Source organism: Pseudomonas sp. F8002, assembly GCF_013385495.1.
Classification (GTDB): Bacteria; Pseudomonadota; Gammaproteobacteria; order Pseudomonadales; family Pseudomonadaceae; genus Aquipseudomonas.
This window is the reverse complement of record NZ_JACAPW010000014.1, coordinates 1-54,802: the sequence shown is the minus strand read 5'-3', so window position 1 is coordinate 54,802 and position 54,802 is coordinate 1. Positions and strand designations below refer to the sequence as shown.

Annotated in this window: 60 protein-coding genes and 1 tRNA gene (1 of these 61 cut by a window edge); 21 read left to right on the top strand and 40 right to left on the bottom strand. The window is 60.4% G+C overall.

Annotated elements, in window-relative coordinates; translation table 11 throughout:
• From sctJ to HX811_RS11445, 11 genes are all read right to left on the bottom strand, one after another.
• On the bottom strand, positions 1-545 hold the 5' portion of the coding sequence (sctJ, locus tag HX811_RS11495; RefSeq protein ID WP_177045960.1) for a type III secretion system inner membrane ring lipoprotein SctJ. Its footprint begins 241 nt before the window's first position; the window shows 545 of its 786 coding nt (coding positions 1-545); its start codon is at positions 543-545; its stop codon lies off the left edge, out of view.
• 4 nt (positions 546-549) lie between these two features.
• The gene (locus HX811_RS11490) at positions 550-909 is read right to left on the bottom strand and encodes a hypothetical protein (RefSeq protein WP_177045958.1); all 360 of its coding nucleotides are present in this window, start codon (positions 907-909) and stop codon (positions 550-552) included.
• A gap of 499 nt (positions 910-1,408) precedes the next feature.
• Positions 1,409-2,326, bottom strand: a complete 918-nt coding sequence (locus HX811_RS11485; RefSeq protein ID WP_177045956.1) for a sigma 54-interacting transcriptional regulator — start codon at positions 2,324-2,326, stop codon at positions 1,409-1,411.
• Positions 2,327-2,728: 402 nt separating this feature from the next.
• The gene (gene ychF, locus HX811_RS11480; protein ID WP_177045953.1) at positions 2,729-3,829 is read right to left on the bottom strand and encodes a redox-regulated ATPase YchF; all 1,101 of its coding nucleotides are present in this window, start codon (positions 3,827-3,829) and stop codon (positions 2,729-2,731) included.
• Between the two features lie 23 nt (positions 3,830-3,852).
• Positions 3,853-4,437 (bottom strand): aminoacyl-tRNA hydrolase, encoded by a 585-nt coding sequence (pth, locus tag HX811_RS11475; protein ID WP_003208389.1) that lies wholly within the window; start codon positions 4,435-4,437, stop codon positions 3,853-3,855.
• Positions 4,438-4,602: 165 nt separating this feature from the next.
• Complete coding sequence (locus HX811_RS11470; RefSeq protein WP_003208391.1) at positions 4,603-5,202, bottom strand: 50S ribosomal protein L25/general stress protein Ctc; 600 nt, start codon at positions 5,200-5,202, stop codon at positions 4,603-4,605.
• A gap of 138 nt (positions 5,203-5,340) precedes the next feature.
• Positions 5,341-6,282, bottom strand: a complete 942-nt coding sequence (locus tag HX811_RS11465; protein WP_003208392.1) for a ribose-phosphate pyrophosphokinase — start codon at positions 6,280-6,282, stop codon at positions 5,341-5,343.
• A 45-nt stretch (positions 6,283-6,327) separates the two neighbouring features.
• Positions 6,328-6,402, bottom strand: a tRNA-Gln gene (locus HX811_RS11460).
• 36 nt (positions 6,403-6,438) lie between these two features.
• On the bottom strand, positions 6,439-7,290 hold the full coding sequence (ispE, locus tag HX811_RS11455; RefSeq protein ID WP_003208395.1) for a 4-(cytidine 5'-diphospho)-2-C-methyl-D-erythritol kinase: 852 nt from the start codon (positions 7,288-7,290) through the stop codon (positions 6,439-6,441).
• Between the two features lies 1 nt (position 7,291).
• On the bottom strand, positions 7,292-7,909 hold the full coding sequence (lolB, locus tag HX811_RS11450; RefSeq protein ID WP_008432261.1) for a lipoprotein insertase outer membrane protein LolB: 618 nt from the start codon (positions 7,907-7,909) through the stop codon (positions 7,292-7,294).
• Positions 7,910-7,913: 4 nt separating this feature from the next.
• On the bottom strand, positions 7,914-9,638 hold the full coding sequence (locus HX811_RS11445) for a tetratricopeptide repeat protein (protein ID WP_008432263.1): 1,725 nt from the start codon (positions 9,636-9,638) through the stop codon (positions 7,914-7,916).
• 182 nt (positions 9,639-9,820) lie between these two features.
• Here HX811_RS11445 and hemA point away from each other — a divergent pair, with 182 nt between their 5' ends.
• The 6 genes from hemA to HX811_RS11415 all read left to right on the top strand — a co-directional run bounded on the left by hemA (position 9,821) and on the right by HX811_RS11415 (position 15,187).
• Complete coding sequence (hemA, locus tag HX811_RS11440; RefSeq protein WP_008432265.1) at positions 9,821-11,110, top strand: glutamyl-tRNA reductase; 1,290 nt, start codon at positions 9,821-9,823, stop codon at positions 11,108-11,110.
• Positions 11,107-12,189 carry a peptide chain release factor 1 gene (prfA, locus tag HX811_RS11435; RefSeq protein WP_003208405.1) on the top strand — a complete coding sequence of 361 codons (1,083 nt, stop codon included), beginning with the start codon at positions 11,107-11,109 and terminating at the stop codon, positions 12,187-12,189. The genes hemA and prfA overlap by 4 nt, the downstream gene beginning before the upstream one ends.
• A complete protein-coding gene (prmC, locus tag HX811_RS11430; protein ID WP_003208408.1) occupies positions 12,190-13,017 on the top strand; it encodes a peptide chain release factor N(5)-glutamine methyltransferase in 828 nt (275 codons plus the stop codon).
• Positions 13,014-13,769, top strand: coding sequence for a molybdopterin-synthase adenylyltransferase MoeB (locus HX811_RS11425; protein WP_177045952.1), 756 nt, complete (start codon positions 13,014-13,016; stop codon positions 13,767-13,769). The genes prmC and HX811_RS11425 overlap by 4 nt, the downstream gene beginning before the upstream one ends.
• Positions 13,762-14,556, top strand: a complete 795-nt coding sequence (murI, locus tag HX811_RS11420; protein WP_003208413.1) for a glutamate racemase — start codon at positions 13,762-13,764, stop codon at positions 14,554-14,556. The genes HX811_RS11425 and murI overlap by 8 nt, the downstream gene beginning before the upstream one ends.
• A gap of 112 nt (positions 14,557-14,668) precedes the next feature.
• Entirely contained in the window at positions 14,669-15,187 is a 519-nt protein-coding gene (locus HX811_RS11415) for an acyloxyacyl hydrolase (protein WP_003208415.1), read from the top strand.
• Between the two features lie 136 nt (positions 15,188-15,323).
• Here the strand turns inward: HX811_RS11415 and HX811_RS11410 are convergent, their stop codons facing one another.
• The 12 genes from HX811_RS11410 to HX811_RS11355 all read right to left on the bottom strand — a co-directional run bounded on the left by HX811_RS11410 (position 15,324) and on the right by HX811_RS11355 (position 25,328).
• A complete protein-coding gene (locus tag HX811_RS11410; protein ID WP_063033124.1) occupies positions 15,324-15,629 on the bottom strand; it encodes a YkgJ family cysteine cluster protein in 306 nt (101 codons plus the stop codon).
• A gap of 54 nt (positions 15,630-15,683) precedes the next feature.
• Entirely contained in the window at positions 15,684-16,175 is a 492-nt protein-coding gene (locus HX811_RS11405) for a DUF2878 domain-containing protein (RefSeq protein ID WP_003208418.1), read from the bottom strand.
• Positions 16,168-17,439 (bottom strand): cyclopropane-fatty-acyl-phospholipid synthase family protein, encoded by a 1,272-nt coding sequence (locus HX811_RS11400; protein ID WP_087693767.1) that lies wholly within the window; start codon positions 17,437-17,439, stop codon positions 16,168-16,170. Before HX811_RS11400 ends, HX811_RS11405 begins: the two co-directional genes overlap by 8 nt.
• Positions 17,426-18,232: a DUF1365 domain-containing protein gene (locus HX811_RS11395; protein WP_003208422.1), complete on the bottom strand. Its 807-nt coding sequence runs from the start codon at positions 18,230-18,232 to the stop codon at positions 17,426-17,428. Before HX811_RS11395 ends, HX811_RS11400 begins: the two co-directional genes overlap by 14 nt.
• On the bottom strand, positions 18,229-19,476 hold the full coding sequence (locus tag HX811_RS11390) for an FAD-dependent oxidoreductase (protein ID WP_177045951.1): 1,248 nt from the start codon (positions 19,474-19,476) through the stop codon (positions 18,229-18,231). Before HX811_RS11390 ends, HX811_RS11395 begins: the two co-directional genes overlap by 4 nt.
• Positions 19,473-20,255, bottom strand: coding sequence for an SDR family oxidoreductase (locus HX811_RS11385; RefSeq protein ID WP_177045950.1), 783 nt, complete (start codon positions 20,253-20,255; stop codon positions 19,473-19,475). The genes HX811_RS11390 and HX811_RS11385 overlap by 4 nt, the downstream gene beginning before the upstream one ends.
• Entirely contained in the window at positions 20,252-20,674 is a 423-nt protein-coding gene (locus HX811_RS11380; protein WP_177045949.1) for a nuclear transport factor 2 family protein, read from the bottom strand. Before HX811_RS11380 ends, HX811_RS11385 begins: the two co-directional genes overlap by 4 nt.
• The gene (phrB, locus tag HX811_RS11375; protein ID WP_177045948.1) at positions 20,667-22,112 is read right to left on the bottom strand and encodes a deoxyribodipyrimidine photo-lyase; all 1,446 of its coding nucleotides are present in this window, start codon (positions 22,110-22,112) and stop codon (positions 20,667-20,669) included. Before phrB ends, HX811_RS11380 begins: the two co-directional genes overlap by 8 nt.
• Positions 22,113-23,042, bottom strand: coding sequence for a MerR family transcriptional regulator (locus tag HX811_RS11370; protein ID WP_008432286.1), 930 nt, complete (start codon positions 23,040-23,042; stop codon positions 22,113-22,115). It abuts the gene before it with no gap.
• Positions 23,043-23,045: 3 nt separating this feature from the next.
• Complete coding sequence (locus tag HX811_RS11365; RefSeq protein ID WP_003208430.1) at positions 23,046-24,017, bottom strand: DUF523 and DUF1722 domain-containing protein; 972 nt, start codon at positions 24,015-24,017, stop codon at positions 23,046-23,048.
• Positions 24,018-24,129: 112 nt separating this feature from the next.
• Positions 24,130-24,345, bottom strand: coding sequence for a TIGR02450 family Trp-rich protein (locus HX811_RS11360; protein WP_003208432.1), 216 nt, complete (start codon positions 24,343-24,345; stop codon positions 24,130-24,132).
• Positions 24,342-25,328: an NAD(P)/FAD-dependent oxidoreductase gene (locus HX811_RS11355; RefSeq protein WP_177045947.1), complete on the bottom strand. Its 987-nt coding sequence runs from the start codon at positions 25,326-25,328 to the stop codon at positions 24,342-24,344. The genes HX811_RS11360 and HX811_RS11355 overlap by 4 nt, the downstream gene beginning before the upstream one ends.
• A 209-nt stretch (positions 25,329-25,537) precedes the next feature.
• Here HX811_RS11355 and HX811_RS11350 point away from each other — a divergent pair, with 209 nt between their 5' ends.
• Together HX811_RS11350 and hemH are read left to right on the top strand one after the other, a co-directional pair.
• Positions 25,538-26,437, top strand: a complete 900-nt coding sequence (locus HX811_RS11350) for a TIGR01777 family oxidoreductase (RefSeq protein ID WP_177045945.1) — start codon at positions 25,538-25,540, stop codon at positions 26,435-26,437.
• Positions 26,438-26,451: 14 nt separating this feature from the next.
• Positions 26,452-27,477, top strand: coding sequence for a ferrochelatase (gene hemH, locus HX811_RS11345; protein WP_177045943.1), 1,026 nt, complete (start codon positions 26,452-26,454; stop codon positions 27,475-27,477).
• Between the two features lie 133 nt (positions 27,478-27,610).
• On the opposite strand, the gene HX811_RS11340 is transcribed toward hemH, so the two are convergent.
• From HX811_RS11340 to algW, 3 genes are all read right to left on the bottom strand, one after another.
• On the bottom strand, positions 27,611-28,330 hold the full coding sequence (locus tag HX811_RS11340) for a DUF4198 domain-containing protein (protein WP_087693760.1): 720 nt from the start codon (positions 28,328-28,330) through the stop codon (positions 27,611-27,613).
• A gap of 12 nt (positions 28,331-28,342) precedes the next feature.
• The gene (locus HX811_RS11335; RefSeq protein ID WP_177045941.1) at positions 28,343-30,454 is read right to left on the bottom strand and encodes a TonB-dependent siderophore receptor; all 2,112 of its coding nucleotides are present in this window, start codon (positions 30,452-30,454) and stop codon (positions 28,343-28,345) included.
• A gap of 108 nt (positions 30,455-30,562) precedes the next feature.
• The gene (gene algW / locus HX811_RS11330; protein ID WP_003208442.1) at positions 30,563-31,717 is read right to left on the bottom strand and encodes a Do family serine endopeptidase AlgW; all 1,155 of its coding nucleotides are present in this window, start codon (positions 31,715-31,717) and stop codon (positions 30,563-30,565) included.
• Positions 31,718-31,820: 103 nt separating this feature from the next.
• On the opposite strand from algW, the gene HX811_RS11325 reads away from it, so the two are divergent.
• The 3 genes from HX811_RS11325 to cysN all read left to right on the top strand — a co-directional run bounded on the left by HX811_RS11325 (position 31,821) and on the right by cysN (position 35,661).
• Positions 31,821-32,579 carry a Nif3-like dinuclear metal center hexameric protein gene (locus HX811_RS11325; RefSeq protein ID WP_003208444.1) on the top strand — a complete coding sequence of 253 codons (759 nt, stop codon included), beginning with the start codon at positions 31,821-31,823 and terminating at the stop codon, positions 32,577-32,579.
• A gap of 256 nt (positions 32,580-32,835) precedes the next feature.
• Complete coding sequence (gene cysD / locus HX811_RS11320) at positions 32,836-33,753, top strand: sulfate adenylyltransferase subunit CysD (protein ID WP_003208447.1); 918 nt, start codon at positions 32,836-32,838, stop codon at positions 33,751-33,753.
• Between the two features lie 9 nt (positions 33,754-33,762).
• Positions 33,763-35,661 carry a sulfate adenylyltransferase subunit CysN gene (cysN, locus tag HX811_RS11315; RefSeq protein ID WP_177045939.1) on the top strand — a complete coding sequence of 633 codons (1,899 nt, stop codon included), beginning with the start codon at positions 33,763-33,765 and terminating at the stop codon, positions 35,659-35,661.
• 172 nt (positions 35,662-35,833) lie between these two features.
• On the opposite strand, the gene HX811_RS11310 is transcribed toward cysN, so the two are convergent.
• Genes HX811_RS11310 through HX811_RS11300 form a run of 3 tightly spaced genes read right to left on the bottom strand, consistent with a single transcriptional unit; the run spans position 35,834 to position 39,232 of the window.
• The gene (locus HX811_RS11310) at positions 35,834-36,733 is read right to left on the bottom strand and encodes an acyltransferase (RefSeq protein WP_003208452.1); all 900 of its coding nucleotides are present in this window, start codon (positions 36,731-36,733) and stop codon (positions 35,834-35,836) included.
• Positions 36,734-38,833, bottom strand: coding sequence for a phosphate acetyltransferase (gene pta / locus HX811_RS11305; protein WP_003208454.1), 2,100 nt, complete (start codon positions 38,831-38,833; stop codon positions 36,734-36,736).
• A 60-nt stretch (positions 38,834-38,893) separates the two neighbouring features.
• Complete coding sequence (locus HX811_RS11300; protein ID WP_003208456.1) at positions 38,894-39,232, bottom strand: DUF3565 domain-containing protein; 339 nt, start codon at positions 39,230-39,232, stop codon at positions 38,894-38,896.
• Between HX811_RS11300 and HX811_RS11295 the strand changes: the two genes are divergently transcribed.
• From HX811_RS11295 to HX811_RS11285, 3 genes are all read left to right on the top strand, one after another.
• On the top strand, positions 39,201-39,686 hold the full coding sequence (locus HX811_RS11295) for a peptidylprolyl isomerase (protein ID WP_003208457.1): 486 nt from the start codon (positions 39,201-39,203) through the stop codon (positions 39,684-39,686). The genes HX811_RS11300 and HX811_RS11295 overlap by 32 nt on opposite strands.
• Before the next feature lie 135 nt (positions 39,687-39,821).
• Entirely contained in the window at positions 39,822-40,304 is a 483-nt protein-coding gene (locus HX811_RS11290) for a glutathione peroxidase (protein ID WP_003208462.1), read from the top strand.
• A gap of 231 nt (positions 40,305-40,535) precedes the next feature.
• Positions 40,536-41,639, top strand: coding sequence for an NADH:flavin oxidoreductase (locus HX811_RS11285; protein WP_003208465.1), 1,104 nt, complete (start codon positions 40,536-40,538; stop codon positions 41,637-41,639).
• On the opposite strand, the gene HX811_RS11280 is transcribed toward HX811_RS11285, so the two are convergent.
• On the bottom strand, positions 41,608-42,810 hold the full coding sequence (locus HX811_RS11280) for a glycosyltransferase family 1 protein (protein WP_008432296.1): 1,203 nt from the start codon (positions 42,808-42,810) through the stop codon (positions 41,608-41,610). The genes HX811_RS11285 and HX811_RS11280 overlap by 32 nt on opposite strands.
• Before the next feature lie 64 nt (positions 42,811-42,874).
• Positions 42,875-43,630 (bottom strand): sulfate transporter CysZ, encoded by a 756-nt coding sequence (gene cysZ / locus HX811_RS11275; RefSeq protein WP_177045937.1) that lies wholly within the window; start codon positions 43,628-43,630, stop codon positions 42,875-42,877.
• A gap of 293 nt (positions 43,631-43,923) precedes the next feature.
• Between cysZ and trxB the strand changes: the two genes are divergently transcribed.
• Positions 43,924-44,886: a thioredoxin-disulfide reductase gene (gene trxB, locus HX811_RS11270; protein WP_003208470.1), complete on the top strand. Its 963-nt coding sequence runs from the start codon at positions 43,924-43,926 to the stop codon at positions 44,884-44,886.
• Positions 44,887-45,068: 182 nt separating this feature from the next.
• Here trxB and HX811_RS11265 read toward each other — a convergent pair whose 3' ends face one another.
• Genes HX811_RS11265 through HX811_RS11240 form a run of 6 tightly spaced genes read right to left on the bottom strand, consistent with a single transcriptional unit; the run spans position 45,069 to position 48,006 of the window.
• Entirely contained in the window at positions 45,069-45,410 is a 342-nt protein-coding gene (locus HX811_RS11265) for a HopJ type III effector protein (RefSeq protein WP_008432300.1), read from the bottom strand.
• Positions 45,403-45,699, bottom strand: coding sequence for a DUF1244 domain-containing protein (locus tag HX811_RS11260; protein WP_003208473.1), 297 nt, complete (start codon positions 45,697-45,699; stop codon positions 45,403-45,405). The genes HX811_RS11265 and HX811_RS11260 overlap by 8 nt, the downstream gene beginning before the upstream one ends.
• 23 nt (positions 45,700-45,722) lie before the next feature.
• Positions 45,723-46,094, bottom strand: a complete 372-nt coding sequence (gene folX, locus HX811_RS11255; protein ID WP_003208474.1) for a dihydroneopterin triphosphate 2'-epimerase — start codon at positions 46,092-46,094, stop codon at positions 45,723-45,725.
• 2 nt (positions 46,095-46,096) lie between these two features.
• Entirely contained in the window at positions 46,097-46,657 is a 561-nt protein-coding gene (folE, locus tag HX811_RS11250; protein WP_010176988.1) for a GTP cyclohydrolase I FolE, read from the bottom strand.
• A gap of 20 nt (positions 46,658-46,677) precedes the next feature.
• A complete protein-coding gene (gene folM / locus HX811_RS11245) occupies positions 46,678-47,388 on the bottom strand; it encodes a dihydromonapterin reductase (protein ID WP_003208477.1) in 711 nt (236 codons plus the stop codon).
• A gap of 57 nt (positions 47,389-47,445) precedes the next feature.
• Positions 47,446-48,006 carry an antibiotic biosynthesis monooxygenase gene (locus tag HX811_RS11240; protein ID WP_008432309.1) on the bottom strand — a complete coding sequence of 187 codons (561 nt, stop codon included), beginning with the start codon at positions 48,004-48,006 and terminating at the stop codon, positions 47,446-47,448.
• A 215-nt stretch (positions 48,007-48,221) separates the two neighbouring features.
• Between HX811_RS11240 and HX811_RS11235 the strand changes: the two genes are divergently transcribed.
• The gene (locus tag HX811_RS11235) at positions 48,222-49,178 is read left to right on the top strand and encodes a MerR family transcriptional regulator (RefSeq protein ID WP_043225723.1); all 957 of its coding nucleotides are present in this window, start codon (positions 48,222-48,224) and stop codon (positions 49,176-49,178) included.
• 2 nt (positions 49,179-49,180) lie between these two features.
• On the opposite strand, the gene HX811_RS11230 is transcribed toward HX811_RS11235, so the two are convergent.
• Complete coding sequence (locus HX811_RS11230) at positions 49,181-49,786, bottom strand: hypothetical protein (RefSeq protein WP_003208483.1); 606 nt, start codon at positions 49,784-49,786, stop codon at positions 49,181-49,183.
• Between the two features lie 58 nt (positions 49,787-49,844).
• Positions 49,845-50,312: a PAS domain-containing protein gene (locus HX811_RS11225; RefSeq protein ID WP_003208484.1), complete on the bottom strand. Its 468-nt coding sequence runs from the start codon at positions 50,310-50,312 to the stop codon at positions 49,845-49,847.
• 113 nt (positions 50,313-50,425) lie between these two features.
• On the opposite strand from HX811_RS11225, the gene HX811_RS11220 reads away from it, so the two are divergent.
• Complete coding sequence (locus tag HX811_RS11220) at positions 50,426-50,881, top strand: flavodoxin (RefSeq protein WP_010176981.1); 456 nt, start codon at positions 50,426-50,428, stop codon at positions 50,879-50,881.
• On the opposite strand, the gene HX811_RS11215 is transcribed toward HX811_RS11220, so the two are convergent.
• Entirely contained in the window at positions 50,862-51,758 is an 897-nt protein-coding gene (locus tag HX811_RS11215) for a LysR family transcriptional regulator (RefSeq protein WP_177045935.1), read from the bottom strand. The genes HX811_RS11220 and HX811_RS11215 overlap by 20 nt on opposite strands.
• A gap of 99 nt (positions 51,759-51,857) precedes the next feature.
• Between HX811_RS11215 and HX811_RS11210 the strand changes: the two genes are divergently transcribed.
• The 4 genes from HX811_RS11210 (at position 51,858) to HX811_RS11195 (ending at position 54,754) form a co-directional block, all read left to right on the top strand.
• The gene (locus tag HX811_RS11210; protein WP_008432321.1) at positions 51,858-52,244 is read left to right on the top strand and encodes a CidA/LrgA family protein; all 387 of its coding nucleotides are present in this window, start codon (positions 51,858-51,860) and stop codon (positions 52,242-52,244) included.
• Positions 52,234-52,920, top strand: coding sequence for an LrgB family protein (locus tag HX811_RS11205; RefSeq protein ID WP_102368140.1), 687 nt, complete (start codon positions 52,234-52,236; stop codon positions 52,918-52,920). Before HX811_RS11210 ends, HX811_RS11205 begins: the two co-directional genes overlap by 11 nt.
• A gap of 149 nt (positions 52,921-53,069) precedes the next feature.
• Positions 53,070-53,852 carry a class II aldolase/adducin family protein gene (locus tag HX811_RS11200; protein WP_177045933.1) on the top strand — a complete coding sequence of 261 codons (783 nt, stop codon included), beginning with the start codon at positions 53,070-53,072 and terminating at the stop codon, positions 53,850-53,852.
• Entirely contained in the window at positions 53,852-54,754 is a 903-nt protein-coding gene (locus HX811_RS11195; RefSeq protein WP_134325762.1) for an alpha/beta fold hydrolase, read from the top strand. Before HX811_RS11200 ends, HX811_RS11195 begins: the two co-directional genes overlap by 1 nt.
• Positions 54,755-54,802 lie beyond the last annotated feature (48 nt).

Sequence of the window (54,802 nt, the reverse complement as noted above, 5' to 3'; positions counted from 1 at the left end):
GCTGAGGCCATACCGGGGATGCTGCTGGCAACCATCCTTCGCACGCGGGCTTGAATGTTGTCGGGGTCCAGTCGCGGATCATGCTTGATGAACACCGAGGCGGACGCCGGTTGTACCGGTTCTCCAGGTGCCACCCGCTCCGGCAGCACGACATGGACGCGCGCAACGATCACGCCATCGATATTCGACAGTGTGGCTTCCAATTCTTGTGACAGTGCATAGATATAGCGCGCCCGTTCTTCCAGCGGCGTGGAAATGACCCCCTCCTTGCGAAAGATATCTCCCAAGGTGGAGCGGCCCACTTTGGGTAGACCGGCGGCCTCCAGCGTGCGAACAGCCCGGCTGATGTCGTTTGCCCGGACGCGAACGACCACGCCGTCTTTGGCCGGAATTTTCTGGGCGCGGATCGCCTTGTCTGCCAACTCGGCAACGACTTCGTTGGCTTCCTGCTCGGACAGCTGGCGATGGAGTTCTACGCTCTCACCGCAGCCGGCGAGCATCAATGTCGATAAACAAAAGAGCGTGATGGATAGATAGCGATGCATGCGGCTATGCCAGGTTGGAGATTTTATCGAGGCCTTTCACCAGCATGCCGCACACCTTGACCGGAGCCACCACTTCAAAGTTCGCGAGGGCAAGTGATTGTGGCAGTGCATGGGATGCCTCGGTCTGCTTGTTCCGCAGCATGTCATCCATCCCTTTTTTCACGCGCTCGAACGACGACTTAGGAGCGTTCAGGTTGAATAGGTTATCGGGCATAGAGGGGGAGATTCTTTTGTAGTGCGCTGCGGAATGATCAAGTTGCGCGTTGAAGAAATTCATATCGGAGGTCCCGTTAAATGCAGTGGGCGACTCAGCCGGAACATCCCAGGACCTTTTTTGCACCCTCTCGGCGTCGTTGATGTACATATGAAACTCCCTGGAGCGTGTCCATTACAGTGCTAGTGGTGACAGTGGCACTCCCCGGCACAGGCAGGGGAGGCCAGGATTATTTAGTTTGGAAACCGCACTTTGCCAACGAGCGTCATTTTCGAGATGGCGCTATCAATTGCCCTGCCCGTCTTCGTGTCCTGGACGCCCTCTTGCATCTTTAATATGGCAGTTCTGTTGTTTTCCTGCCTGGCCCACGCTGCCGTAGAGTCTACCGCCGCCGTAGAGTCGGCCGCCGCCGAAGACGCACCACCAACTGAAGAATTAATCATCTAATTTACCTTTGTATGAGGTCGGATAGTGTGCAGAGATTGTTCGTTCTATATCTGCACAGTTTGTGAGCAATTGTGATTACTCGTAGGCTAAGTGGCTGATGCCGTGATTTTCGTTCCTGACGTGAACAAGGTAAATGTTTGTAAATGTTTCAAACCTGTTTGAAGGAGGGGCTTTAAATCAACTTGAATATCTCTGCTTGATTTCAAGGGGTAAATACTTTCAGTTGTTTCATTCGATAATAAAGCGTGCGAAGCGCGACCCCCAACTCTGCCGCTGCACTGTCGACGCTGTGTTCATGACGCTGCAGCGACTCCTCAATTAATACTTTTTCGATCTGTTGCAGGCGTGCCTTCAAATTCATCTCGGTCTGTGGCGTAAGGCTTGTAGGGAGCGGGGTTAGGCCCAAAACGAAGCGTTTAGCGGATGAGCGAAGTTCGCGAATATTACCGAGCCAAGGGTGGCAGAGTAACTGCTGCAGCAGCGCGCCTGCTGGGGCTTGCACGGGGCACTTAAAGGTCTCTGCTTCTTGTTTGATCATATTAAGAAACAACGGGATAATTAACTCCCGACGCTCCCGCAAAGGGGGGAGATGGATATTGACGACATTGAGACGGAAATACAGATCCCGTCGGAAGGCACCTCGTTCCACCATCTCGTGCAACGATTGCTGGGCAGAAGCGATGACACGCATATCCACTTGGATGAATCGGGTCGAGCCCAGGCGTTCGACCCCTCGACATTCCAGTACCCGCAGCAGCTTGGCTTGAAGCGACAACGGCATGCTGTCGATTTCGTCGAGGTATAAGGTGCCCAGGTGTGCAGCTTCGACAAAGCCTGCCCGTGATTGCATTGCACCGGTGTAGGCGCCGCTGTTGACCCCGAATAGTTGGCTTTCCGCCAGGCTTTCGGGAATTGCAGCGCAGTTGACGGCGACGAAGTTACCTCGCCGGCCCGATAAGCGATGGATGCGTTGGGCCAGGGTATCCTTACCGGTGCCGGTTTCTCCCAGCAAAAGTATATCTATGTTTAATGCTGCAGTATTGTTGATAGTGGCTTCAATGATTGGGCATTCAGTAAATGGATCATCCGTTTCAAACATGCTTTGATAGGAGGCCGACATATCGCTATTGCTCCTATTATCTCTCATTATTTTACTGAGGGGCTTCCCTGCTGATATGGATAAGTAGAACGGAATTTAGCTGATTTGTCATTCTGTCGGAGAGTGCGAAATAGACGTTTGTGATGTGTGAAAACCAAAAAATCTTAAGTTAAATATTATTCAAGTGGGCGCTCGCTCGTGAATGCCTGATAATAGGTCGGAATAATCTTAAACTCTGGGGTGTCAGGGAGGATTGGCGTATTTTTACGTATTGGGGGCTGTGGTTGTTTTATATATTTTTCGTATTAAGATGTCAGGGGATGTTTCAAAGTCGATCATTGTAGAGAGTTGCAAACATCGCCCACAAAAAAGCCGATGCAGTGCATCGGCTTTTTGTTTTGCGGTATGGCCCGCAGGTTACGCTTACACGTTGAAGCGGAAGTGCATCACGTCGCCATCCTTGACGATGTATTCCTTGCCTTCCAGGCGCCATTTACCGGCTTCCTTGGCACCGGCTTCACCCTTGAACTGGATGAAGTCGTTGTAGGCGATGACTTCGGCGCGGATGAAGCCTTTTTCGAAGTCGGTGTGGATCACGCCAGCCGCTTGCGGGGCAGTGGCACCGACCTTGACGGTCCAGGCGCGTACTTCTTCAACACCGGCGGTGAAGTAGGTCTGCAGGTGCAGCATTTCGTAGCCGGCACGGATCACGCGGTTCAGGCCAGGCTCTTCCAGGCCCAGGGCCTCGAGGAACATGTCTTTCTCTTCGCCGTCTTCCAGCTCGGCGATTTCCGCTTCGATCTTGTTGCACACTGGAACAACCATCGCGCCTTCTTCTTCGGCAATGGCCATGACCACGTCGAGCAGCGGGTTGTTCTCGAAACCGTCTTCAGCCACGTTGGCGATGTACATCACCGGCTTGGTAGTCAGCAGGTGGAAGCCCTTGATCACCGCCTTTTCGTCGGTGATCATGTTCTTCATCAGGCTGCGTGCCGGCTTGCCCAGAGTGAAGTGGGCAATCAGTTGCTCCAGCAAGGCTTTCTGGACCACTGCGTCCTTGTCGCCGCCCTTGGCGTTACGCGTGACCTTTTGCAGTTGCTTCTCGCAGCTGTCGAGGTCGGCGAAGATCAGTTCCAGGTCGATGATCTCGATATCGCGTTTCGGGTCGACGCTGTTGGAGACGTGAATCACGTTCTCGTCTTCGAAGCAGCGGACCACGTGGGCGATGGCATCGGTCTCGCGGATGTTGGCGAGGAACTTGTTGCCCAGGCCTTCACCTTTCGACGCGCCGGCTACCAGGCCCGCGATGTCGACGAACTCCATGGTGGTCGGCAGGATGCGCTTTGGATTCACGATGGCCGCCAGGGCGTCCAGGCGTGTATCGGGCATCGGCACGATACCGGTGTTCGGTTCGATGGTGCAGAAGGGGAAGTTCTCCGCCGCAATACCGGATTTGGTCAGGGCGTTGAACAGGGTGGACTTGCCGACGTTAGGTAGGCCGACGATGCCGCAATTGAATCCCATGGTGTTTCCCCTCGGGTAAAGAGTCAGGCCTTCTGGCTGTGCAGGTTTTTCATCGCACGGTTCCATTCACCGGCGAAGATATCCGGCAGCACGCCGAGGGCAAAATCGATGCTGGCATCGAGTTTTTCCTGTTCGGCGCGTGGCGCACGACCCAGGACGAAATTTGAAACCATACTGGCAACGCCCGGGTGGCCAATGCCAAGCCGCAAGCGGTAGAACGTATTCTGATTGCCCAACTGCGCGATGATGTCGCGCAGGCCATTATGCCCGCCATGGCCGCCGCCTTGCTTGAGCTTGGCAACGCCGGGTGGCAGGTCCAGTTCGTCATGGGCCACCAGGATTTCTTCGGGTTTGATCCGGAAGAAGCCCGCAAGCGCCGCGACAGCCTGGCCGCTGCGGTTCATGTAGGTGGTGGGAATCAACAGACGAACATCCTGACCCTGATGCGAAAAGCGTCCGGTCAGGCCGAAATATTTGCGATCGGCCACAAGATTGACGCCTTGGGCGTGGGCGATGCGCTCAACAAAAAGGGCCCCCGCGTTATGCCGGGTCTGTTCGTATTCTGCGCCTGGATTTCCCAGGCCAACGATCAGTTTAATGGCAGTCACGACAGGGGCCCTTCCTTTGGAGTTGTGGATAACATCGCCGTTGGTGCGGCGAAAGTGGACGACAAAAACTCATTAACCGTTAGAGGCCAACTTCGCATTCTCGCCCGCTTTCTCGCTACGTTCCGGTCCGCGATGTTTCCTCAAGCTCCGGCATTACAGAGTGAATTACTCTGCAGCGCCTTCTTCAGCTTCTGGTGCAACGCGTGGAGCGTGTACGTTTGCAACAGCTTTGTCGTCACCGTGAGCCAGTGCAACGAACTCAACGCCTTTAGGAGCCTTGAGGTCGGACAGGTGAACGATTGCGCCGATTTCCAGAGCCGACAGGTCGACTTCGATGAACTCAGGCAGGTCTTTCGGCAGGCAGGTCACTTCGATCTCGGCGATAACGTGCGAAACTTCGCCGCCTTTCTTGACCGGAGCTTCTTCACCCACGAAGTGCACAGGCACGATAGCGGTCAGTTTCTGACCAGCTACTACGCGTACGAAGTCAGCGTGCAGCACGTGGCCTTTAGCTGGGTGACGTTGCAGTGCCTTGATGATGACGTTCTGCTTGGTGCCGCCAACGTTCAGCTCGATGATGTGGCTGTAAGCCGCGTCGTTTTCGAGCAGTTTGGCGATTTCTTTAGCCAGCATGCTGATGGATTCAGGGGCTTTTTCGCCACCGTAAACTACAGCTGGAACCAGGCTTGCGAGACGACGCAGGCGGCGGCTCGCACCTTTCCCCAGGTCGGAACGCAGTTCAGCATTCAAAGTAAAATCGTTCATGTTGTATCTCCAAAATAACCACATTCGCCCTAGCGTTTGCGACCAGCGCTAAAGGCGATATGGGCAAAAAAGCCCCGCCCCGGCAGAATGCTGGGGCGGGGCGCTTTTCGTCAGGTTGATGCCGCTAAGGTTTGACCCTTAACGGAACATCGCGCTGATCGATTCTTCGTTGCTGATGCGGCGAACCGCTTCGGCAACTACCGGTGCGATATCCAGTTGACGGATACGCGAACAGGCTTGAGCGGCAGCGGACAACGGGATGGTGTTAGTCACCACCAGTTCGTCCAGCATTGAGTTCTCGATGTTCTCGATCGCTCGGCCCGACAGCACAGGGTGTGTGCAGTAGGCGAAGACTTTTGCTGCACCGTGCTCTTTCAAGGCTTTCGCCGCGTGGCACAGGGTGCCGGCGGTGTCGACCATGTCATCAACCAGAATACAGGTACGCCCTTCGACATCACCGATGATATGCATCACTTCAGAGTGATTGGCTTTCTCGCGGCGTTTGTCGATGATCCCGAGATCCACGCCCAGGGATTTGGCAACAGCCCGTGCACGCACGACGCCACCAATGTCCGGGGACACGATCATCAGGTTTTCAAAGCGCTGGTCTTCGATGTCATCCACCAGGACGGGGGAGCCGTAGATGTTATCTACCGGAATATCGAAGAACCCCTGGATTTGGTCAGCGTGCAGGTCAACCGTGAGAACACGGTCGATACCTACCACGGTCAGCATGTCAGCAACGACTTTCGCGCTGATAGCCACACGTGCGGAACGCGGACGGCGATCCTGACGGGCATAACCAAAGTAAGGGATTACAGCTGTGATTCGAGTTGCTGAGGAGCGGCGGAAGGCATCAGCCATCACGACGAGTTCCATCAGGTTATCGTTGGTCGGAGCGCAAGTCGGCTGAATAATGAAGACATCTTTACCGCGGACGTTTTCATTGATCTCGGCTGTAATTTCGCCGTCGGAGAATTTACCGACAGAGATGTCACCGAGAGGGATATGCAGCTGACGTACAACACGCCGAGCCAGATCGGGGTTAGCATTCCCCGTAAAGACCATCATCTTGGACACGCGCAGTACCTAGAGGCTGAGGGTAACCTGGATGAGTATAGAAAATGGCAGGGGCGGCTGGATTCGAACCAACGCATGGCAGGATCAAAACCTGCTGCCTTACCGCTTGGCGACGCCCCTGTATCTGTTGCAACGAGTACCCAGTACTCGGTTCCTTTAGAGCAGACTTTGCAGCTTGCGATGCAACATCGAAACGTTGCTTCCCTTTGCTACAAACCCTGTAAGGGTCTCTGTAAGAAGGGCCGAGACTTTATCAGCTTCAGCTTTGCTTGGGAAGCCCCCAAACACACAACTTCCAGTTCCGGTTAATTTTGCTTCGGTAAAATTACCTAACAAATTCAAAGCGTTACGTACATCTGGATAACGCCTTGCTACAACCGGTAAGCAGTCATTTCGACTGTTTCCCTTGGGAACGGGGCGCACTTTAATGGGAGGAGAGTTACGTGTCAACAGTGGATCTGAAAAAATTTCTGCTGTACTTACAGATACTTGCGGAACAAGCACGACATACCACGGCTCTTCGGGGTCTACAGGGGTGAGTTTCTCCCCCACGCCTTCGGCAAAAGCGGCGTGCCCACGCACGAAAACCGGGACGTCCGCGCCCAGTGTCAGGCCCAGCGCCGCCAGGCGATCGTGGTCCCAACCCAGTTGCCACAAGTGATTCAGGCCGAGCAATGTCGTTGCGGCATTTGAGCTGCCGCCACCGATGCCGCCGCCCATGGGCAGGATTTTTTCGATCCAGATGTCGATGCCCAATGGGCAACCGGATTGTTCCTGGAGTTTTTTCGCGGCCTTCACAATCAGGTTGCTGTCGTGAGGCACGCCGTCGAATTCGGTGTGCAACTGGATCACGCCGTCATCGCGAACGGCGAAGGTCAGTTCATCGCCGTAGTCGAGAAATTGAAAAATCGTCTGCAACTCGTGATAGCCGTCTTCACGGCGACCGAGAATGTGCAGCATCAAATTGAGTTTGGCCGGGGAGGGCAGGGTCAGGCGTTGCTCGTTCATCTCACTGCCCCAGCTTACGCGGTTGCCAGTCCTTGATCACCAGCGTGACGTCAAGGTCGGTGCCATGCAGCTTGATGCGCTCGGGCAGCCAGTAACCGTTCTGTTGCACATAGCTCAGGTATTCGACCTGCCAGCCATCCTGTTCCAGCGAAGCCAGGCGGCTGTCGCCATTGAGGCTCAGGCGGCTCTTGCTGTCTGGCGCAGGAAGACCGCGTACCCACCACACCAGGTGCGATACGGGGAGTTTCCAGCCCATCTGTTCTTCCAGCAGGGCTTCCGGCGTTGGCGCTTCATAGCGGCCCTGATTGGCCACTTCCAGGCTGACTTGCCCCGGCCGGCCGGTCAGGCGTGCCGCACCGCGGCCCAGCGGGCCAGACAGGCGAATGTCGTAATAGTCCTGGCGTTGCAGCCAGAACAAGGTGCCGCTGCCCGAATCTTTCGGGGCGCGAATGCCCACCTTGCCCTCGATCTGCCAGCCATCAAGGCTGCTCAGTTGATCCTTGTGCTGCTGCCACTGCGCCGGGTTGCCCGGGCCTTCGACAGATTCACGGGTGCCAAGACCGGAACAGCCGGCAAGCAGGGCGATAAAGCTGAAAACGATAACGTGGCGCAAAAACATAAAATTAAAGGGTCTCGGATCCGGTCAGGCGCTTGATGGTGCTGCGCAGGATTGGGCTTTCAGGCTGTTCCTTGAGGAACTTCTCCCAGATTTGTCGCGCTTCACGCTGCTTGCCATTGGCCCAGAGCACTTCGCCCAGGTGTGCGGCGACTTCCTGGTCGGGGAAGCGCTCCAGCGCCTGGCGCAACAAGCGTTCGGCTTCGTCCAGGTTGCCCAGGCGGTAATTCACCCAGCCGAGGCTGTCGAGTACGGCCGGGTCTTCCGGGTTGAGCTGGTGAGCTTTTTCAATCAGCTCCTTGGCTTCGGCGTAACGCGTTGTACGGTCGGACAAGGTGTAACCCAGGGCGTTCAGTGCCATGGCATTGTCCGGGTCGCGCTTGATGATCAGGCGCAGGTCTTTTTCCATCTGCGCCAGGTCATTGCGTTTTTCCGCCTGCATGGCGCGGGTGTACAGCAGGTTCAAGTCGTCCGGATATTGCAGCAAGGCTTGCTGGAGAATTTTCCAGGCGCGATCGCCCTGCTTGTTGGCCGACAGGGTCTCGGCCTGGATCAGGTACAGCTGGATCGCGTAGTCCGGTTCGGCATCCCGTGCGGCAGCCAGGCGTTTTTCCGCCTCGTCGGTGCGGCCGTTGTTCATCAGGATATCGGCCTGGCGCAGTTGCGCCGGCAGGTAGTCATTGCCGGCGCCGACCTGAGCGTATTCAAGCAATGCAGCCTGCGGGTCGTTACGCTCTTCAGCGATGCGGCCCAGGTTCAGGTGCGCCGAATCCACGTGGCTCTCGCGGGCGATCAGGTCTTCCAGGTAACCCTTGGCCTCATCCCAGGCCTTGGCTTCCAGGCACACCAGCGCCAGGGAGTAGCGCAATTCGTCATCGTCCGGGTATTGCTGCACGAGGTTGGCGAACTGCACCTTGGCGTCTTCCATGCGGTCCTGTTCAACCAGCATGCGGGCATAGGTCAGCAGCAGGCGTTTGTCGCCCGGGTACTTCTTGATGCTTTTTTCCAGCAGCGGAATCGCTTCCTTGCCGCGGTTGAGGTTTTGCAGCAGGCGGGCGCGCAGCAGGATCGGCGCGATCTCGCCCTCTTCCGGCGGGTGTTGCTCCAGCAGCTTCAGCGCAGCCTCAGGCTCATCATCCTGTTGCAACAACAGCGCCTTGCCGAAAATCAGCTGGCTGTTGTTCGGGTGTTTTTGCAGCAGGCGGTCGAAACTCTTCATCAGGCCGTTGCGGGTGTCCTGATCGGTGTCGGCGGCCGACAGCGCGAGGAAGTCGAAATGCGTGTCGCCCTTGCCCTGCAGGACCTTCTCCATATACACCATGGAGTCGTCATAGCGCCCGGCGCGGGCCAGTTGAATGGCCGCTGCCCGTTGCGCCTCGAGATCGTCCGGGGCGTTTTTCGCCCAGATCAGCGAGGAGTCCAGGGCCGCCTGATCGGCGCCCAGGTACTCGGCGATGCGAAACGCCCGCTCCGAAATCCCCGGATCCTGAGTATTGATGGCCTGGGTCACGTAGTTATCCAGGGCAATGTCGAAACGATTGCGCTGGCCGGCCAGCTCCGCGCTCAGCAGGCTGAAGATCGTCTCTTCACTGAACGAGGAATAAACCTTGGGCTTTTCAGGGGCGGGGGTGCTGTCTTCTACCGGCGGCGTACCGTCCGGCGACACGGGTGCCATGGCCTGGCAGCCGCTGAGAAAGACAAAAGCAAGGAGCAACGCGGAAGATCTATTCATATAGGAAGAGGACGACTAACCTGCGGTCGGATCATCATGACACAAGCCTTCGGCCAAACATAACCGAGTCTCAGTGGATGCCTTTATAGACACAAGGCATTAGGACAATAGCCTACGGTGGTTGTTCTGAATCATTCGAAGTAGGACAATTGTCGGCTTCCCGACATCATCAGCGATATTGAATGGCCTTCCTTGCACTCGGTATTAACCACAAGACTGCTTCTGTAGACGTCCGCGAGCGCGTGGCTTTTACTCCCGAGCAGTTGGTTGAGGCCTTGCAGCAGCTCTGCCGGCTCACCGACAGTCGCGAAGCTGCGATCCTTTCGACCTGTAATCGCAGCGAGCTCTATATAGAGCAGGAACATCTTTCAGCGGATGTGGTGCTGCGCTGGCTGGCCGATTACCACCATTTGAGCCTCGATGAGCTGCGCCAAAGCTCATATGTGCACGAAGAGGATGCGGCAGTTCGTCACATGATGCGCGTCGCCTCCGGGCTGGATTCGCTGGTGTTGGGCGAGCCGCAGATTCTCGGCCAGATGAAGTCCGCCTACGCCGTGGCCCGCGAGGCCGGCACCATCGGCCCGCTGCTGGGGCGCCTGTTCCAGGCCACCTTCAACTCCGCCAAGCAGGTGCGCACCGACACCGCCATCGGTGAAAACCCGGTGTCCGTGGCGTTTGCCGCCGTCAGCCTGGCCAAACAGATTTTCAGTGACTTGCAGCGCAGCCAGGCCCTGCTGATCGGCGCCGGCGAGACCATCACCCTGGTCGCCCGCCACCTGCACGAACTGGGCGTAAAGCGCATTGTCGTCGCCAACCGTACCCTGGAACGCGCCAGCATCCTGGCCGAGCAGTTCGGTGCCCACGCGGTGTTGCTTTCCGACATCCCGGCCGAGCTGGTGCGCAGCGACATCGTCATCAGCTCTACTGCCAGCCAGTTGCCGATCCTCGGCAAGGGCGCGGTAGAAAGCGCCCTGAAACTGCGCAAGCACAAGCCGATCTTCATGGTGGATATCGCCGTTCCCCGGGATATCGAGCCTGAAGTCGGCGAGTTGGACGACGTTTACCTCTATAGCGTCGACGACCTGCACGAAGTGGTCGCCGAAAACCTCAAGAGTCGCCAGGGCGCTGCCCAGGCTGCCGAGGAAATGGTCAGCACCGGTGCCGACGATTTCATGGTGCGCCTGCGTGAACTGGCGGCAGTGGACGTGCTCAAGGCCTACCGTCAGCAAGGCGAACGCCTGCGGGACGAGGAATTGATCAAGGCCCAGCGTATGCTCGCCAACGGCAGCAGCGCCGAAGACGTGCTGATGCAACTGGCGCGCGGCCTGACCAACAAATTGCTGCATGCTCCCAGTGTCCAGTTGAAAAAGCTTACCGCCGAAGGCCGCCTCGATGCGCTGGCCATGGCCCAGGAACTCTTTGCCCTCGGTGAGGGCGCGACAGAAAGCTCTTCGGATAAAAAACCGCAATGAAAGCGTCACTGCTCAATAAACTGGACGTCCTTCAGGACCGTTTCGAAGAACTGACCGCCTTGCTCGGCGATGGCGAGGTCATCTCCGATCAGACCAAGTTCCGCACCTATTCCAAGGAATACGCGGAAGTTGAACCGATCGTGGGCACCTATAAACAGTTGCTCAAGGTTCAGGCTGACCTCGAAGGCGCCCAGGCGCTGCTCAAGGACAGCGACCCGGACATGCGCGAAATGGCCGTTGAAGAAGTGCGAGAGGCCAAGGACAAGCTGATCGAACTGGAAGGCGACCTGCAACGCATGCTGTTGCCCAAGGATCCGAACGACGGGCGCAACGTATTCCTTGAAATCCGCGCCGGCACCGGTGGTGACGAAGCGGCGATTTTCTCCGGCGACCTGTTCCGCATGTATTCGCGCTATGCCGAGCGTCGCGGCTGGCGTGTGGAGATTTTGTCCGAGAACGAAGGCGAACACGGCGGCTATAAAGAAGTCATCGCCCGGGTTGAGGGCGAGAATGTCTACGGCAAACTGAAGTTCGAATCCGGCGTGCACCGCGTGCAGCGGGTTCCGGCCACGGAATCCCAGGGCCGTATCCACACCTCGGCGTGCACCGTGGCCGTGTTGCCCGAGCCCGACGAGCAGGAAGCCATCGAGATCAACCCCGCAGACCTGCGGGTCGACACCTACCGCTCATCGGGCGCCGGTGGCCAGCACGTCAACAAGACTGACTCGGCGATCCGTATCACTCACTTGCCTTCGGGCATCGTGGTGGAGTGCCAGGAAGAACGTTCCCAGCACAAGAACCGTGCGCGGGCCATGTCCTGGCTGTCGGCCAAGCTGAATGACCAGCAGACCAGCGCCGCCGCCAATGCGATTGCCAGCGAGCGTAAGTTGCTGGTGGGCTCGGGCGACCGTTCCGAGCGCATTCGTACCTACAACTTTGCCCAGGGCCGGGTCACCGACCACCGCGTCAACCTGACGCTGTACTCCCTGGACGAAATCCTCGCCGGTGGCGTCGATGCGGTAATCGAGCCATTGTTGGCTGAATACCAGGCCGACCAGCTTGCGGCGATAGGTGAATAAATGACCATTATTGCCAGTTTGTTACGCGCCGCCGACCTGCCGGACTCGCCGACTGCGCGCCTGGACGTGGAATTGTTGCTGGCCGCTGCCTTGGGCAAGTCCCGCAGCTACCTGCACACCTGGCCGGAAAAAATCGTCAGCAGTGAACACGCGCTGACCTTTGCCGACTACCTGCAACGCCGTCGTGCCGGCGAGCCCGTGGCCTACATCCTCGGCCAGCAAGGCTTCTGGAAGCTCGACCTGGAAGTGGCACCGCACACGCTGATCCCGCGTCCGGAAACCGAGATGCTGGTGGAAGCCGCCCTGGAATTGCTGCCTGCCACACCGGCCAAGGTCCTGGACCTGGGCACCGGCAGCGGCGCGATTGCCCTGGCCCTGGCCAGCGAACGCCCGGCCTGGCAAGTCACGGCGGTCGACCGCGTGCTGGAAGCCGTGGCCCTGGCCGAACGCAACCGCCAGCGCCTGCACCTGAACAACGCCACGGTGCTGAACAGCCATTGGTTCAGTGCCCTCGAAGGCCACACTTACAACCTGATCATCAGCAACCCACCTTATATAGCCGACACCGACCCGCACCTGGTGGCCGGTGACGTGCGCTTTGAACCGGCCAGCGCGCTGGTATCCGGGCATGACGGCCTGGACGACCTGCGGCTGATCATCGCCCAGGCGCCTGCGCACCTCGACGCCGCGGGTTGGTTGCTGCTGGAACACGGTTACGACCAGGCGCCCGCCGTGCGCGACCTGCTGCTGGGGGAAGGCTTTGAAGAAGTCCACAGCCGCATCGACCTGGGCGGCCACGAACGCATCACGTTGGGACGCCGCCCGTGATGAACGACCAGGAGCTGTTGCGCTATAGCCGGCAGATTCTGTTGCAGCATGTCGACATCGAAGGCCAGTTGCGCCTGAAAAACAGCCGCGCGCTGATCGTCGGCCTGGGTGGCCTCGGTTCGCCGGTGGCGCTGTACCTGGCGGCGGCGGGTGTGGGTGAGCTGCATTTGGCGGATTTCGACACTGTCGACCTGACCAACCTGCAACGCCAGATCATTCACGACACCGACAGCGTCGGCCTGAGCAAGGTCGACTCGGCGATTCGCCGCCTGAGCGCGATCAATCCTGAAATACAGCTGGTTGCCCATCGCAGCGCGCTGGATGAGGATTCCCTCGCGGCCGCCGTGGCGGCGGTCGATGTGGTACTGGACTGCAGCGACAACTTCTCCACCCGCGAAGCGGTCAACGCTGTGTGTGTCGCTGCCGGCAAGCCTTTGGTGAGCGGTGCGGCGATTCGCCTCGAAGGCCAGCTGTCGGTGTTCGACCCTCGTCGCGCCGAAAGCCCCTGCTACCACTGTTTATACGGGCACGGCAGCGACGCCGAACTGACCTGCAGCGAAGCCGGTGTCATCGGCCCGCTGGTGGGTTTGGTCGGCAGCCTGCAAGCCCTGGAAGCCTTGAAATTGCTGGCCGGTTTCGGCGAGCCGCTGGTGGGGCGGCTGTTGTTGATCGACGCCCTGACCACGCGTTTTCGCGAGTTGCGGGTCAAGCGCGATCCCGGTTGCAGCGTCTGCGGTAGCCAACATGGTTAAGGACGCGCCGATTGGTGTGTTCGACTCCGGTGTCGGCGGCCTGTCGGTGCTGGACGAAATCCAGCGTCTGCTGCCCCATGAGTCGCTGCTGTACGTGGCGGATGGCGGGAATATCCCCTACGGCGAGAAAACCCCGGCGTTCATCCTCGATCGTTCGCGACAGGTGGCGGCGTTCTTCCGTGAGAAGGGCGCCAAAGCGTTTGTGATTGCCTGCAACACGGCGACCGTTGCGGCGGTTGCCGATTTGCGTCAGGACTATCCCGACTGGCCATTGGTGGGCATGGAACCGGCAGTCAAACCCGCGGCCGCCGCGACCCGCAGTGGCGTCGTCGGCGTGCTGGCGACCACCGGCACCCTGCAAAGCGCCAAGTTCGCCGCCTTGCTCGACCGCTTCGCCACCGATGTGCGGGTGATCACCCAACCCTGCCCGGGCCTGGTGGAGCTGATCGAAACCGGCGACCTGGACAGCCCGGCCCTGCGCCTGCTGTTGCAAGGCTACGTGGAGCCGCTGATTGCGGCCGGTTGCGACACCATCATCCTCGGCTGCACCCACTATCCGTTCCTCAAGCCCCTGCTCGCCGAGATGCTCCCGCCGACGATCATTTTGATCGACACCGGGGCGGCAGTAGCGCGTCAATTGCAGCGTCTTTTGAGTGATCGCGAACTGCTGGCCACTGGCAATCCGCCGCCTGTACAGTTCTGGACCAGCGGCGATCCGCAGCATCTAAGAAATATCCTACCGACCCTATGGAAATCTCCCGGAGTTGTGCGTAGTTTTGGCGTGTGAAAAAAACGTGAAATAACGCCTTTATCCGCTGAACTTCTGGCTATACGGCAGCTTCTATAGCAAGTTGGCCGGTACAAAATCATACAACTTCGTTCGGAAGGGATGTTTCTCTATGAAGCGCTTGTTCTGTTTGGCTGCGATTGCGGCCGCAATGTTGGGGCACTCTTTTTCCGCACAGGCGGCAGGCCTGGAACTTGGGGTGGGAAGTACGAGCGATTCGACCATGACCTATCGGTTGGGGCTGACCTCGGACTGGGATAAAAGCTGGTGGCAGACCGATACGGGGCGCGTGACCGGGTACTGGAGCGGCGCCTACACCTACTGGGACGGTGACAAGCGGGCCAGCGTCAGCAGCCTGTCGTTCTCACCCGTGTTTGTGTATGAGTTTGCCGGGGAGAGGGTGAAGCCGTACATCGAGGCCGGCGTGGGTGTGGCCGTGTTCTCCCGCACGCGGGTTGAAGACAACAATATCGGCCAGGCTTTCCAGTTTGAAGACCGGCTGGGCTTTGGCTTGCGCTTTGTCGGTGGCAGTGAAGTGGGGATTCGGGCCACCCATTACTCCAATGCCGGGATCAGCAGCAATAACGATGGTGTAGAGAGTTATTCGCTGCACTACACGCTGCCACTGTAATTCCTCAGAACACTGCAAAACCATTGTGGGAGCGGGCTTGCTCGCGAAAGTGGTGTATCAGCCACGAATCAGTTGACTGACACACCGCTTTCGCGAGCAAGCCCGCTCCCACATTTGCTACTCATTGGTTCCGAAATCAGCGATACACCGTCGCAAGCCCCTGGCGCTCATCGATGCACTCCGGCGCGCCCATCTCGAATTCCCGGCAGATCAGCGGCCGCTTCTCGTAAATCGTGCACATCATCGTGTCGCGGTCCAGCGCCGCGCACCAGCCGTCATCCAGGCGCAGCATGACTTCGCCGCCCCAATCGTCGGTATCGATAAAGCGATCGGGCACGCCGGTATCGGTGATCAGCATGACTTCCAGCTGGCAGCAGCACGCGGCGCAGGTGGAGCAGGTGACGGCAGGTTCGGCGATTTGGGTATGGGGGATGTTGGTCATAGGCGCGCAGTGTAAGGCAAGCGGCTCATAGGTGTGTGAAAGGGCTGACGGACGTCAATGTGCCAACTGCCTGGCGACCCAATGCAACAACGGAAAAATCATCCCCCAGAGTAACGCCAGGCCGATGACGGTCGGCACGGTGCCATAGCCGAAACTCACCCCCGCCAGTTGGCTGCCCGCGTAATAGGACAACGGCCCGCCCACCGCCCCCAACAAACTCGCACGCCACCAGGGCTGCGCGCTCCAGGCCAGGCAATGGCGCAGCGTGGTCGCCAGCAATGCCCACAACAGGATCAGCCACAATGGCGCCAACAGCCCGGGCAGGCTGAAATGAAACACGCCGAATGCACGTAGCACGGTGTCGATCACGGTGCCCAACAAGGTGACGGCAACAATCACCTGGCCTTCCGCTGACCACGAACTTATCCACAGCAGGTGGATTACCAGCACCGCCAACCCCACCAACAGCCACAGACTGTCGCCGCCCAGCACACAGGCAAACCAGCCGCACTGAAACAGCACGGCATTTGCCAGTGGTTTAAGCATCAAAGCGCCCGAGCAGTGGCTGGGTCAGCGCCGCCGGCTTGGCCAGCAGCATCTGCGCGGTGCCGATGGTGCGCTCCATAAATCCGCCTTCGCAGTAGCACAGGTAAAACTCCCACAGCCGCAGGAAGTATTCGTCGTAGCCCATTTCCGTCAGGCGGCTGTGGGCGCGGCGAAAGTTCTCATGCCACAGGCGCAGGGTTCGCGCGTAGTGCAGGCCGAAGTCCTCCATGTGCAGCAGGTTCATGTCCGTGTCGCGGCTGACGACCTCCAGCATCTTCTGTACACACGGCAAGGCGCCGCCGGGGAAGATATAACGCTGGATAAAATCCACGCTGCTCTTGGCTTGTTCGTAGCGCTGTTCGCGAATGGTGATGGCTTGCAGCAACATCAGGCCGTTGCTCTTGAGCAACTGCGCGCACTGTTTGAAATAGGTCGGCAGGAAGCGGTGGCCCACGGCTTCGATCATCTCGATCGACACCAGTTTGTCGTACTGCCCGGTCAGGTCGCGGTAGTCCTCCAGCAGCAACGTCACCTGATTCTGCAAACCCAGGGCCTCGATGCGTTTTTCAGTGTAGGCAAACTGCTCTTTGGACAGGGTCGTGGTGGTGACCTTGCAGCCGTACTGCTGCGCGGCATAAATCGCCATGCTGCCCCAGCCGGTGCCGATTTCCAGCAGGTGGTCGGACGGTTTCAGCGCGAGCTTCTGGCAGATGCGTTCCAGCTTGTTCAACTGTGCCTGTTCCAGGGTGTCGTCAGCGGTGAGGAACTGCGCGGCCGAATACATCATGGTCGGGTCGAGGAATTCCTCGAACAGGTCGTTGCCCAGGTCGTAGTGGGCGGCAATGTTTTTCTGCGAGCCCTTGCGCGTATTGCGGTTGAGCCAGTGCAGGCCCTGGGTGAAGGGCCGCGCGAGTTTGGCCAGGCCACCTTCCAGCGCATCCAGCACGTCGAGGTTGCTGACCATCACCCGCACCACGGCCGTCAGGTCCGGGCTGCTCCAGTAACCATGGATAAATGCCTCGCCCGCGCCGATGGAACCGTTGGCCGCCACCAGCCCCCACACGGCTGAATCGAGGATCTGGATCTCCCCCAGCAGGTGCGCTTCCCGTGCGCCGAAGACCTGCCGTTCGCCGTCCTCGATCACCACCAACTGGCCGTGGCGCAGTTGGCCGAGCTGGCGCAGCACGGCTTTGCGCAGCAGCGCGGCGGTCATGCCGTTGACGTTCAAGCGGTTGGATTTGACCGATAAGCTAGGGGATTTCATGGCGGCGATCCTTGGTGTACCCGACTGCGGTGCGAGAAGCGCCTTCGGCGGCGTGATGGGAAAAAATCGGCGTGCGTTTAAGCAAGAGGCGCAAGGCCTGCCAATAAATGGCCAGGCAGGTCTTGGCGGTCATCCACGGGAAGCGCCACAGGTAGCGATGCAGGCTGGCGCGGTTCAGGGCTTCGCGTTGCAGGCTCAAGGTGGCGTCGAAGACTTTCAGTTCGCCCTGCCAGTCGGCCATATGCACGCCGAGCCTGGCGGCGGGCGGGCTGAAGCTCATGCGGTATTCCAGGTCCCGGGGCAAGAACGGCGACACATGAAACGCCTTGGCCACGGCGAAGTGCTGATGCTCACCGGCAGGCAGCGCCTGGGCCGGCAGCACGTAGTGATAGCGCTCGCGCCACGGGGTGTTGGTCACTTCACAAAGGATCGCGGCCAGCGTTCCGTCGGCCTCGAAGCAGTAGAAGAAACTCACCGGGTTAAAGGCCAGGCCCCAACTGCGGGCCTGGGTCAGCAGGCAGATAACGCCCGAGGGGATGCGCCCCAGGGCCTTGCCGACTTCTTGGCGTACGGCATCGGTCAAGCTCATGCCGTGACGGGTAAATTCACGCAGGTAATCCTGCTGGCGAAACGCGAACGGCGCCCAGCGCTCGCCCGCCAATGGCGACAAGCCGAACACTTCGTCCTGTTCGCTGAGGTCCAGGTACAGCAGGCCGATCCGGTACCGAAAGGCATGGCCCTTTGGCGTAAACCGCCGATGGGCGATCCAGCCGCTGTACAGGGCGCTGTTCACAGGATTTCCCCGAACGCCTTGGCCACGCGCAATGCGCTGACCACGCCGTCTTCGTGGAAACCGTTGGCCCAGTAGGCGCCGCAATAATAGGTGTGCTGCGCGCCGTGCAGTTCTTCCCAGCGCGCTTGGGCGGCCACAGCGGCCAGGCTGTATTGCGGGTGGGCGTAGGTGTAGCGGGCGAGGACTTTGAGCGGGTTGATCAGCGCCGTTTGGTTGAGGCTCACGCAAAAGGTGGTGGTGCTGTCGATGCCTTGCAGGATGTTCATGTCGTAGGTCACCGCCGCCTGTTTTTGCGCGCGGCCATCCAGGCGGTAATTCCAGCTGGCCCAGGCCAGTTTGCGGTCGGGCAGCAGACGGGTATCGGTGTGCAGGACGACGTCATTGTCGGCGTAGGGCAGGGCGCCAAGGATCTGTTGCTCGGCCAGGCTCGCATCCCCCAGCAAGGCCAGGGCCTGGTCGCTGTGGCAGGCGAACACCACCTTGTCGAATGCCTCGCTGCCGGCGGCGCTGTGGATAACTGCGCCGATGGCTGAACGCTCAACGCGGGTGACCGGGCAATTGAGGCGGATATTTTCGCGGAAGGACTGGGTCAGCGGTTCGATATAGCGGCTGGAACCGCCTTCGATCACGCACCACTGCGGCCGGTTGCTCACCGACAACAAGCCATGGTTCTTGAAGAACCGCACGAAGAATTGCAGGGGAAACCCGAGCATGTCAGCCAGGGACATCGACCAGATCGCCGCGCCCATCGGCACGATGTAGTGCTGGATAAATCGCTGGCCGTAGCCGCCCGCTTGCAGGTACTCGCCCAGGGTCATCTCGGCGCTGATGCGTTGCTCTTGCAGGTCCAGGGGCGCCTGGCGGTTGAAGCGCAGGATATCGCGCAACATGCCCCAGAACCCCGGCGACAGAATATTCCGGCGCTGGGCAAACAGGCTGTTGAGGTTGTTGCCGTTGTACTCGAACCCGGCGTTCGGGTCGCACACCGAAAAGCTCATCTCGGTGGGTTTGTACGTCACGCCAATTTGCCCCAGCAGCTTGATGAAGTTGGGATAGGTCCAGTCGTTGAACACGATAAAGCCGGTGTCCACCGCATGGCTTTTGCCTTCCACCGTGACATTCACCGTATGGGTGTGGCCGCCGATGCGGTCGCCCGCTTCGAACAGGGTGATGTCGTGGCGGCGACTGAGCAGGTAGGCGCTGGTCAGCCCGGCAATGCCGCTGCCGATAATGGCGATCTTCACAGGTCGTCCTTTCTCGGCGGCGGGCTGCGCAGCATGCGTTTGCCGATGATCAACTGGACGCGGTTCGGCAGTTTCGACAGTGGCCACAAGGCGGCAATAAACAGGGCAGGGAAGGCAATCTCCAGTGGACGGCCTTGCAGCTTGGCAAAGATGTGCCGCGCGGCCTTGTCTGCCGGCCAGCTCAGGGGCATCGGGAAATCATTGCGGGCGGTCAGCGGCGTGTCGACAAACCCCGGGCTGACCACGGTGACGTCGATCCCTTCAGGTGACAGGTCGATACGCAGGGACTCGAACAGGTAACGCAGGCCGGCCTTCGACGCACCATAGGCTTCCGCCCTGGGCATCGGCAGGTAGGTCACCGCACTGGCCACACCGACCAGGTGCGGTGTATGACCGGCACGCAACAGCGGCAGCGCGGCCTCGATGCAGTAACTGCTGGCCAGCAGGTTGGTGCGCACCACGTGCTCGATGATCGAGGAATCAAACTGCCTGGCATCCACGTATTCGCAGGTGCCGGCATTCAGGATCACCGTATCCAGCGAACCCCAGGCCACCGCGATGTGTTCACCGATCTCGCGTACGGTCTGGCTGTTGGTCAGGTCGCCGGCCACCACCAGCACTTGCCCGGGGTATTGCTGGGCAAGCTGTTCCAGGGGCGCCTTGGAGCGGGAACTGAGGGCCACATGGGCACCGCTTTCGAGCAGCGTCTTGGCCAGTTCGGCCCCGATGCCACTGCTGGCACCGGTCAACCAGTAACGACGTGGAAGGTTAAGGCTCATCCCATTCTCCTTTTCAGCCAGCTGACCACACCGCCAAGGACCGGCACGTGTTCATACAGCAACTGTCCAGCGTCAAAATAATCCCGGTGGCGATACACCTTGTCGCGCCACAGCAGGTGCGAGCAGCCTTCCACACGAATCACTTCGCCCTTGGCCAGGCGCGGGTGGCAGAAGCTCATTTTCCAGCGCAGGTAGCCTTCGCCTTCCGCCACTTGATCAAAGCCATGGAAGTCAAAGCGCAACTGGGTCACGTTGTCGTACAGCTCGGCGAAGTAGCGGTGCAACGCCGGCAGCCCGTGCACCTCGTGCAGTGGGTCGGTGAAACTGATGTCATGGCTGTACAGGCCGTCGAGCAGGTGCAGGTTGTGCTTGTCCACACTGGCGAACGCCTGGGCGAAGCGGCGCAGGAAATCACTCATAAGCACCTCCGACCGCCTGGCGTGAAGGCAGGCTGCGGAAAGCGGCGAGGGCGCGCTCGCGGGATTTTTTCAAGTCGACGATAGGACGAGGATAGTCGGCCACACCAAACAGGCCGCCCACGGCGTCGGGGTCGTGCACTTCCTTTTTGTTCAGCGCCGCCAGTTGCGGCAGCCAGTGCTTGATAAATACACCTTCGCCGTCGAATTTTTCCGATTGGCTCAAGGGGCTGAAAATCCGGAAGTACGGGGCAGAGTCGGTGCCGGTGGACGAGCTCCACTGCCAGCCACCGTTGTTGGCTGCCAGGTCGCCATCGATCAGGTGACGCATGAAAAAGCGCTCGCCTTCGCGCCAGTCGATCAGCAGGTTTTTGGTCAGGAACATCGCTACCACCATGCGCAGGCGATTGTGCATCCAGCCGGTTTCCAGCAGCTGGCGCATGGCGGCGTCGATGATCGGCAGGCCGGTGCGTGCTTCCTGCCACGCTTTCAAGTCTTCCGGGCTGTTGCGCCAGGCCACGGCTTCGGTCTCTGGGCGGAATGCGCAGTGGCGCGAGACCCGTGGGTAGCCCACCAGAATATGTTTGTAGAACTCGCGCCACAGCAGCTCGTTGATCCAGGTAATCGCGCCGATGTCGCCGCTTTCGAATTCACCCTGGTTGCTTTGCAGCGCGGCATGCAGGCACTGGCGCGGTGAAACCACGCCCGCTGCAAGGTAGGCCGAAAGCTGGCTGGTACCGGGCTTGGCCGGGAAGTCGCGTTCGTCCTTGTAGTAGCTGATTTGTGCGTCGGCGAACTGGTCGAGACGGCGCCGGGCTTCGGCTTCGCCGGCAGGCCACAGGGCGCGCAAGGCTTCGCTCGGGGTAGCGAAGCCCTCGACGTGATCCGGAACCTCGTCGCTTTTGAGTTTGAGCGGCGCCTGCGCCTTGGGAGTGGCGACCAAACGCGGCAAGGCGCCATGCAGGCGGCTGTAGCAGACCTTGCGGAACTGGCTGAACACCTGGAAGTAGGTGCCGGTCTTGGTCAGCACGCTGCCGGGCTGGAAAAACAACTGGTCCAGATAGGTGTGGAATGTGATGCCTTGAGCTTCGAGGGCCTTGGCCACGGCGGCGTCGCGGCGCTCTTCGTGGATGCCGTATTCGTCATTGACGTGTACCGACTCCACCGACAGTTCCTGGCACAGGCCTGCCAAAACTTCAGGTGCTTGATCCCAAGTGTCGGCATGGCGGATCAATAACGGAATGTTCAACTCGCCCAGCGCTGAGCTCAAGCGCTGCAGGTTGCGCAGCCAGAAATCGACCTTGCACGGCGCGTCATCGTGGGCCAGCCATTGCCCGGGGCTGATCAGGTAGACGGCCGCTGTCGGGCCACGCTGTGCGGCGGCGGCGAGGGCGGTGTTGTCATGTAGGCGCAGGTCGGTGCGCAGCCAGATCAAGTGCATTTAAATAAGTCCACGCTGGATCAGTACCTGATGGGCCGACAACGGGTCTTCGGCCAGGAGCAATTCAGGAATCTCTTGGGTTAATACGGACAGCTCCGCCTGGTGGATGCATACCGTTGGTCCGGTTATCAGTTTTGGGCAACTGAAGCCGCTCAACAGTTTGCCCAGCACCGAGGTATGGAGTGCCTTGCTCGAATACAGCAGTACCGCGCGGGGTTGCAGATGCTCGACGGCCAGGGCCAGTTCGCCCACCGGCAATGGCCAGTCGAAAACTTCCACCGGGCAATCGGCGCTGCTGGCGAGCCAGGCGGTGAGCCACAGGTGCGGCTCCAGCGGCAGGTCGGAATGGTTGATCAGCAGCAGGGGGGCGCCGTTGAGCTGGCGGTTGTTGTGATACATCCGCGCACCGAATTTGCTGCGCAGCCAGGAATAGAAAAATACCCGTTCCATCTGCGCGCCGAACTGGCCTTGCCAGCGCAGTTCGAGCTCCTTGAGCAACGGCAATAACAGTTGCTCGCACAAGGTGCGCGGCGGGTACAGCGCCATGGCCTGGTTGAAGGCATCATCCACCCGGCGCTCGGCCAGTTCGCTGATGGCCTGCACCAGGTGCTGGCGGCGGTTGTGCCATTCGTTTTCCACCGGCGGTTCGCTGGTGGCTTGCGCGGTGTCGATCAGACTCTTGACCTGGCTGACCGGCACACCGCGGTTGAGCCAGGTCAGGATGGTATGGATGCGTTGCACGTGCTCGGCACTGAACAGGCGGTGCCCCTTGGGCGTGCGCTGGGGCACGATCAGGCCGTAGCGGCGCTCCCAGGCGCGCAAGGTCACGGCGTTGACGCCGGTCTGGCGCGCCACTTCGCGGATCGGCAGCCAGCCTTGTTCGATGGCCTCGGCGATGTCTTCGCCAGGTTCTTGCAGGGGAAAAGTCATAGGTTAAATCGCATTACGCAGGCTGAGGTTTTCCGGGTGCGGTTGCAGGTAGGCCTGCTGCGCGATATAGCGGTCCGGATGCTGGCGAAAGTGGTGCTTGAGCAGCGTCAGCGGTACCACCAGCGGCACGATGCCCTGGCGGTATTGGCTGATGATGGTCTGCATTTCCTGTTTGTCTTCGGCGCTGATGGCCTGCTTGAGGTAGCCGCTGATGTGTTGCAGCACGTTGGTGTGGGTGCCGCGTGTGGCGCACTGGGTCAGGGCGCTCATCAGTTCGCTGAAGTAACCGGCGGCCAAGGCGTCGAGGTCGACGTCCCTGGGCATGCTGCCCAGCAGGTTGCCGAGGCTTTTGTAATGCACCGGGCTGTGGGCCATCAGCAGGTATTTGTAGCGCGAGTGAAATTCCAGCAGGCGGTGACGGGTCAGGCCTTCGGCGAGCAGTTGCTGCCAGGTGGCGTAGACGAACACCCGGGTCAGGAAGTTTTCCCGCAGCACCGGGTCATTCAGCCGACCGTCTTCTTCCACCGGCAGGTTGGGGTGGCGCGCACAAAACGCCTGGGCGTAGATGCCGCGCCCGCCGCCGTCGATGGGCATGCCGTTGTCCTGATAGACCTTGACCCGCTCCAGGCCGCAGGACGGGGACTTCTGCATGAAGATGTAACCGCAGAGGTCGGTGTGTTCAGCAGCCATTTGCTGGCCGTAATCGTCCAGCGGCTGGGTCACGTTAAGTTCGCGGTTTACGGTGCCAACGGCCTGGGGATTGAGCGGGTCGCCCACCAGGCGAATCGGTTCGCGGGGGATGCCCAGGCCAATGGCGACTTCAGGGCACAGCGGCACGAAGTCGAAATAATCGGCCAGGGTCTGGCTACACAGCTGGGATTGTTTATGCCCGCCGTTGAAGCGCACGTTCTCGCCCAACAGGCAGGCGCTGATGGCGATTTTCGGTTTGCCGGTGGCGGGCAGGGTGCTGGACATGGCCAAACCTCGATGAAATTCCTGTACAGAGTTAAATTTCTGTACAACTTAAACTCATCATAGGTTTGAAGCTGTACAAGTCAAATAATTTGTACAGGTATTTGCGGAATGGCTATTTCCAGCCGATTTTCCAGTCTTCGGCGTTCTGCAGGGTTTGCCAGGCCAGGCGCTGCACGCGATGGCTCATCACGGCTTCCAGCTCGATTTCCTGCACATCGCCTTCGTCATCACGCAGCAGTTTGGTCACCAGGAAATGTTTTTCCTTGTGCTGCGGGCGGGCTGCAGTCCACTTCGACAGCAGCAACTTGGCGGGATTGATGCGGTTCATTGCAGGTGCTCGATCAACCGCCGCGCCGCCTCCTGGCCGCTGAGCCACGCACCTTCCACGCGGCCTGACAGGCACCAGTCGCCACATACATACAGGCCCAGGTCGGCGTCGGCCAGCACGCCAAATTCATGGCTGGTGGACGGCCGCGCGTACAGCCAGCGGTGGGCGAGGGTGAAGGATGGCGCCGGCATGGCGCTGTGCAGCAGTTCGGCGAAGGCGCCGTGCAGGTGTTCGATCACGGCTTCCTTGGACAGGTCCAGGTGTTGCTTGCTCCAGGTGCTGGTGGCGTGCAAAACCCAGGTGTCGAGGGTGGTGTCGCGCCCCGGTTTGCTGCGGTTGCGCGCCAGCCAGTCCAGCGGGCTGTCCTGGACGAAGCAGCCTTCCATGGGCGTATCCAGCGGCTTGTCGAAGGCCAGGGCAATGGCCCAGGTCGGGTCCATCTTGACCCCGGCGGCGACACTCGCCAGCTTGGGCGCAGCGGCCAGCAAGGCAGTGGCCTGGGGCGCCGGGGTGGCGATGATCACGTGGCTGAACGGGCCGTGGCTTTCGCCGTCGGCGTCCAGCAGGTTCCAGTGATGTTTACCCTGGAACACTTCGGTGATGCGGCAACCGAACTGCACCGGCAAGTCATCGAGCAGGGCGCGGGTGATCGCGCTCATGCGCGGCGTGCCGACCCAGCGGATCTGTTCATCGGGGGAGGGCGTCAGTTGGCCGGACTTGAAGTTGTACAGCTGTGGCTTCCATTGCTCGGCGCAACCATTGGCCTGCCAGCGTTGCACCTCGTTGACGAAGCGCCGGTCGCGGGCGGTGAAGTACTGTGCGCCCATGTCCAGCGAGCCCGCATCGCTGCGCTTGCTGGACATGCGACCGCCACTGCCGCGGCTTTTATCGAAGAGTTGTACAACGTGCCCCGCGTCTTTCAACGCTCGGGCGGCGGAGAGACCGGCGATGCCGGTGCCAATGATCGCGATGGGAACAGTCATGGGAGGCCTCGTTTTACCGTTGGGTACAGACTACGCCGACACCAATAGCTGTACAATATTGTTTTTTGGTATAAGTTTTGGCGTACCTGATCGTTTGGCGTGACCTATGGTTAAACCTGAAGGTTTAACCAGCGTTGCGCCCGATTAAAACATCCCTGTTTATAAAATAGACTAACGGTGGTCGGCGAACGTTACACGAGGAACAACTCATGCACATTTTGCTGACCGGCGGTACCGGTTTGATCGGCCGTCAACTTTGCCAATACTGGCTTGCCCAGGGCCATCGCCTCACGGTCTGGAGCCGCCATCCCGAACAAGTGGCTAAATTGTGCGGCGCCCAGGTGCGTGGCGTCGCCCGCCTGCAAGACATAAACGAGGCGGTGGACGCGGTGGTCAACCTGGCCGGCGCGCCGATTGCCGACCGGCCCTGGACGCATAAACGCAAGGCGCTGTTGTGGAGCAGCCGTATCGGCCTCACCGAAACGCTGCTGGCCTGGCTTGAGGGCCTTGAGCAAAAACCGGCGGTGTTGATCTCCGGATCCGCGGTGGGCTGGTACGGCGACGGCGGTGAGCGCGAGCTGACCGAAGACAGCGGCCCGGTGCAGGACGATTTCGGCAGCCAGTTATCCATTGCCTGGGAAGAAACCGCCCAGCGTGCCGAGGCATTGGGCATCCGCGTGGTGCTGGTGCGTACCGGGCTGGTGCTGGCGGCGGAGGGCGGCTTTTTGTCGCGGCTGTTGCTGCCGTTCAAACTGGCGCTGGGCGGGCCTATCGGCAATGGTCGGCAGTGGATGCCATGGGTCCATATAAAGGATCAAATCGCCCTGATTGATTTTCTTCTGCACAAGACCGATGCCAGCGGTCCTTATAATGCCTGCGCGCCACACCCGGTACGCAACCTGGAGTTCGCCAAGACCCTGGGCAAGGTGCTGCACCGCCCGGCGTTCATGCCCATGCCGGCGTTTGCCTTGCGTATCGGCCTGGGCGAGTTGTCCGGTTTGTTGCTGGGTGGCCAGCGGGCTTTGCCGCAGCGGCTGTTGGCGGCCGGTTTCACTTTCCAGTTCACTGAGTTGCATGCGGCCCTGGACGACTTGTCCAGCCGCCTCTAGAGATAGGATGTTGCATGACGGATCACGCGTTGTTACTGGTCAACCTGGGTTCACCGGCGTCCACTTCGGTGGCGGATGTGCGCAGCTACCTCAATCAGTTCCTGATGGACCCTTACGTCATTGACCTGCCATGGCCGGTTCGGCGCTTGCTGGTGTCGCTGATCCTGATCAAGCGCCCGGAGCAATCGGCCCATGCCTACGCCTCGATCTGGTGGGACGAAGGCTCGCCGCTGGTAGTTCTTAGCCGTCGCTTGCAACAACAGATGACTGCACAGTGGACCCAGGGGCCGGTGGAGTCGGCCATGCGCTATGGCGAGCCGTCGATTGAAAGCGTACTGACCCGGCTGGCGTCCCAAGGCATCAAGAAAGTGACCCTGGCGCCGTTGTACCCGCAGTTTGCCGACAGCACCGTGACCACGGTAATCGAAGAGGCCCGGCGCGTGGTGCGGCACAAAAAGCTGGCGCTCGAGTTTTCGATTCTGCAGCCGTTCTACGATGAACCGGAGTACCTGGACGCCTTGGCCAACAGCGCCAGAGCCTATGTGGAGCAGGATTTCGATCATCTCCTGCTGAGCTTTCATGGGTTGCCCGAGCGCCACCTGAAAAAGCTCGACCCTACCGGGCAACACTGCTTCAAGGACGCCAACTGCTGCCAGAACGCCTCTCCCGAGGTGCTTGCCACGTGCTATCGCGCGCAGTGTTTCAGCGTTGCGCGGGATTTTGCCGAGCGCCTTGGCTTGCCGGATGGCAAATGGTCGGTGGCGTTCCAGTCGCGGCTGGGCCGGGCCAAGTGGATCGAACCGTACACCGAGGCACGCCTTGAAGCGTTGGCTCAACAGGGCGTGAAGAAGCTGCTGGTGATGTGCCCGGCGTTTGTTGCGGACTGCATCGAGACACTGGAGGAAATTGGTGATCGCGGCCTGGAGCAATTCCGCGAAGCGGGGGGCGAGGAGTTGGTGTTGGTGCCGTGCCTGAACGATGACCCGCAGTGGGCGGCGGCGCTCAATACCCTGTGTGAAAGAGCGCCGGTCGCGCTGTAATCCGATTGTCGAAACGATAGAGAGCAAATGTGGGAGCCGGGCTTGCCCGCGATAGCGGTGGATCAGTCACCAGATGCCTCGACTGAAAAATCGCCATCGCGGGCAAGCCCGGCTCCTACATTGTTTTGCGGGGTTACTCGTGATGCGGCTCGCCCAGGAAGGTCAGGGAACTGAACAGTCCGCGAGTCGCGACATCGGCATTGTCTTTGAGCGGGATTTCCACCTGCGCCGCAATCACATTTAATCCTTCATTTCTCACCAGCACCTGGGCGCGACCGTCTTTATCGGTCTCGGTGCTCAGGGTGTTCGGTGCGTTGCGATAGTCTCCGATCAGCTTGACCCCAGCCGCCGGCTTGCCATCCAGCAGCACCCGTACCGGCAGTGATTTACCCGGGCCGACCGTCAGCGGATCAACTTCCGGCAAGATCAGCAGCTTGATCTGATCCAGCTTCGGCACCTTCGCCCCCGGCTGGTAGATCGCCAGGCTGTACTTGAAGGTCTGGGTCGACTCAATCGCCCCCGGCACCTTGCTGCGGCCCTCGTTGATCCACTTCTTGTCAGGCGTCTGTGACCACATCCCGTTATCCAGGGCGACCGCCAATACAGCCGGCGATTTGAGCGGCTTCAGGCGCGCATGGTCGGGCAGACGTTCCACGGTCACCGGGATCATTTTGCCGCTGGCGTCGTAGGCCCAGGCGCCGCTGATTTTCTGCGCCTTGAACGCGTTGTCTTCGGCGCCGTGGCCGTAGATCACTTCGATATTGCCGCGCCGTTGTTCGGTCCACAGTCCGTGGGCCGAGACTTGGGTGGCAAACAGCAGGCCGAGCACGGCCAGGGATTTGAAGGCTTGCATGGAGACGTCCTTTTACAGGTTGAGGGTCAGGCTGACGGTGAAGTTGCGCGGCTCGCCGGGATTGACCCAGTAGTTGCTGTAGGAGCGCTCGTAGTACTTTTCGTCGAACAGGTTGTTGAGGTTCAGGCCCACGGTGACGTTGTCGCTGGCCTTGTAATGGGCCAGCAAATCGACGGTGTGGTAGGCCGGTAATTCAAAGCTTTTGCCGGCTTCACCGGAGCGATCGCCGACGTAGGTGAAGGCTGCGCCAAGGTCGGAGCCGCGCAGCAGGCCGTCCTGGAATTCATACACGCCGAGCAAGCTGGCGCTACGTTTGGCTACGCCGAGAATCCGGCTGCCGGTGGGGATGGCTTTGTCGCCTTTGGTCACTTCGGCGTCGATGTAGGCAAAGGCGCCGATCACCCGTACGGCGTCAGTCACCTGGCCGGTCAGTTGCAGGTCAAACCCCTGGCTGCGGGCCTTGCCCATGGCGCGCTGTGTGTCGGTAGCCGGGTCCAGGGCCAGGACATTTTCTTTCTCGATATGGAAGGCGGCGAGGGTGGTGCTCAGGCGGTCGTCGAACAGCTCGCTCTTGATCCCGATTTCATACCCCACGCCTTCTTCCGGCTTGAAGGATTTGCCGCCGGCGTCCAGGCCATTGTTGGGTTTGAACGAGGTGGAGGCGTTGGCGAACAGGCCCACTTCAGGTGTTAGTTGGTAGAGCAGGCCGGCGCGTTGGGTCAGGGCGTCGTGGGTCTGCCGGCTTTTGGCATGGTTGCGGCTGAAGTCGTCGGTGCGCTGCTCGAAGTGTTCGAACCGCGCGCCAATCATCCCGCGCAGGCGGTCGGTGAAGATGATCTGGTCCTGCAGGTTCAGCGCCTGGCTTTTCACCTGTTCGAAAAAGTCAGTGCCGGAGCGCTTGCCGTTCGGTTTGGGCTGGCCATAGACCGGGTCATAGATGTCGATGGCGTAATCGCCGCCGGCGATGGCGGTCACCCGTTCTTTCTTGCGGTAGTCCTCGTACTCGGTGCCGATCAGCAATTCGTGCTGCCAACTGCCGATGTCGAACCGGCCGCGCAGTTCGAGCTGGGTGATGCTGTCATGCCAACCGGTGGAGCGCTCGCGGTAGCGGCGGCTGAGGGTGTGGCCATCGGCATCCAGCGCGCGGTTTTCCGAGGCGTTGCCCCACAGGCTGCCTTGTTTGTAATGGCTGGCCAGGCGCAGTTGCCAGGCATCGTTGAGGTGATGTTCGAGGCTGGCTTGCAGGCGGTTGTTGTGGTTGCGGATATCGCCGTCGTCGGGCTCGCCGAGAAAGGTCGAGCGGGAGACGCCGCTCCAGCGGTTGTTGGGCGCGACGATGCCGCGGTCGAAAGTGGAGCGGTGACGCACGAATTCACTTTCCACCAGCAGGTGTGTGTCCGGGTCCAGTTGCCAACTGATGGAGGGCGCGACGAAGACCCGCCTGGCTTCAACGTGGTTGCGGAAGCTGTGGTTGTCTTCCACCGCCAGGTTGACCCGCGATAACACGTTGCCCTCGCTGTCCAGCGGCGTGTTCACGTCCAGCGCGGTGCGGTAGCGGTCCCAACTGCCGGCGCGGGTCTGCAGTGTGGTGAAGGCCTCGGGCTGCGGCTTTTTGCTGACGATATTCACCGTGCCGCCTGGGTCACCGCGGCCATACAGGCTGGCGGCGGGGCCCTTGAGCACCTCGATGCGCTCGATATTCGCCGCGTCCGGCGTGCTCGGGTAACCGCGGTTGGCGCTGAAACCGTCCACGTAAAACTCTGACGTGGTGAAGCCGCGAACGCTGTATTCGTAGAGCGTCAGGCCGCCGAAGTTGTTCTGTTTGGACACGCCGCCGGAAAACTCAAGGGCACGCTCGACGTTGGTGCTGCCCAGGTCGTTGAGTACCGAAGCGGGAATCACGCTGATGGACTGTGGGATATCACGCACGGCGGTGTCGGTTTTTGTGGCGCTGGCGGAGCGGGTGGCGCGATAGCCCTTGACCGGGCCGGTGGCTGATTCGTACGCCTCGCTGGTGATGCGGGTGGCTTCCAGTTCAACGGGGGCGGTGTCTTCGGCGTAGGCCGGGTCCACCAGCAAACCCAGGGCGATTCCCGCCAGCGGGGCAAATCTTCGAGACGGCATGATAGAGCGTTCCAATAGCGATATTGAAACAATATAACATGACTAATGAGAGTGAATTTCTTTTGAAATATTAGGTAACAGGAGCCCGCGAACGGGCTCCCGAAGCCGTTATTCCTCTTCTTTCACCGGTGCAGGCGGCGGACGCAGGCCGATTTCCGCCGACAGCTTGATTTCCTTGCCATTGCGCATCACCTGGATCGCCACCTTGTCGGTGGGTTTGATCCGCGCCACCTGGTTCATCGACTTGCGACCATCTCCGGCCGGCTCGCCGTCGATGCTGAGGATCACATCCCCCAGTTGCAGGCCGGCTTTCTGCGCCGGGCCGTCGCGGAAGATCCCGGCGACCACGATGCCAGGGCGCCCGGTCAGGCCAAACGACTCGGCCAGTTCCTTGGTCAGCGGCTGGACTTCAATCCCCAGCCAGCCACGAATCACCTGGCCATGCTCGATGATCGACTTCATCACTTCAGTGGCCAGCTTCACCGGAATCGCGAAACCGATGCCCTGGGAGCCGCCGGACTTGGAGAAGATCGCGGTGTTGATGCCGGTCAGGTTGCCGTTGGCATCCACCAGCGCGCCGCCGGAGTTGCCCGGGTTGATCGCCGCGTCGGTCTGGATGAAGTCTTCATAGCTGTTGAGGCCCAACTGGTTACGCCCGGTGGCGCTGATGATGCCCATGGTCACGGTCTGGCCGACGCCGAACGGGTTGCCGATGGCCAGCGCCACGTCACCTACGCGCAGCCCTTCGGAGCGCCCGATGGTGATCGAGGGCAGGCCTTTCAAATCGATTTTCAGCACCGCGAGGTCGGTTTCCGGGTCGCTGCCGACCACGCGGGCCAGGGTTTCCCGGCCATCACGCAGGGCCACCACAATCTGGTCGGCGCCGGTGGTCACGTGGTTGTTGGTGAGGATGTAGCCTTCCGGGCTCATGATCACGCCGGAGCCGAGGCTGGATTCCATGCGCCGCTGCTTGGGCGAGTTGTCGCCGAAATAGCGACGAAACTGTGGGTCTTCAAACAGCGGGTGCGCCGGTTTGTTGATGACCTTGGTGGTGTACAGGTTGACCACGGCGGGGGCGGCGATCACCACTGCATCGGCGTAAGTCACCGGGCCTTGTACCACCGCGCTGGTTTGCGGTGCCTGTTGCAGGTTGACATCAAGGGTCGGCAGGCCGACCAGTTGTGGATAACGCTGAATAATCAGCATCGCGATCAGCACGCCAGCCAACAATGGCCATCCAAAAAAACGCAGTGCCTTGAGCATGAAGAAAAATCCTGACAGGTTGCAGGGGGCGGGAGAGCGCCCATAATGTCGCGCATTATACGAGGCCGTGAGCGCCTCTGAACGGGATATTTAGGAGTCTTTTATGGCCGTTGCCCTGAGCACCTTAGTCGAGGAAGCGGACCGCTACCTTAATAGTGCCAAAATCGCCGATTACTGCCCCAACGGCCTGCAGGTCGAGGGCCGTCCGCAAGTGCTGCGCATCGTCAGCGGCGTGACCGCCAGCCAGGCATTGCTGGACGCGGCGGTCGAAGCCCAGGCCGACCTGGTGCTGGTGCACCACGGTTATTTCTGGAAAGGCGAAAGCCCGTGCATCACCGGCATGAAGCAGCGCCGCCTGAAAACCCTGCTCAAGCACGACATCAGCCTGCTGGCCTATCACTTGCCGCTGGACCTGCACCCTGAGGTCGGCAACAACGTGCAACTGGCCCGGCAACTGGACATCACCGTCGAAGGCCCGCTGGACCCGGACAACCTCAAGGTCGTCGGCCTGGTGGGCTCCCTGGCCGAGCCGGCGTCGCCCCGTGATTTTGCCCGCCGCGTGCAGGAAGCCATGGGGCGTGAGCCGCTGCTGATCGAAGGCAGCGAGATGATCCGCCGCGTGGGCTGGTGCACCGGTGGCGGCCAGGGCTATATCGACCAGGCGGTGCTCGCCGGGGTTGACCTTTACCTGAGCGGCGAAGCTTCGGAGCAGACCTTCCACAGCGCCCGGGAAAACGACATCAGCTTCATAGCGGCCGGGCATCACGCCACCGAACGGTATGGTGTACAGGCGTTGGGTGATTACCTGGCGCGACGCTTCGCCCTCGAACACCTCTTCATCGATTGCCCAAACCCGATCTAACGAACACCACCGGACACATGTGGGAGCGGGCTTGCTCGCGAATGCGGTGCATCAGTCGCCATATGCATTGACTGACACACCGCATTCGCGAGCAAGCCCGCTCCCACATTTGATCGAGTCGAGCCAAACCCAGCGGTATATTGATATACCGTTTCGATCTAGCCAGCCCCCTCAATAGAATCAGGCGCTGTGCTAGCATGCCCCGCTCGAACACGGCCCGCTGGCCGTCCATAAGATCGTTTTTCCGTGAGTAACCATGGTCGACAAACTGACGCATCTGAAACAGCTGGAGGCGGAAAGCATCCACATCATCCGCGAGGTCGCCGCCGAGTTCGATAACCCGGTGATGCTCTACTCGATCGGTAAAGACTCCGCCGTGATGCTGCACCTGGCACGCAAGGCCTTTTTTCCGGGCAAGCTGCCGTTTCCGGTGATGCACGTCGACACCCGCTGGAAATTCCAGGAGATGTACAAGTTCCGCGACAAGATGGTCGAAGAGCTTGGTCTTGAGTTGATCACTCACGTCAACCCGGACGGTGTGGCGCAGGGCATCAACCCGTTCACCCACGGCAGCGCCAAGCACACCGACATCATGAAGACCGAGGGCCTGAAACAGGCGCTCGACAAGTATGGTTTCGATGCTGCATTCGGCGGTGCCCGTCGCGATGAAGAGAAATCCCGTGCCAAAGAGCGCGTGTACTCGTTCCGCGACAGCAAGCACCGCTGGGACCCGAAAAACCAGCGCCCGGAGCTGTGGAACGTCTACAACGGCAACGTCAACAAAGGCGAGTCGATCCGTGTGTTCCCGCTGTCCAACTGGACCGAGCTGGATATCTGGCAGTACATCTACCTGGAAGGCATCCCGATTGTCCCGCTGTACTTCGCCGCCGAACGCGAAGTGATCGAGAAGAACGGCACGTTGATCATGATCGACGACGACCGCATCCTCGAGCACCTGTCCGACGAAGACAAAGCCCGAATCGTCAAAAAGAAAGTACGTTTCCGTACCCTTGGCTGCTACCCGTTGACGGGCGCGGTGGAGTCCGAAGCCGAGACGCTGACGGACATCATTCAGGAAATGCTCCTGACGCGAACTTCCGAGCGCCAGGGCCGTGTCATCGACCACGATGGTGCAGGCTCGATGGAAGATAAAAAACGTCAAGGCTATTTCTAAGGGGCTGTCATGTCGCATCAATCTGATTTGATCAGCGAGGACATCCTCGCCTACCTGGGCCAGCACGAGCGCAAGGAAATGTTGCGCTTCCTGACCTGTGGCAACGTCGACGACGGCAAGAGCACCCTGATCGGGCGCCTGCTGCACGACTCCAAGATGATCTACGAGGATCACCTGGAAGCCATCACCCGCGATTCGAAAAAATCCGGCACCACCGGTGACGACATCGACCTGGCGTTGCTGGTCGACGGCCTGCAGGCCGAGCGTGAGCAGGGCATCACCATCGACGTTGCCTACCGATACTTCTCCACCGCCAAGCGCAAATTCATCATCGCCGACACCCCCGGCCATGAGCAGTACACCCGCAACATGGCCACCGGTGCCTCCACCTGTGACCTGGCGATCATCCTGATCGACGCCCGCTACGGCGTGCAGACCCAGACCCGTCGCCACAGCTTCATCGCCTCGTTGCTGGGCATCAAGCACATCGTGGTGGCCGTCAACAAGATGGACATCAATGGCTTTGACCAAAGCGTATTCGAGTCGATCAAGGCTGATTACCTGAAGTTTGCCGACGGTATCGCGTTCAAGCCGAGCACCCTGGCCTTCGTGCCGATGTCGGCCCTCAAGGGCGACAACGTGGTGAACAAGAGCGAGCGTTCGCCCTGGTACACCGGCCAGTCGCTGATGGAGATCCTCGAGACCGTCGAGATCGCCAATGACCGCAACTACACCGACCTGCGTTTCCCGGTGCAGTACGTCAACCGTCCGAACCTGAACTTCCGTGGTTTTGCCGGCACCCTGGCCAGCGGCATCGTGCACAAGGGCGACGAAGTCGTGGTGCTGCCGTCGGGCAAGAGCAGCCGCGTCAAATCCATCGTCACCTTTGAAGGTGAACTGGAAAACGCAGGTCCCGGCCAGGCCGTGACCCTGACCATGGAAGACGAAATCGACATCTCCCGTGGCGACCTGCTGGTGCATGCCGACAATGTGCCGAAAGTGACCGATGCTTTCGACGCCATGCTGGTGTGGATGGCTGAAGAACCGATGCTGCCGGGCAAGAAATACGACATCAAGCGCGCCACCAGCTACGTGCCGGGTTCCATCACCAGCATTGTGCATCGCGTGGATGTGAACACCCTGGAAGAAGGCCCGGCGAGCGCCTTGCAGTTGAACGAGATTGGCCGGGTCAAGGTCAGCCTCGACACGGTCATCGCCCTGGACGGTTACGCGAGCAACCGCACCACCGGTTCGTTCATCGTCATCGACCGTTTGACCAACGGCACCGTGGCTGCGGGCATGATCATCGCGCCGCCGGTGACCCATGGCAGCGCGGCGCAGCACGGCAAACTGGCTCACGTGGCCACCGAAGAACGCGCCCAGCGCTTCGGCCAGCAACCGGCGACCGTGTTGTTCAGCGGCTTGTCGGGCGCCGGCAAAAGCACCCTGGCCTACGCGGTTGAACGCAAGCTGTTCGACATGGGCCGTGCGGTGTTTGTGCTGGACGGCCAGAACCTGCGCCACGACCTGAACAAGGGCTTGCCGCAGGACCGTGCCGGGCGTACCGAGAACTGGCGTCGTGCCGCGCACGTGGCGCGTCAGTTCAACGAAGCCGGCTTGCTGACGTTGGCGGCGTTTGTTGCCCCGGATGCTGAAGGGCGTGAACAGGCCAAGACGCTGATCGGCGGTGATCGTTTGCTGACCGTGTACGTGCAGGCTTCGCCGCTGGTGTGTGCCGAGCGTGATCCGCAAGGTTTGTACGCGGCGGGCGGCGATAACATCCCGGGTGAGTCGTTCCCGTATGACGTACCGTTGAATGCGGACCTGGTGATCGACACCCAGGCGTTGTCGCTGGAAGACAGCGTCAAGCAAGTGCTGGAGCTGCTGCGCCAGCGCGGCGCGATCTAAGCTTCAAGTGCACAAAAAAGCCCGCCATCATGTTGGCGGGCTTTTTTTATGGGGCCTTGAAAACAACTCGGTCAAATGTGGGAGCGGGCTTGCTCGCGAAAGCAGAGTGTCAGCCGCCACATGTATAGGCTGGCACACCGCATTCGCGAGCAAGCCCGCTCCCACATTTTGATCAGTGACTGGCGGGATAATCTGTGTGCAATTTGGCGAGCAACACATCCTTCTCTTCCCACAACCGGTTGATCCAGCCCTGGAACGCCAACCGATACTCCCCATCCTGCTCATAATTCTTGCCGATAAACTCGGCCGGAATCTGCACCTCTTCAAACTGCACGACAACGTCCTTCACATTCCCGCACAGCAAATCCCAATAACCGGGGCGCCCACCAGGATAGTGAATGGTCACGTTCACCAGCGACTTCAGCTGCTCACCCATGGCATCCAGCACAAAGGCAATGCCGCCGGCCTTGGGCTTGAGCAGGTAGCGAAACGGTGACTGTTGCTGTGCATGCTTGCCCGGGGTAAACCGCGTGCCTTCGGCAAAGTTGAAGATTCCCACCGGGTTGTGGCGAAACTTCGCGCAGGTCTTGCGGGTAGTTTCCAGGTCCTTGCCTTTCTTTTCCGGGTGCTTTTCCAGGTACGCCTTGGTGTAGCGCTTCATGAACGGGAAGCCCAGCGTCCACCACGCCAAGCCAATCACCGGGACCCAGATCAGCTCCTGCTTGAGGAAGAACTTCAGCGGGCGAATGCGCCGGTTGAGCACGTATTGCAGCACCATGATATCGACCCAGCTCTGGTGGTTGCTGGTCACCAGATATGAGTGTTCATAGTCCAGGCCTTCCAGGCCTTTCAGGTGCCAGCGGGTGCGTCGCACCAGGTTCATCCAGGCCTTGTTGTTGCTGATCCAGGCCTCGTGGGTCTGGTTCATCAGCCATTCACTGAAGCGTTTGGCAAACGGCAGCGCCTTGAACAGCGCCACGATAAACAGGAACGAGCACAGCAAAATCGTATTCAACGCCAGCAACAGCGAGGCGATCACCCCGCGCACGGCGGCAGGTAGAAAATCCAGCATTTAGACATCCATAGGTCGGTTGGCGGCTTGAATCGCGGTCAATGCGATCGTGTACACGATGTCGTCCACCTGCGCCCCGCGGGGCAGGTCGTTCACCGGTTTGCGCAGGCCTTGCAGCATTGGGCCCAGGCTGACGCAATCGGCACTGCGCTGCACGGCCTTGTGGGTGGTGTTGCCGGTGTTGAGATCCGGGAACACGAACACCGTGGCCTTGCCCGCCACCAGGCTGTTGGGCGCCAGTTGCCGGGCCACGCTTTCGTTGGCGGCGGCGTCGTACTGCAACGGGCCGTCGATCAGCAGCGAGCTTTGGGCTTCGTGGGCGAGCAGGGTGGCTTCGCGGACCTTCTCGACCTCCTCGCCCGTGGCCGAATCACCGCTGGAGTAACTGATCATCGCCACCCGTGGCGTGATACCGAATGCGGCGGCCGAGTCGGCGCTTTGCAGGGCGATTTCCGCCAGCTCCGCCGCGCTGGGGTGCGGGTTCATCACGCAGTCGCCGTACACCAGCACTTGCTCGGGGAACAGCATGAAAAATACCGACGAGACCAGGGTGCAGCCCGGCGCGGTCTTGATCAGTTGGAGGGCCGGGCGAATGGTATTGGCAGTGGAGTGGATGACGCCGGAGACCAGGCCGTCCACTTCATCCAGGGCGAGCATCATGGTGGCGATCACCACGGTGTCTTCCAGTTGCTGCTCGGCCATCGGCGCGTTGAGGCTTTTGGTTTTGCGCAGGGCCACCATCGGCTCCACGTAGCGCTGGCGAATCAAGTCCGGGTCGAGAATCTCCAGGCCTTCGGGCAACTCGATGCCATGGGCGCGGGCCACCGCTTCCACGTCCGCTGGCTTGGCCAGCAGCACGCAACGGGCAATCCCGCGCGCCTGGCAGATGGCCGCAGCCTGTACGGTCAGCGGCTCGCTGCCTTCGGGCAACACGATGCGCTTGTTGGCGGCCTGGGCGCGCTGGATCAGTTGATAGCGGAACACCGCCGGCGACAGGCGCATCTCCCGCGGCGTGCCGCAGCGTTGGTGCAGCCAGCGGGCGTCGAGGTGGCTGGCGACGAAATCGGTGATGATCTCCGCACGTTCGCGGTCATCAATCGGGATTTCCTTGTTCAGGCTGTTGAGCTGGTTGGCGGTGTCGTAGGAGCCAGTGCTCACCGACAGCACCGGCAAACCGGCCTGGAACGCGCCCCGGCACAGGTCCATGATCCGTGGGTCGGGCAGGGTGTCACTGGTCAGCAGCAGGCCGGCCAACGGCACGCCGTTGATGGCGGCCAGGCTGACAGCGAGGATGATGTCGTCGCGGTCGCCGGGGGTCACCACCAATACGCCGGGCTTGAGCAGCTCCACAGTGTTACGCATGGTGCGGGCGCAGATGATGATTTTGGTCATGCGCCGGGTTTCGTAGTCACCGGCGTTGAGGATCTGCGCGCCCATCAGGTCGGCCACGTCGCGGGTGCGTGGGGCGTTGAGTTCCGGTTGGTAGGGGATGCAGCCCAACAGGCGGAAATCGCCGCTGCGCAATAAAGGCGAATGCTCTTTGAGCCGCGCCGAGAAGGCTTCCATGCTTTCGTCGGTGCGCACCTTGTTGAGGATCACACCCAACACTTTTGGATCTTTCGGGCCGCCGAACAGCTGGGCCTGCAATTCCACGCGGCCGGAGAGTTCGGTCAGCACTTCGTTTTCCGGGGCCGAGACCAGGATCACCTCGGCGTCCAGGCTCTTGGCCAGGTGCAGGTTGACCCGGGCCGCATAGCTGGCACTGCGGGTCGGCACCATGCCTTCGACGATCAGCACGTCCTTGCCCACGGCGGCTTGCTGGTAAAGGGTGATGATTTCTTCCAGCAGCTCGTCGAGCTGGCCGTCGCCGAGCATCCGTTCGACATGGGCCAGGCCCAGAGGCTGGGGCGGTTTCAGGCCGTGGGTGCGGGCCACCAGCTCGGTAGAGCGCTCGGGGCCGGTGTCGCCGGGGTGCGGCTGGGCAATCGGTTTGAAGAAGCCGACTTTCAGCCCGGCCCGTTCAAGGGTGCGCACCAGCCCAAGGCTGATGGAGGTCAGACCCACACCAAAATCGGTGGGCGCGATAAAAAAAGTCTGCATGCGAATTCTCTGGAGGTGCATGGCTTCGGTGGCGGCCTATGGCTGGCTGCCTACCGGGAATCAGGTGCCAAGGTTATCTTTATCTGAGCCTTGCGCACACCAGCCGCACGTAAAGGGCTTGTCTATTTTTTCAAGGCGTTGCGCCGGGTCCGTGACCCAGGCCCGGGATTGCCAGGGTGGCTGGTGGCGCAGGTGCTGGGTGTGGCCGCAGGAAAGCTCGACGACCCAGTGCCGGTCTTCGTCCTGGTGAAATCCGACGACCGTCGGGTCAGTTGTTCGACCCCGTCCGTCCGGGTTGTGTTCGCTTTCGGGCAAATCCTTGTTTAGACTTGTCCGTTCTTCATTCTTCTGCAAAAGGTCTCGCCCCATGCCGATCGCCGCCAATAAGGCTGTCTCCATTGACTATACCCTGACCAACGACGCTGGTGAGGTCATCGACAGTTCTGCCGGCGGCGCGCCGCTGGTCTACCTGCAAGGTGCAGGTAACATCATCCCGGGCCTGGAAAAGGCCCTGGAAGGCAAAGAGGTCGGTGACGAACTGACCGTTGCCGTAGAACCTGAAGATGCCTACGGCGAATACGCTGCCGAACTGGTCAGCACCCTGAGCCGCAGCATGTTCGAAGGTGTCGACGAGCTGGAAGTGGGCATGCAGTTCCACGCTTCCGCTCCGGACGGCCAGATGCAAATCGTCACCATCCGTGACCTGGACGGCGACGACGTGACCGTCGACGGCAACCACCCGCTGGCAGGCCAGCGCCTGAACTTCCAGGTGAAGATCGTCGCTATCCGTGACGCTTCCCAGGAAGAAGTGGCCCACGGCCACGTGCACGGCGAAGGTGGTCACCACCATTAATTGACTGAGCGACGCTCTGTCAGTTGGAAAAAGGCGCCTTCGGGCGCCTTTTTCATTTGGCGGCTATTCTTGCCGACTTGGCGGCTGTAATCTCGAATGGCCGTTACGAAGAACATGGGATATCTGGAGTTCGTCATGAGTGCTTTCCACGACCTTAAACTCAAAGCCCTGGATGGTCAGGAGCTGCCTCTGGCGCCCTTCAAGGGGCAAGTCGTGCTGGTGGTCAACGTCGCCTCCAAATGTGGGTTGACCCCACAGTACGCCGCGCTGGAAAACCTCTATCAGCAATACAAAGACCAGGGTTTCACCGTACTCGGGCTGCCGTGCAATCAATTTGCCGGGCAGGAACCGGGTACTGAAGAAGAAATCCAGGAATTCTGCAGCCTCAACTACGGCGTGACCTTTCCCCTGGGCAGCAAGCTTGAGGTGAATGGCCACGATCGCCACCAGCTGTATCGATTGCTGGCGGGCGAGGGCGCCGAATTTCCCGGGGACATCACCTGGAACTTCGAGAAGTTCCTGTTGGGCAAGGACGGCCGGGTGCTGGCGCGTTTCTCGCCGCGTACACCGCCGGATGACCCCTCCATTATTCAGGCGATCGAAAAAGCATTGAGCTGATACTTTCAGCATTATCGAGTGAGTTTCTGTGGCAAGGGAGCTTCCTGTGGCAGGGAGTCTCCTATGGCAAGGGAGCTTGCTGTGGCGAGGGAGCTTGCTCCCGCTGGGCTGCGAAGCAGCCCCATGCCCTCCCGCTTTTACCCCTTAATCACCCCAATCAATAGTGCTATCCAACACGCTGCACACTCCATATTATCCACATCATAAATTCCTTTCCGATGGAGTGCTCCCATGCCTGTCCAAGCCTTGTTCAAACCGTTCCAGCTCGGTGCACTGCAACTGCCGAGCCGCGTGGTCATGGCGCCGATGACCCGTTCCTTTTCTCCGGGGGGCGTGCCCAACTCCAAAGTGATCGAGTACTACCGCCGCCGCGCCGCCGCCGGTGTCGGCCTGATCATTACCGAAGGCACCGTGGTCGGCCACCCGGCTTCCAACGGCTACCCGAACGTCCCGCATTTCTATGGTGAAGCCGCCCTGGCCGGCTGGAAGAAAGTAGTCGACGCGGTACATGCCGAAGGCGGCAAGATCGTTCCGCAACTGTGGCATGTGGGCAGCGTTCGGCGCATCGGCACCGAGCCGGATGCCAGCGTGCCGGCTTACGGCCCCACCGAAAAACTCAAGGACGGCAACGTCGTCGTCCACGGCATGACCGTGCAAGACATCAAGGACGTGATCGCCGCGTTCGCCCAGGCTGCCAAGGATGCCCAGAGCATCGGCATGGACGGCGTTGAAATCCACGGCGCCCATGGCTACCTGGTGGACCAGTTCTTCTGGGAAGGCACCAACCAGCGCACCGACGAATACGGCGGCAGCCTGGCCAACCGTTCGCGTTTCGCCATCGAGTTGATCCAGGCCGTCCGCGCCGCCGTGGGCCCGGACTTCCCGATCATCCTGCGTTTCTCTCAGTGGAAGCAGCAGGACTACACCGCGCGCCTGGTGCAAACCCCGGAAGCCTTGGGTGAATTCCTCAAGCCGCTGTCTGACGCCGGCGTGGATATTTTCCACTGCTCCACCCGCCGTTTCTGGGAGCCGGAATTCGAAGGCTCCGAGCTGAACCTGGCCGGCTGGACCCGCAAGCTCACCGGCAAGCCGACCATCACCGTGGGCAGCGTCGGCCTGGATGGCGAGTTCCTGCAGTTCATGGTCAACACCGACAAAGTGGCGCAACCCGCCAGCCTGGAAAAACTGCTGGAGCGCCTGAACAACGACGAGTTCGACCTGGTCGCTGTGGGTCGTGCGCTGCTGGTGGATCCGGATTGGGCACTGAAGGTTCGCGAAGGCCGTGAAGGCGACATCCTGCCGTTCAGTCGTGAGGCGTTGACGACGTTGGTGTAAGGGGCGACAGGGCGGGCACCGGTTGCTCGTCCTCGCACACCCCGCGTAATTGGCGCTCAAACTGCTCGATAATCGCCGGCCAACCCTGACGGCTGGCGTGTTGCCGGGCATTGAGCCGCACCCGGCGCAAGCTCTCGCGCTCTTCCAGCAGCCAATTGGCCGCATCGCAAAACGCTTCTTCATCCCCCGGCATCGCCAGCACGCCGCTGTAGCCATGGCGAATGTGCTGGGTTGCGGCCGCCTGGTCGTATGCCACCACGCCCAACCCTGAAGCCATGGCCTCCAGCACCACGTTGCCGAAGGTTTCGGTCAGGCTGGGAAACAGGAACACATCCCCGGACGCGTAATGCCGGGCCAGTTCTTCACCGCGCAAGGTGCCGCAGAAAATCGCCTCCGGCAGTTCCTTTTCCAGCATCGCCCGTTGCGGGCCATCGCCGACGATGATCAGTTTCATCTGGCGCAGTGGATAAGTGTCCTGTAGCGTCTCGAAACAGCGCTTGAGTAACCCGAGGTTTTTTTCCTGGGCCAGGCGGCCGACATGCAGCACGGCAGTTTGCTCACTGGTCAGTGCCCAACTTTCACGCAACGCATTGTCGCGTTTGGCCGGGTGAAACAGCTGGCTGTCGACACCGCGCGCGAGCATGCCCAGGCGCTCGAAATGGCGCCGCTCCAGCTCCAGTCGCTGGCTGGCGCTGGGCACCAGGGTCAGGGTCGAGCGGTTATGGAACCAGCGCAGATAGTGGGTCAGCACCCGGCTCAGCATGCCCAGGCCGTACTGGTTGGAATACTGCTGGAAGTTGGTGTGGAAGCCACTCACCACGCTGATCCCCAGGCGCCGCGCCGCCCGCAACGCCGACAAACCCAGCGGCCCTTCCGTGGCGATATACAACACATCCGGGCGCTGGCGGGTCCAGCGCCGCAACAGCTTGTGCATCGACGACTGGCCCCATTGCAGCCCCGGGTAGCCCGGCAGCGGCCAGCCGCGACAGAGCATCAGGCCGTCGTCGCTGGGCCGGCTCTGGTCGCTGCCCTGGCGCGGGCGAACCAGTTCGACTTGATGCCCGCGCGCGCGCAAACCGTCACACAGGCGGCCAAGGGTATTGGCCACCCCGTTGATCTCTGGCGGGAAGGTTTCGGTGATCAGGGTGATGTGGAGCGAAGCTGTCGTCATGACCCACAGTGTCGGCGTGGGCCATGTCGTCATTGTGTCTTTTGGATGATGGATTTGTGACGGCTCAGGCCTTTTTAACGATCATCGCCTCGGCGCCTTGCTCTCGCACCCAGAACAGCGTCGCCCCGGCCACCGCCGCCGGCATCATCAGCAGGTTGACCACTGGCACCAGCAGCACCAGGTAGACGATGCCGCCAAAACTCATGCTCTGCCAGCGCTTCTGGCGCAGCCAGGCGAGCATTTCGTTCCAGCCCAGCTTGTGGTTGTCGGCCGGGTAGTCGATGTACTGGATCGCCATCATCCACACACCAAACAGCAGCCACAGCGGTGCTGCCACCAGATTGACCACCGGGATGAACGACAGGATAAACAGGCCGATGGCCCGGGGCAGGAAGTAACCCAGTTTGCGCATTTCCCGGGCCAGGGTGCGCGGGACCATGGCCGCCAGTTCGCCCCAGCTGAACGCCGGGAAATCATCGGTGCCGCGCACCACCACTTCGACCTTTTCCGACAGAAAGCCGTTGAACGGCGCGGCAATGATGTTGGCAAGCATGGTGAAGGTGAAAAACACCATCAGCACCACCAGCACCACGAACAAAGGCCACAACAGGTAATTGAGGAAGCTCAGCCAGCTCGGCAGCGTCGGCATGAGTGTGTCGACCCACAGGCTGAACTGATGGCCGGCGAAGTAGATCAATCCGACGAACAGGATCAGGTTGATTGCCAGCGGCAGCAGCACAAACAGCCGCAGGCCGGGGCTGAGTACCAGTTTGAGACCTTCGCGCAGGTACTGTGGGCCTGAAAGAACGGGGGCGGGCATGGATAACTCCGGGCAAAAGGGGCGAACGCGCCGACCTTACCGGCTTTGGGAGTACCGGGAAAGCACGGCCCGCATCGCGACATTAACGGTAACAAAGGTGTCGATTAATAGAGGGCATGGGATAGAGACCACCTATGAGCTGGATTGTTAATCCGTATTTCCTTAATCTTGCCTCCCTCTATACGCTGCACCCATTATTTTCAGGATCTGCGAGTTCAAGCCTTCCCCAAGTGCTTCGCGGTCCTTTTTTATTCCAGCCGTTCTGTAGTCCGGGCGGTCGATAGGAGTGAGTCATGTCTGATACCCGTCATTCGCGAGTGATTATTCTCGGTTCCGGCCCTGCCGGTTACAGCGCTGCCGTCTACGCTGCCCGGGCCAACCTCAAGCCGTTGCTGATCACCGGCATGCAAGCGGGCGGTCAGTTGACCACCACCACTGAAGTCGACAACTGGCCGGGCGACGTCCACGGCCTGACCGGCCCGGTGCTGATGGAGCGCATGAAAGAGCACGCCGAGCGTTTCGAAACCGAGATCGTGTTTGATCACATCAACAAGGTCGACTTCTCCAAGAAGCCTTACAGCCTGACCGGCGACAGCGGCGTGTACACCTGTGACGCGCTGATCATCGCCACCGGCGCCAGCGCTCGTTACCTGGGCCTGCCGTCGGAAGAAGCGTTCATGGGCAAGGGCGTTTCGGCCTGCGCAACCTGCGACGGTTTCTTCTACCGCAACAAGCCAGTGGCTGTGGTCGGTGGCGGCAACACCGCGGTGGAAGAAGCGCTGTACCTGGCCAACATCGCCAGCACCGTGACCCTGGTTCACCGCCGCGAGACCTTCCGCGCCGAGAAGATCCTGATCGACAAGCTGCATGCCCGCGTGGCCGAAGGCAAGATCATCCTCAAGCTCAACGCCACCCTGGATGAAGTCCTGGGCGACAACATGGGCGTGACCGGTGCTCGCCTGAAGAACAACGACGGCAGCTTCGACGAGCTGAAAGTCGACGGCGTGTTCATCGCCATCGGCCACACTCCGAACACCTCGTTGTTCGAAGGCGTGCTGGATGCCAAAGACGGTTACCTGATCGTGCAGGGCGGCCGTGAAGGCAATGCGACAGCCACCAATATCGAAGGTATCTTCGCTGCCGGTGACGTGGCCGACCACGTGTACCGCCAGGCGATCACCTCCGCCGGCGCCGGCTGCATGGCGGCCCTGGATGCCGAGCGTTACCTCGACGGGTTGAAGGACGCTTCGTTCTAAACCGTAGAAACAAAAAAACCGGCTGCGAGGCCGGTTTTTTTATGCACGGGATTTGATGATCACCGCAGTCCAAATGAGGGAGCGGGCTTGCTCGCGAAAGCGGTGTGTCAGTCACCCGATGTATTGACTGACACTCTGCTTTCGCGAGCAAGCCCGCTCCCACATTTTGATCTATGTCTGACTCAGGATTTGCGGGTCAGTGGCTGTGCGGCAAACTTCACACCCGCCAACCCATGCTCGATCAGCGCACGAATGTTGCCATGGTCACTGCCTTCAGGCGTGGCCAGCACCGAACGGTAATGCTCGCCAAACGCCAACAGCGCTTCCTGGTCGCTCAAGCCTTCCAGCAGCGCCAGGCCCAGGGTCTTGCACGAACCTTCGTTCTGCCCGGCGGCGTTTTCCACGCTGCCATTGGTGAACGCTTGTGGCTGGTAGTCGTAACCGGCAGCCACAAAGGCCAGGGTATCGGCAAAAACATGTTCGCCACTGTTGAGGCTGGCGCGCAGGGTGTTCAGGTCAGTCATGGGGTTTTCCTTTGGCGAATGCCGCTTGCTGTTCGGCACTGGCTTCTTGCTGATATTGGGCTTTCCACTCGGCGTACGGCATGCCGTACACCACTTCACGGGCGTCATCGAGGCTCAGCTCGATCTGGCGCTCGTCGGCCTCGGCCTTGTACCACTTGGACAAGCAGTTGCGGCAGAAGCCCGAGAGGTTCATCAGGTCGATGTTCTGCACATCCTTGCGGCTGTCCAGGTGGGCCACCAGCCGGCGGAAGGCGGCGGCTTCGAGTTCGAGGCGTTGTTGATCGTTCATGATGCTCACTGCAAAGGTAAGGGTTAGCGACTGGCCGCCAGGGTGATCGACACCGATTCGGCAAAACGCAACGCATGGGGTTTGTCGACTTCGACTTCGGCGTACAGCACCGATGTATTGCTCATCACCAGGTCGAGGATCTCCTGGGTCAGGCGCTCCAGCAGGGCAAAGCGGTTGCCTTCCACATGGGCGATGATTGCCTTGGTGATGGTGCGGTAGTTCAGCGCGTGGTCGATGTCGTTGTCGCGCACGGCTTCCTGGGCGGCATACAGGATGGTCAGGTTGATCAACACATCCTGCTTGTTGAGGATTTCATCCTCGTTGATCCCGATAAACGTGCGCAGGCACAGGTCCTTGACCCGGATGCGCGCCATGCCTGGCTGAAGTTGTGGCATTGCTACTTGCTCCGTCCAATCAGTTGCAGGAACTCCATGCGCGTGGTGTTCGACTCGCGGAAGGCGCCGAGCATCACCGAGGTGTTCATGGTTGAATTCTGTTTTTCGACACCGCGCATCATCATGCACATGTGCCTGGCTTCGATCACCACCGCCACGCCGGCGGCCTGGGTCACCGTCTGGATGGCGTCGGCAATTTCCCGCGTGAGGTTCTCCTGGATCTGCAGGCGCCGGGCGAACATGTCGACGATACGCGCCAGCTTCGACAGGCCGAGCACCTTGCCGGTCGGAATATAGGCCACATGAGCCTTGCCGATAAAGGGCAGCAGGTGATGCTCGCACAGCGAATACAGCTCGATGTCCTTGAGGATCACCATCTCGTCGTTGTCGGAGGCAAACAGCGCACCGTTGACGATTTCTTCCAGATTCTGCTCGTAGCCGTGACACAGGTACTGCATGGCCTTGGCGGCACGCTTTGGCGTGTCGAGCAAACCCTCGCGCTCGGGGTCTTCACCCAGGCCCTTGAGGATCTCGCGGTAGTGGTGGGGCAGGGACAAAGTCATACAACATCCTCGCAAACGGCTTACTTGATATGCCGCCCGCCGTTGACGGTCAGGGTGGTACCGGTGACATACGGGTTATCCAGCAGGTAGCGCACGCTCTGGTAAATCACCTCGGGGCCGGGCTCGATGCCCAGTGCCGCCTTGGCCAGGACCTTGGCGCGGTAAGCCGCGTCGTCGCCCTCGTTGAACATCACCATTGCCGGGGCAATGCCGTTCACCTTGATATCCGGTGCAAGCTGCGCGGCAAACGACAAGGTCAGGCTGTCGAGCCCGGCCTTGGTGGCGCAGTAGGCAATGTGCTGGCGGCTGCCCTTGCGGGTCACGTCATCGCTGATGTGCACGATATCCGCAGGCGTGGAGCGTTGCAGCAGGTAAGCACAATGCAGGTTGATCAGGTACGGCGCAAGCATGTGCACGCTGAACATGTCGGTAAAGGCGCGGCTCTCGTCGCCGGGCGCTTCCGCCACCCAGGCCGAGGCATTATGAATGATCGCCCGCAGGCTTTGGGTGTGCGTCTTCAGTTCGTCGATGAAGGCGAGAATACCGGTCTCGTTGGAGAAGTCGGCAAACACACCGATCGCACCGCGTTCGCGCAAGGCTTGCACGCCGGGACGTTCGCTGCGGTAGCTGAAAATCACTGGCTGCCCTTCGTCCAGCAGGCGCTGGGCGCAATGCAGGCCGACGCGCTGGCCGGCACCGGTGATCAGGATCGGGGCGGGTGTTGAAGACATGGGAGGCTCGAATCGCTGGCAGGCTAAAACTATACCAGCGAGCGGCCTCCCTTGTACTCAAGCAGCGGCTTCGGTGGCCTTTACCCGGGCTGGCGCCGGATGCAGCCAACCGGCCAGCAGGTGGGTCGACAACGGGATAAAGAAGTAAACCATCAATGGCGTGAGCGCGAGGGTGCTGACCAGCACACGGCTCAGCAACCCCAACTCGCTGAGCAGCGGCTCAAGGCCGAAGTTGAACAGCAGCGACACCGGGAAAAATGCCAGCCAGATGGCCACGGCCTGCTTCCAGCGCGGCGGACGTGCGGCGGCGGCGCCAAACCAGCCGTCGATACCGCGTACGCGATGCTCCGACGGCGCAGCAAACAGCTCACTGCCACGCCCGAGCCATGCACCACGGGAGGCGGAAAACTCCCACGCATGCAGGGTTTTTTCGTCGGCGAAGCGGAAAATAATCTGGAACTCGTCATCGTTGGGCGGCGGTGCAAGCACGCCTGAACCCAGGTAACCGGGGAAGTCCGTGGCCAATTGCTCGCCTTCGCGCAGCCAGGCCATCAACTCTTCATAGCGACCCTTGGCCACGCGGCGCGCAACCATCAGGGTGACGGGGGAGGTAGACATTGTGTATCTCCATAAGGATCAGGTGCACTGGGCCGGGTAGGCGGCGCACGAACGAAGCTGCGGGGTAAGCAGCCACGTTGAAAAAACAGGCAAGGATTATTCCTGTTTTGCAGAAATACACCAGCGACATTGGTCGGCTTGTCGAAGACCTTGAATCGGACAGCTGTATGGGCGTTAAATGGGATCCAAGTTCCTGACAGTATATTGATGCCCTGATGTCTGTAATGACTGCTCCACGTCCCGAAATGGCCCTTGGCAACCCTGCCGATTCCGATGAGCTGTTTCCGATTCGCGAAGTCGCGAGATTGACAGGCATCAACCCTGTCACCTTGCGTGCCTGGGAACGGCGTTACGGGCTGATCCACCCGGTTCGCACCGAAAGTGGGCACCGCCTGTATTCGCGCACCGATATCGAGACCGTTCATCGCATTCTTGACTGGATCGAGCGTGGCGTGGCCGTGAGCAAGGTCGGCAAGATCCTCGCCCGCGACGATCATCAAGTCGAAGCGGCGGCTGCTTCGCCGGCAGGTGCAGAGCATGAGTGGGCCCAATGGCAGGCGCAGTTGCGAACGGCCGTCGGTGCCTTCGACGACCGGCAACTGGACCGGTTGTATGGCCAGATTTTCGCTGCCTACCCGGTCGCGGTGGTGTTCCAGGACATCCTGATGCCCCTCTGGCAGCAACTGTTGCGACATCAGGGGTTGTTTGGCCAAACCAGTGAATGGCTGTTTTTTGATGGATTCCTGCGCAGCCGAACCTGGAAACGCCTGCAGATAGGCTGTGCCTCAGCGGCGCCACGGGTATTGCTGGCGGCCATTGCGGGGGAGTGCCGAGAGCTGGAGTTGTTGGTCGCAGGCCTGTTGATGAGCGGTGACGAGTTGGCGGTCAAGGTTCTGGCTGTGGGCCAGCCGATGGATGAATTGACCCTTGTCTGTGAAAAAACCAGGCCACAAGCCCTTGTGGTGTTCTCCAATCACTCTCCGGCCAATGGCTTGCCTCGGCGCCTTGAACGGCTGGCCCTGACCCTGGATTGCCCGCTGTTGCTGGCCGGCGATGCGGCGGAGTTGGCGCAGGAACAACTGGCGGGTTCATCCGTTGGCTGCCTGGGTAACGAAGGGCGATTGATGCAGCGCCGCTTGCAGCAGTTTCTGCGCGGTAACCTGGATACCTGACTTCAGGCGTGGACTTCGGGGTGAAACAGGCGATGTTGCTGCAGGATAAACTGGCGCAGGCGCTCGGTCTCATCCACATCGTTCTGGCTCAGGCGGTAGGCGAACAATCCTCGGGCAGTTTCCCGTTCCAGCGTGCCCCGCACCGAAATGCGCTCGTACCCGGACGGACTGAACCACAGCGAAAAGGTTCTTGGCGCCTTGATCCGCCCGCGAATTTCCACCAGCAATCCCTTGAATGACACCTCATGCACCCACAGCGCACCGGGCTGGCCCTTGATGTTTTCCAGGGGTACCGGCTCTTCGAGCGCCAGGCGCCACGGGCGGATCATCGGCCCGTCTTCGAAAATACTCGGTACACCCAGCCGCAGATGCACGGCATGAAACTCGTCTTCCACCAATTGCAGCGGAAACGTCATTTGCTGGTTGTCGAATTGGGCCTGGAGGGTGACATGGTCATGGGCGGCCAGGCGGGTGAGCAGATCACGAATCTGCGCACCGCCATTGACCGTCAGGCTCGACGACGCGTCCCGCACATTGAGTTGCGGGTTATGGTGCATGGTCTGAATAAAATCCAGCTCGTCCTGCGTCAAAAGCGCGTCGCGTTGCATTGATCTTGCTCAAGAAAAAGGTATTAAAACGCCATTATCTCTTTAAAGACCGCGTTTTCTAGTTTTTGTTAGATCCGCTCGTCGCCTTGAGTGCCGCAAGCTCCGCCTTGAGGTCAGCCAACTGGGCTTCCAGTTGCGCGACACGCTGCTGGGCCTTGACCTGAACGGTCACATCCTTCTGCACACCGACAAAGTAGGTCTGCTTGTCGGCCGGGTTATAAACCGTCGATAACGACAGCTCGTTCCAGAAATGCGTGCCGTCCTTGCGGTAATTGCGCAGGATTTCCCGGCAGGCGCCGCCACTCTCCAGGGCTTCGCGAATCGCCATCAGCCCCGGCTGGTCACGATCGCCCGATTGCAGGAAGCGGCAGTCCTGATAGAGGATTTCGTCGAGGGTGTAGCCAGTCATGCGCTCGAAGGCCGGGTTCACATAAATCAGTGGCTTGTCCTTGCCTTCGCGCTCGGCGATAACGATGCCGTCGTTGGAAGCGTTGATCACCAGTTGCATCAGCTTGGCGTTAATCATTGAGCGGTCCATGGCTTGTAGTTGGAGTTTGCAGTTTAAGACATGCCGGCAGCCTGTCCATGGGCCCCAGCTGTTAATATCCCAGGCTTTTAGTCAGCTACAGGATCAGATTGATGAAAGTCGCCATCCTTTCCGGCTCGGTGTACGGCACGGCTGAAGAAGTCGCTCGTCATGCTGCAAGCATCCTCAACGCTGCCGGCTTCGACGCCTGGCACAACCCGCGGGCAACCCTCGCCGACGTACAGGGCTTTGCTCCGGAAGCCTTCCTGGCCGTGACGTCCACCACTGGCATGGGCGAACTGCCCGACAACCTGCAGCCGCTGTACTCGACCATTCGCGACCAACTGCCGGCCGCCTGGCGAGGCTTGCCCGGCGCGGTGATCGGCCTGGGCGACGCCAGCTATGGCGACACCTTCTGCGGCGGCGGCGAGCAAATGCGCGAGCTGTTTGCCGAGTTGGGCGTACGGGAAGTACTGCCGATGCTGCGCCTGGATGCCAGCGAAAGCGTGACCCCGGAAGCCGACGCCGAGCCCTGGCTGGCCGAGTTGGTCACTGCACTGCGCGGTTGACCGGGAACTCGCGCAATAACGCCAGCCAGGCCTGGGCGGCTTTCGACAGGTAGGCGCCCTCACGCCAGATAAAGGCAATGTCCCAGCGCAGGTAGTCCGGCGCCTTGAGTGTCAGGCGCACCACCCCGGGCCGCACCAGGCCCCGGGCCACCACGCTGGGCAGCAACACCACGCCTTGGCCGGCGGCCACCAGGGCCGCAAGGAAATCCGCCTGGCCGCTGCGACCACTTTCCTTCGGGGTGAAGCCCAATTGCTGACAGGCCTGTAGCAGGCGGTCGTTCAACACAAAACTGCGCTGATACATCAGGAACGGCGTGTCAGCCAACTCCTCCAGGCGGATCTGCGCGTTATCGGCCAATGGATGGTCCATCGGCAGCAGGGCATCCAGCGGTTCATCGCAGAATGCCTGCCAGGCGAGTGCCGGGTCGCTGGGCATCAGGCTGCCGCCCACTTCCAGCTCTCCGCTCAAGATCGCCTGCTCGATATTGCGGCTGCCGCCTTCCAGCAACTGGATGGTGACGTTCGGATAACGGCGGCGGTATTCGGCAAACAGCCCGGCGAACAACGTGTCGCCGCCCAACTGCGGCAGGCCCATGCGCAACTCGCCACGGGTCAACTGATTCAAGTCATCCAGCTCACTGAGCAACTCGGTTTGCTGGCGCAGCATGGCCTCCGCCCGCTGCAGCACCACTTGTCCGGCAGCCGTCAGGCGAATCTGCGAACCCAGGCGATCCAGCAGCGGCGTGCCCAGGCTTTGCTCCAGTTGTGCCACCTGCTTGCTGACGGCGGACTGGCTGATGTGCAGGGTTTTCCCGGCCTGGGTAAAGCCGCCGCGGTGGATCACTTCGACAAAGCTGCGCAGTTGTTTAAATTCCATCGACATGATTCCAGTTTGGAATAGCTTGCAGTCTAACAATTCGCTGTGGGGATGCCAGGGGCCTCTTTAAAATGGGAGCCCTGCGAGGACCCAAAGCTCATGAAACGTTTCACCTTCAAAGTCGTCGGTCGGTTATTGACTGAACTGATTGTGCTGCTGGCCATATATTTTCTGGGCTGCCAATTGGCCGCCTGGCTGAGCTGGCCTATTCCCGGTGGTGTGATCGGCCTGGGCCTGTTGTTGCTGACCTTCGCCACCGGCCTGGTAAAGCCGGCGGCCCTGCAACTGGGCGCCGGTGTGCTGATGGCGGAGATGCTGCTGTTCTTTATTCCTGCCTTGATGAGCCTTTTGGACTACGGTGGCCTGGTAAAGCACGACGGCTGGCGGATCATGTTGGTGATCGGCTTCAGCACCTTGTCGGTGATGCTGGTGACTGCGTTTACCGTGGAATTCGTCTGCCGCTGGAAGCTGCGCCATGAAGCTTGAGCTGATGCCGATGTTCTGGCTGGCGCTGACCCTCGGTGCCTACGGCTTCAGCCGGTGGATCTACCGGCGCACCGGGCGCTACCTGCTGTCGCCGCTGATCCTGGTGCCGGCGCTGCTGCTGGCGGTGGCCGTGCCGATGAAAACTGCTTATGCCGAATACGCCACCGACACCCACTGGCTGATGCTGGTGCTGGGCCCGGTGACCGTGGCGTTCGCCATTCCGATCTGGCAACAGCGCCAATTGCTGATGCGCCACTGGTCAGCGTTATTGCTGGGGATGGTCGCGGGCAGCGCGGCGTCCATTGCCACTTCGTATGGCCTGGCCAAGGCCCTCGCTCTCGACAGCTCGGTGACGATGTCGTTGGTGCCCCGTTCGATCACCACCCCGTTCGCGATGCCGGTGTCTTCCGACCTGGGCGGCGTGCCGGAACTGACGGCGGTGTTCGTGATGTTCACCGGGGTGTTTGGCGCCATGCTCGGCGGCGTACTGCTCAAGTGGTTACCGTTGCGCACGCCATTGGCCCGTGGCGCATTGTTTGGCGTGGGCGCTCATGGCGCGGGTGTCAGCCGGGCTCATGAGGTGGGCGGTGAGGAAGGCTCCGTGGCGGGCCTGGTAATGGTGCTGACCGGCTTGCTCAACCTGTTCGCCGCGCCTTTATTGGCGTCGCTTCTCTGACACGCGCAGAACAAAATCGAACTATCCTCAGGACTGACCCGTTCGGTCATCAAGCTGGCTGCCAATGCAACTACGGCGGCCTCGAGGTCTGACTAGACTGCCTCTTCACTCAAAAAAACAATAATAAGCGCGCCAAGGAGGTCATTGCCGTGAGCCTAGCCACTGTTCAATCGACACACAGCGTAAAAGACCAGGTCAGCGCGGCCGAATGGCAGGCCCGCGTCGACCTCGCCGCGTGCTATCGCCTGGTGGCGATGCATGGTTGGGACGACCTGATTTTCACCCACATCTCGGCCAAGGTGCTGGGCACCGAAGACTTCCTGATCAACCCTTATGGGCTGATGTTCCACGAGATCACCGCGTCGAGCCTGGTGAAGGTCGATCAGGCCGGCAACAAGCTGATGGACAGTCCCTACGAGGTCAACCCTGCCGGGTACACCATTCACAGTGCGGTGCACGAAGTGCGGCACGATGTGGTCTGCGTGCTGCACACCCACACCGCTTCCGGCATTGCCGTCTCTGCGCAGAAGCAGGGCGTGCTGCCCATCAGCCAGCAATCACTGTTCGTGTTGTCCAGCCTGGCCTATCACGCCTACGAAGGTGTGGCGCTGAACCACGAGGAAAAGGCCCGCTTGCAGGCCGACCTTGGCGAAAACAATTTCCTGATGCTGCACAACCACGGTCTGCTGACCTGTGGCGGCAGCATCGCCGATACGTTCCTGATGATGTTCATCTTCCAGCGCACCTGCGATATCCAGGTGATGGCGCAGAACGGTGGCGCTGAACTGATCAGCATTGCGCCGCAGATATTGGCCGGTGCCCGGGCGATGATCGCCGGGGTCACCAAAAGCGCTCAGGGCATGGGCGGCGCGCTGGCGTGGCCGGCGTTGCTGCGCAAACTCGATGCACTCGACCCCGGGTATAAAAGCTGATGCCACTCGCCGAGATCCCACTGCGCATCTGGCGCCAGCGTGCCCAGAGCTTTGAGTTTCGCGGCCGCACCATTCGGTACTGGGTGGCGGGGCAGGGCGAGCCGTTGCTGCTGATCCATGGTTTTCCCACGGCCAGTTGGGATTGGCATTACCTCTGGCAGCCGTTGGCCCAGCGCTATCAAGTGATTGCCTGCGACATGCTGGGGTTTGGCGATTCGGCCAAGCCGCTGGACCACACCTATTGCCTGCTGGAGCAGGCGGACTTGCAACAGGCGTTGCTGGAGCATCTTTGGGTGCAGCAGCCGGTGCATGTGTTGGCCCATGATTACGGTGACAGTGTTGCGCAGGAGTTATTGGCGCGGCATTACGAAGGGCGCTTTCAGATGGCCAGCGGAGTGTTTCTCAACGGTGGGTTGTTTCCGGAGACGCATCGTCCGGCGTTGGTGCAGAAGCTGTTGCTGAGCCCATTGGGTTGGATGATTGGGCGGGCGTTTGGGCGTAATGCCCTGGCTAACAGTTTTGGGCAGATTTTCGGGCCGGCGACTCGGCCCAGTGAGAGTGCGCTGGATGATTTCTGGAGCTTGATCGAGAGCCAGGATGGGCCGCGGATTTTGCACAAGTTGATTGCGTATATTCCTCAGCGTCGGCGGCAGCGGGATCGATGGGTGGCGGCCATGCAGCGGGGGGAGGTGCCGTTGCGGGTGATTGATGGGGAGGTTGATCCGATTTCCGGGGGGCATATGGTTCAGCGTTATCGTGAGCTGGTGCCGCACGCGGATACGGTGTTGCTGGCGAATATTGGGCACTATCCGCAGATTGAGGCGCCGGTGCAGGTGTTGAAGCATTATCTGGCGTTTCGGGAGGGGCTTGGGGTTGGGGCTGCTCGGGTGGCTTATTCTTGATTGGGGTTGAGTACATATCCGTTATTTAGGTAACGGCGGCTTATGGTT

Bases quoted from the DNA above. Each gene is read 5' to 3' on its own strand.
- HX811_RS11490 (WP_177045958.1), bottom strand. From the start codon at position 909: ATGTACATCAACGACGCCGAGAGGGTGCAAAAAAGGTCCTGGGATGTT.
- HX811_RS11485 (WP_177045956.1), bottom strand. From the start codon at position 2,326: ATGTCGGCCTCCTATCAAAGCATGTTTGAAACGGATGATCCATTTACT.
- ychF (WP_177045953.1), bottom strand. From the start codon at position 3,829: ATGGGATTCAATTGCGGCATCGTCGGCCTACCTAACGTCGGCAAGTCC.
- HX811_RS11470 (WP_003208391.1), bottom strand. From the start codon at position 5,202: ATGAACGATTTTACTTTGAATGCTGAACTGCGTTCCGACCTGGGGAAA.
- ispE (WP_003208395.1), bottom strand. From the start codon at position 7,290: ATGAACGAGCAACGCCTGACCCTGCCCTCCCCGGCCAAACTCAATTTG.
- lolB (WP_008432261.1), bottom strand. From the start codon at position 7,909: ATGTTTTTGCGCCACGTTATCGTTTTCAGCTTTATCGCCCTGCTTGCC.
- HX811_RS11445 (WP_008432263.1), bottom strand. From the start codon at position 9,638: ATGAATAGATCTTCCGCGTTGCTCCTTGCTTTTGTCTTTCTCAGCGGC.
- hemA (WP_008432265.1), top strand. From the start codon at position 9,821: ATGGCCTTCCTTGCACTCGGTATTAACCACAAGACTGCTTCTGTAGAC.
- prfA (WP_003208405.1), top strand. From the start codon at position 11,107: ATGAAAGCGTCACTGCTCAATAAACTGGACGTCCTTCAGGACCGTTTC.
- prmC (WP_003208408.1), top strand. From the start codon at position 12,190: ATGACCATTATTGCCAGTTTGTTACGCGCCGCCGACCTGCCGGACTCG.
- murI (WP_003208413.1), top strand. From the start codon at position 13,762: ATGGTTAAGGACGCGCCGATTGGTGTGTTCGACTCCGGTGTCGGCGGC.
- HX811_RS11415 (WP_003208415.1), top strand. From the start codon at position 14,669: ATGAAGCGCTTGTTCTGTTTGGCTGCGATTGCGGCCGCAATGTTGGGG.
- HX811_RS11410 (WP_063033124.1), bottom strand. From the start codon at position 15,629: ATGACCAACATCCCCCATACCCAAATCGCCGAACCTGCCGTCACCTGC.
- HX811_RS11405 (WP_003208418.1), bottom strand. From the start codon at position 16,175: ATGCTTAAACCACTGGCAAATGCCGTGCTGTTTCAGTGCGGCTGGTTT.
- HX811_RS11400 (WP_087693767.1), bottom strand. From the start codon at position 17,439: ATGAAATCCCCTAGCTTATCGGTCAAATCCAACCGCTTGAACGTCAAC.
- HX811_RS11385 (WP_177045950.1), bottom strand. From the start codon at position 20,255: ATGAGCCTTAACCTTCCACGTCGTTACTGGTTGACCGGTGCCAGCAGT.
- HX811_RS11380 (WP_177045949.1), bottom strand. From the start codon at position 20,674: ATGAGTGATTTCCTGCGCCGCTTCGCCCAGGCGTTCGCCAGTGTGGAC.
- phrB (WP_177045948.1), bottom strand. From the start codon at position 22,112: ATGCACTTGATCTGGCTGCGCACCGACCTGCGCCTACATGACAACACC.
- HX811_RS11370 (WP_008432286.1), bottom strand. From the start codon at position 23,042: ATGACTTTTCCCCTGCAAGAACCTGGCGAAGACATCGCCGAGGCCATC.
- HX811_RS11365 (WP_003208430.1), bottom strand. From the start codon at position 24,017: ATGTCCAGCACCCTGCCCGCCACCGGCAAACCGAAAATCGCCATCAGC.
- HX811_RS11360 (WP_003208432.1), bottom strand. From the start codon at position 24,345: ATGAACCGCATCAATCCCGCCAAGTTGCTGCTGTCGAAGTGGACTGCA.
- HX811_RS11355 (WP_177045947.1), bottom strand. From the start codon at position 25,328: ATGACTGTTCCCATCGCGATCATTGGCACCGGCATCGCCGGTCTCTCC.
- HX811_RS11350 (WP_177045945.1), top strand. From the start codon at position 25,538: ATGCACATTTTGCTGACCGGCGGTACCGGTTTGATCGGCCGTCAACTT.
- hemH (WP_177045943.1), top strand. From the start codon at position 26,452: ATGACGGATCACGCGTTGTTACTGGTCAACCTGGGTTCACCGGCGTCC.
- HX811_RS11340 (WP_087693760.1), bottom strand. From the start codon at position 28,330: ATGCAAGCCTTCAAATCCCTGGCCGTGCTCGGCCTGCTGTTTGCCACC.
- HX811_RS11335 (WP_177045941.1), bottom strand. From the start codon at position 30,454: ATGCCGTCTCGAAGATTTGCCCCGCTGGCGGGAATCGCCCTGGGTTTG.
- algW (WP_003208442.1), bottom strand. From the start codon at position 31,717: ATGCTCAAGGCACTGCGTTTTTTTGGATGGCCATTGTTGGCTGGCGTG.
- HX811_RS11325 (WP_003208444.1), top strand. From the start codon at position 31,821: ATGGCCGTTGCCCTGAGCACCTTAGTCGAGGAAGCGGACCGCTACCTT.
- cysD (WP_003208447.1), top strand. From the start codon at position 32,836: ATGGTCGACAAACTGACGCATCTGAAACAGCTGGAGGCGGAAAGCATC.
- cysN (WP_177045939.1), top strand. From the start codon at position 33,763: ATGTCGCATCAATCTGATTTGATCAGCGAGGACATCCTCGCCTACCTG.
- HX811_RS11310 (WP_003208452.1), bottom strand. From the start codon at position 36,733: ATGCTGGATTTTCTACCTGCCGCCGTGCGCGGGGTGATCGCCTCGCTG.
- pta (WP_003208454.1), bottom strand. From the start codon at position 38,833: ATGCAGACTTTTTTTATCGCGCCCACCGATTTTGGTGTGGGTCTGACC.
- HX811_RS11295 (WP_003208457.1), top strand. From the start codon at position 39,201: ATGCCGATCGCCGCCAATAAGGCTGTCTCCATTGACTATACCCTGACC.
- HX811_RS11300 (WP_003208456.1), bottom strand. From the start codon at position 39,232: ATGGAGACAGCCTTATTGGCGGCGATCGGCATGGGGCGAGACCTTTTG.
- HX811_RS11290 (WP_003208462.1), top strand. From the start codon at position 39,822: ATGAGTGCTTTCCACGACCTTAAACTCAAAGCCCTGGATGGTCAGGAG.
- HX811_RS11285 (WP_003208465.1), top strand. From the start codon at position 40,536: ATGCCTGTCCAAGCCTTGTTCAAACCGTTCCAGCTCGGTGCACTGCAA.
- HX811_RS11280 (WP_008432296.1), bottom strand. From the start codon at position 42,810: ATGACGACAGCTTCGCTCCACATCACCCTGATCACCGAAACCTTCCCG.
- cysZ (WP_177045937.1), bottom strand. From the start codon at position 43,630: ATGCCCGCCCCCGTTCTTTCAGGCCCACAGTACCTGCGCGAAGGTCTC.
- trxB (WP_003208470.1), top strand. From the start codon at position 43,924: ATGTCTGATACCCGTCATTCGCGAGTGATTATTCTCGGTTCCGGCCCT.
- HX811_RS11265 (WP_008432300.1), bottom strand. From the start codon at position 45,410: ATGACTGACCTGAACACCCTGCGCGCCAGCCTCAACAGTGGCGAACAT.
- HX811_RS11260 (WP_003208473.1), bottom strand. From the start codon at position 45,699: ATGAACGATCAACAACGCCTCGAACTCGAAGCCGCCGCCTTCCGCCGG.
- folX (WP_003208474.1), bottom strand. From the start codon at position 46,094: ATGCCACAACTTCAGCCAGGCATGGCGCGCATCCGGGTCAAGGACCTG.
- folE (WP_010176988.1), bottom strand. From the start codon at position 46,657: ATGACTTTGTCCCTGCCCCACCACTACCGCGAGATCCTCAAGGGCCTG.
- folM (WP_003208477.1), bottom strand. From the start codon at position 47,388: ATGTCTTCAACACCCGCCCCGATCCTGATCACCGGTGCCGGCCAGCGC.
- HX811_RS11240 (WP_008432309.1), bottom strand. From the start codon at position 48,006: ATGTCTACCTCCCCCGTCACCCTGATGGTTGCGCGCCGCGTGGCCAAG.
- HX811_RS11235 (WP_043225723.1), top strand. From the start codon at position 48,222: ATGTCTGTAATGACTGCTCCACGTCCCGAAATGGCCCTTGGCAACCCT.
- HX811_RS11230 (WP_003208483.1), bottom strand. From the start codon at position 49,786: ATGCAACGCGACGCGCTTTTGACGCAGGACGAGCTGGATTTTATTCAG.
- HX811_RS11225 (WP_003208484.1), bottom strand. From the start codon at position 50,312: ATGATTAACGCCAAGCTGATGCAACTGGTGATCAACGCTTCCAACGAC.
- HX811_RS11220 (WP_010176981.1), top strand. From the start codon at position 50,426: ATGAAAGTCGCCATCCTTTCCGGCTCGGTGTACGGCACGGCTGAAGAA.
- HX811_RS11215 (WP_177045935.1), bottom strand. From the start codon at position 51,758: ATGGAATTTAAACAACTGCGCAGCTTTGTCGAAGTGATCCACCGCGGC.
- HX811_RS11210 (WP_008432321.1), top strand. From the start codon at position 51,858: ATGAAACGTTTCACCTTCAAAGTCGTCGGTCGGTTATTGACTGAACTG.
- HX811_RS11205 (WP_102368140.1), top strand. From the start codon at position 52,234: ATGAAGCTTGAGCTGATGCCGATGTTCTGGCTGGCGCTGACCCTCGGT.
- HX811_RS11195 (WP_134325762.1), top strand. From the start codon at position 53,852: ATGCCACTCGCCGAGATCCCACTGCGCATCTGGCGCCAGCGTGCCCAG.